Origin of the sequence: Mesorhizobium australafricanum (assembly GCF_033977265.1) — a bacterium.
Lineage (GTDB): Bacteria > Pseudomonadota > Alphaproteobacteria > Rhizobiales > Rhizobiaceae > Mesorhizobium > Mesorhizobium australafricanum.
The window spans coordinates 623,091-680,761 of record NZ_JAVIIT010000002.1 but is presented as its reverse complement, the minus strand read 5'-3'; the positions used below and the strand labels follow the sequence as shown (position 1 = coordinate 680,761).

The 57,671-nt window shown below is 63.2% G+C and carries 46 protein-coding genes, 1 tRNA gene and 1 pseudogene (2 of these 48 cut by a window edge); 31 read left to right on the top strand and 17 right to left on the bottom strand.

Annotated features, from left to right (window positions below):
* Positions 1–649 carry the 5' portion of an isocitrate lyase gene (gene aceA, locus RFM98_RS06660; RefSeq protein WP_320213396.1) on the bottom strand. Its footprint begins 641 nt before the window's first position, so 649 of the gene's 1,290 nt are visible here — the first part of the coding sequence; the start codon lies at positions 647–649; its stop codon lies off the left edge, out of view.
* A 251-nt stretch (positions 650–900) separates the two neighbouring features.
* On the opposite strand from aceA, the gene RFM98_RS06655 reads away from it, so the two are divergent.
* The 6 genes from RFM98_RS06655 (at position 901) to RFM98_RS06630 (ending at position 7,888) form a co-directional block, all read left to right on the top strand.
* Positions 901–2,343: a helix-turn-helix domain-containing protein gene (locus tag RFM98_RS06655; protein WP_320308092.1), complete on the top strand. Its 1,443-nt coding sequence runs from the start codon at positions 901–903 to the stop codon at positions 2,341–2,343.
* 157 nt (positions 2,344–2,500) lie between these two features.
* Positions 2,501–3,451: a DMT family transporter gene (locus tag RFM98_RS06650; protein ID WP_320308091.1), complete on the top strand. Its 951-nt coding sequence runs from the start codon at positions 2,501–2,503 to the stop codon at positions 3,449–3,451.
* A 337-nt stretch (positions 3,452–3,788) separates the two neighbouring features.
* The gene (locus RFM98_RS06645) at positions 3,789–4,886 is read left to right on the top strand and encodes a polyamine ABC transporter substrate-binding protein (RefSeq protein ID WP_320308090.1); all 1,098 of its coding nucleotides are present in this window, start codon (positions 3,789–3,791) and stop codon (positions 4,884–4,886) included.
* A gap of 72 nt (positions 4,887–4,958) precedes the next feature.
* Positions 4,959–6,098, top strand: a complete 1,140-nt coding sequence (locus RFM98_RS06640; protein ID WP_320308089.1) for an ABC transporter ATP-binding protein — start codon at positions 4,959–4,961, stop codon at positions 6,096–6,098.
* A 9-nt stretch (positions 6,099–6,107) separates the two neighbouring features.
* Positions 6,108–7,073 carry an ABC transporter permease subunit gene (locus RFM98_RS06635; protein ID WP_320308088.1) on the top strand — a complete coding sequence of 322 codons (966 nt, stop codon included), beginning with the start codon at positions 6,108–6,110 and terminating at the stop codon, positions 7,071–7,073.
* The gene (locus tag RFM98_RS06630) at positions 7,070–7,888 is read left to right on the top strand and encodes an ABC transporter permease (protein WP_320308087.1); all 819 of its coding nucleotides are present in this window, start codon (positions 7,070–7,072) and stop codon (positions 7,886–7,888) included. The genes RFM98_RS06635 and RFM98_RS06630 overlap by 4 nt, the downstream gene beginning before the upstream one ends.
* 32 nt (positions 7,889–7,920) lie before the next feature.
* On the opposite strand, the gene RFM98_RS06625 is transcribed toward RFM98_RS06630, so the two are convergent.
* Entirely contained in the window at positions 7,921–9,801 is a 1,881-nt protein-coding gene (locus RFM98_RS06625; RefSeq protein ID WP_320308086.1) for an AsmA family protein, read from the bottom strand.
* Between the two features lie 265 nt (positions 9,802–10,066).
* Between RFM98_RS06625 and RFM98_RS06620 the strand changes: the two genes are divergently transcribed.
* Positions 10,067–12,025: an acetoacetate--CoA ligase gene (locus tag RFM98_RS06620; protein ID WP_320308085.1), complete on the top strand. Its 1,959-nt coding sequence runs from the start codon at positions 10,067–10,069 to the stop codon at positions 12,023–12,025.
* Positions 12,026–12,335: 310 nt separating this feature from the next.
* On the opposite strand, the gene RFM98_RS06615 is transcribed toward RFM98_RS06620, so the two are convergent.
* Positions 12,336–16,373: a PAS domain S-box protein gene (locus tag RFM98_RS06615; RefSeq protein ID WP_320308084.1), complete on the bottom strand. Its 4,038-nt coding sequence runs from the start codon at positions 16,371–16,373 to the stop codon at positions 12,336–12,338.
* Positions 16,374–16,633: 260 nt separating this feature from the next.
* Between RFM98_RS06615 and RFM98_RS06610 the strand changes: the two genes are divergently transcribed.
* Together RFM98_RS06610 and RFM98_RS06605 are read left to right on the top strand one after the other, a co-directional pair.
* Positions 16,634–17,095: a phasin gene (locus RFM98_RS06610; protein WP_320308083.1), complete on the top strand. Its 462-nt coding sequence runs from the start codon at positions 16,634–16,636 to the stop codon at positions 17,093–17,095.
* A gap of 342 nt (positions 17,096–17,437) precedes the next feature.
* Positions 17,438–17,514, top strand: a tRNA-His gene (locus RFM98_RS06605).
* Positions 17,515–17,868: 354 nt separating this feature from the next.
* Here RFM98_RS06605 and RFM98_RS06600 read toward each other — a convergent pair.
* The 5 genes from RFM98_RS06600 to RFM98_RS06580 are packed head-to-tail and all read right to left on the bottom strand — an operon-like array spanning position 17,869 to position 22,607.
* Positions 17,869–19,167, bottom strand: a complete 1,299-nt coding sequence (locus RFM98_RS06600; protein WP_320308082.1) for an NAD(P)/FAD-dependent oxidoreductase — start codon at positions 19,165–19,167, stop codon at positions 17,869–17,871.
* The gene (locus RFM98_RS06595) at positions 19,164–20,141 is read right to left on the bottom strand and encodes a branched-chain amino acid ABC transporter permease (protein WP_320308081.1); all 978 of its coding nucleotides are present in this window, start codon (positions 20,139–20,141) and stop codon (positions 19,164–19,166) included. Before RFM98_RS06595 ends, RFM98_RS06600 begins: the two co-directional genes overlap by 4 nt.
* Positions 20,138–21,046, bottom strand: a complete 909-nt coding sequence (locus tag RFM98_RS06590; RefSeq protein ID WP_320308080.1) for a branched-chain amino acid ABC transporter permease — start codon at positions 21,044–21,046, stop codon at positions 20,138–20,140. Before RFM98_RS06590 ends, RFM98_RS06595 begins: the two co-directional genes overlap by 4 nt.
* Entirely contained in the window at positions 21,043–21,810 is a 768-nt protein-coding gene (locus RFM98_RS06585; RefSeq protein ID WP_320308079.1) for an ABC transporter ATP-binding protein, read from the bottom strand. Before RFM98_RS06585 ends, RFM98_RS06590 begins: the two co-directional genes overlap by 4 nt.
* Positions 21,807–22,607: an ABC transporter ATP-binding protein gene (locus tag RFM98_RS06580; protein ID WP_320308078.1), complete on the bottom strand. Its 801-nt coding sequence runs from the start codon at positions 22,605–22,607 to the stop codon at positions 21,807–21,809. The genes RFM98_RS06585 and RFM98_RS06580 overlap by 4 nt, the downstream gene beginning before the upstream one ends.
* 158 nt (positions 22,608–22,765) lie before the next feature.
* Here RFM98_RS06580 and RFM98_RS06575 point away from each other — a divergent pair, with 158 nt between their 5' ends.
* From RFM98_RS06575 to RFM98_RS06535, 9 genes are all read left to right on the top strand, one after another.
* Positions 22,766–23,494 carry a GntR family transcriptional regulator gene (locus RFM98_RS06575; RefSeq protein WP_320308077.1) on the top strand — a complete coding sequence of 243 codons (729 nt, stop codon included), beginning with the start codon at positions 22,766–22,768 and terminating at the stop codon, positions 23,492–23,494.
* Between the two features lies 1 nt (position 23,495).
* Positions 23,496–23,984 carry a DUF3830 family protein gene (locus RFM98_RS06570; protein WP_320308076.1) on the top strand — a complete coding sequence of 163 codons (489 nt, stop codon included), beginning with the start codon at positions 23,496–23,498 and terminating at the stop codon, positions 23,982–23,984.
* A complete protein-coding gene (locus RFM98_RS06565) occupies positions 23,985–24,356 on the top strand; it encodes a TIGR04076 family protein (protein WP_320308075.1) in 372 nt (123 codons plus the stop codon).
* Positions 24,353–25,408, top strand: a complete 1,056-nt coding sequence (locus tag RFM98_RS06560) for an aldo/keto reductase (protein WP_320308074.1) — start codon at positions 24,353–24,355, stop codon at positions 25,406–25,408. Before RFM98_RS06565 ends, RFM98_RS06560 begins: the two co-directional genes overlap by 4 nt.
* A gap of 8 nt (positions 25,409–25,416) precedes the next feature.
* Positions 25,417–25,839 (top strand): DUF4440 domain-containing protein, encoded by a 423-nt coding sequence (locus tag RFM98_RS06555; RefSeq protein ID WP_320308150.1) that lies wholly within the window; start codon positions 25,417–25,419, stop codon positions 25,837–25,839.
* Between the two features lie 48 nt (positions 25,840–25,887).
* On the top strand, positions 25,888–27,150 hold the full coding sequence (locus RFM98_RS06550) for an ABC transporter substrate-binding protein (RefSeq protein ID WP_320308073.1): 1,263 nt from the start codon (positions 25,888–25,890) through the stop codon (positions 27,148–27,150).
* 791 nt (positions 27,151–27,941) lie between these two features.
* Positions 27,942–28,172 carry a hypothetical protein gene (locus tag RFM98_RS06545; protein WP_320308156.1) on the top strand — a complete coding sequence of 77 codons (231 nt, stop codon included), beginning with the start codon at positions 27,942–27,944 and terminating at the stop codon, positions 28,170–28,172.
* 241 nt (positions 28,173–28,413) lie between these two features.
* Positions 28,414–29,316, top strand: a complete 903-nt coding sequence (locus RFM98_RS06540) for a winged helix DNA-binding protein (RefSeq protein WP_320308072.1) — start codon at positions 28,414–28,416, stop codon at positions 29,314–29,316.
* A 298-nt stretch (positions 29,317–29,614) separates the two neighbouring features.
* Positions 29,615–30,598 (top strand): AraC family transcriptional regulator, encoded by a 984-nt coding sequence (locus RFM98_RS06535; RefSeq protein ID WP_320308071.1) that lies wholly within the window; start codon positions 29,615–29,617, stop codon positions 30,596–30,598.
* Here RFM98_RS06535 and RFM98_RS06530 read toward each other — a convergent pair whose 3' ends face one another.
* Positions 30,599–31,450, bottom strand: a complete 852-nt coding sequence (locus RFM98_RS06530) for a GGDEF domain-containing protein (RefSeq protein WP_320308070.1) — start codon at positions 31,448–31,450, stop codon at positions 30,599–30,601.
* A gap of 413 nt (positions 31,451–31,863) precedes the next feature.
* On the opposite strand from RFM98_RS06530, the gene RFM98_RS06525 reads away from it, so the two are divergent.
* Positions 31,864–36,207 carry an autotransporter outer membrane beta-barrel domain-containing protein gene (locus tag RFM98_RS06525; RefSeq protein WP_320308069.1) on the top strand — a complete coding sequence of 1,448 codons (4,344 nt, stop codon included), beginning with the start codon at positions 31,864–31,866 and terminating at the stop codon, positions 36,205–36,207.
* A gap of 224 nt (positions 36,208–36,431) precedes the next feature.
* On the opposite strand, the gene RFM98_RS06520 is transcribed toward RFM98_RS06525, so the two are convergent.
* The 5 genes and pseudogenes from RFM98_RS06520 to RFM98_RS06500 all read right to left on the bottom strand — a co-directional run bounded on the left by RFM98_RS06520 (position 36,432) and on the right by RFM98_RS06500 (position 40,746).
* A complete protein-coding gene (locus tag RFM98_RS06520) occupies positions 36,432–37,442 on the bottom strand; it encodes a FecCD family ABC transporter permease (RefSeq protein ID WP_320308068.1) in 1,011 nt (336 codons plus the stop codon).
* Entirely contained in the window at positions 37,439–38,398 is a 960-nt protein-coding gene (locus tag RFM98_RS06515; RefSeq protein WP_320308067.1) for an ABC transporter substrate-binding protein, read from the bottom strand. Before RFM98_RS06515 ends, RFM98_RS06520 begins: the two co-directional genes overlap by 4 nt.
* A 20-nt stretch (positions 38,399–38,418) precedes the next feature.
* Positions 38,419–39,240 carry an ABC transporter ATP-binding protein gene (locus RFM98_RS06510; protein WP_320308066.1) on the bottom strand — a complete coding sequence of 274 codons (822 nt, stop codon included), beginning with the start codon at positions 39,238–39,240 and terminating at the stop codon, positions 38,419–38,421.
* A 161-nt stretch (positions 39,241–39,401) separates the two neighbouring features.
* Positions 39,402–39,623, bottom strand: a pseudogene (locus RFM98_RS06505) (cysteine--tRNA ligase); the annotation flags it as partial.
* Between the two features lie 151 nt (positions 39,624–39,774).
* Entirely contained in the window at positions 39,775–40,746 is a 972-nt protein-coding gene (locus RFM98_RS06500) for a CobW family GTP-binding protein (RefSeq protein WP_320308065.1), read from the bottom strand.
* Positions 40,747–40,997: 251 nt separating this feature from the next.
* On the opposite strand from RFM98_RS06500, the gene folE reads away from it, so the two are divergent.
* The 3 genes from folE (at position 40,998) to RFM98_RS06485 (ending at position 44,978) form a co-directional block, all read left to right on the top strand.
* Complete coding sequence (gene folE / locus RFM98_RS06495; protein ID WP_320308149.1) at positions 40,998–41,642, top strand: GTP cyclohydrolase I FolE; 645 nt, start codon at positions 40,998–41,000, stop codon at positions 41,640–41,642.
* A gap of 486 nt (positions 41,643–42,128) precedes the next feature.
* On the top strand, positions 42,129–43,658 hold the full coding sequence (locus RFM98_RS06490; protein ID WP_320308064.1) for a helix-turn-helix transcriptional regulator: 1,530 nt from the start codon (positions 42,129–42,131) through the stop codon (positions 43,656–43,658).
* A 150-nt stretch (positions 43,659–43,808) separates the two neighbouring features.
* Positions 43,809–44,978 carry a histidine kinase dimerization/phosphoacceptor domain -containing protein gene (locus RFM98_RS06485; protein WP_320308063.1) on the top strand — a complete coding sequence of 390 codons (1,170 nt, stop codon included), beginning with the start codon at positions 43,809–43,811 and terminating at the stop codon, positions 44,976–44,978.
* 13 nt (positions 44,979–44,991) lie between these two features.
* Here the strand turns inward: RFM98_RS06485 and RFM98_RS31355 are convergent, their stop codons facing one another.
* Positions 44,992–45,237, bottom strand: a complete 246-nt coding sequence (locus RFM98_RS31355) for a response regulator (protein ID WP_430682261.1) — start codon at positions 45,235–45,237, stop codon at positions 44,992–44,994.
* Positions 45,238–45,690: 453 nt separating this feature from the next.
* Positions 45,691–45,888 carry a hypothetical protein gene (locus RFM98_RS06475; protein WP_320308061.1) on the bottom strand — a complete coding sequence of 66 codons (198 nt, stop codon included), beginning with the start codon at positions 45,886–45,888 and terminating at the stop codon, positions 45,691–45,693.
* Here RFM98_RS06475 and RFM98_RS06470 point away from each other — a divergent pair.
* The 9 genes from RFM98_RS06470 (at position 45,794) to RFM98_RS06430 (ending at position 57,166) form a co-directional block, all read left to right on the top strand.
* A complete protein-coding gene (locus RFM98_RS06470) occupies positions 45,794–46,798 on the top strand; it encodes a substrate-binding domain-containing protein (RefSeq protein WP_430682265.1) in 1,005 nt (334 codons plus the stop codon). The two genes, RFM98_RS06475 and RFM98_RS06470, sit on opposite strands and share 95 nt — an antisense overlap.
* Before the next feature lie 95 nt (positions 46,799–46,893).
* On the top strand, positions 46,894–48,429 hold the full coding sequence (locus RFM98_RS06465) for a sugar ABC transporter ATP-binding protein (RefSeq protein ID WP_320308059.1): 1,536 nt from the start codon (positions 46,894–46,896) through the stop codon (positions 48,427–48,429).
* Positions 48,430–48,448: 19 nt separating this feature from the next.
* On the top strand, positions 48,449–49,435 hold the full coding sequence (locus RFM98_RS06460; protein WP_320308058.1) for an ABC transporter permease: 987 nt from the start codon (positions 48,449–48,451) through the stop codon (positions 49,433–49,435).
* Between the two features lie 39 nt (positions 49,436–49,474).
* On the top strand, positions 49,475–50,455 hold the full coding sequence (locus tag RFM98_RS06455) for a sugar-binding transcriptional regulator (RefSeq protein ID WP_320308057.1): 981 nt from the start codon (positions 49,475–49,477) through the stop codon (positions 50,453–50,455).
* The gene (locus RFM98_RS06450; protein ID WP_320308056.1) at positions 50,452–51,447 is read left to right on the top strand and encodes an aldo/keto reductase; all 996 of its coding nucleotides are present in this window, start codon (positions 50,452–50,454) and stop codon (positions 51,445–51,447) included. Before RFM98_RS06455 ends, RFM98_RS06450 begins: the two co-directional genes overlap by 4 nt.
* 18 nt (positions 51,448–51,465) lie before the next feature.
* Complete coding sequence (locus RFM98_RS06445; protein WP_320308055.1) at positions 51,466–53,178, top strand: glycerol-3-phosphate dehydrogenase/oxidase; 1,713 nt, start codon at positions 51,466–51,468, stop codon at positions 53,176–53,178.
* A complete protein-coding gene (locus RFM98_RS06440) occupies positions 53,169–54,011 on the top strand; it encodes a class I fructose-bisphosphate aldolase (protein ID WP_320308054.1) in 843 nt (280 codons plus the stop codon). Before RFM98_RS06445 ends, RFM98_RS06440 begins: the two co-directional genes overlap by 10 nt.
* Before the next feature lie 27 nt (positions 54,012–54,038).
* Positions 54,039–55,553, top strand: coding sequence for an FGGY-family carbohydrate kinase (locus RFM98_RS06435; protein WP_320308053.1), 1,515 nt, complete (start codon positions 54,039–54,041; stop codon positions 55,551–55,553).
* Entirely contained in the window at positions 55,550–57,166 is a 1,617-nt protein-coding gene (locus RFM98_RS06430; protein ID WP_320308052.1) for a GMC family oxidoreductase, read from the top strand. The genes RFM98_RS06435 and RFM98_RS06430 overlap by 4 nt, the downstream gene beginning before the upstream one ends.
* 357 nt (positions 57,167–57,523) lie before the next feature.
* Here the strand turns inward: RFM98_RS06430 and RFM98_RS06425 are convergent, their stop codons facing one another.
* A protein-coding gene (locus RFM98_RS06425) for a response regulator (protein WP_320308051.1) crosses the window boundary here: on the bottom strand, positions 57,524–57,671 show its end. Its footprint extends 500 nt past the window's final position; the window shows 148 of its 648 coding nt (coding positions 501–648); the start codon falls outside the window, past its right edge; it ends in the stop codon at positions 57,524–57,526.

The window sequence follows — 57,671 nt, the reverse complement described above, 5'->3', positions numbered from 1 at the left end:
TCGGCGTGCCCATGACGTCGGCCGCCAGGCGCGCCGCGTTGAGGTTGCGGATATGCGCCGCGGTCGGGATCAGCACCTTGCCGCCGAGATGGCCGCATTTCTTTTCGGACGCCAGCTGGTCCTCATAGTGGACGCCGGCAGCACCGGCCTCGATGAAGGCCTTCATGATCTCGAAGGCGTTGAGCGGACCACCGAAGCCGGCTTCGGCGTCGGCGACGATCGGCGCGAACCAGGTCTCGACCGAAAGCCCGTTGCCTTCGGATGTCTCGATCTGGTCGGCGCGCTGCAGGGTGCGATTGATGCGCTTGACGAGTTCCGGCGCCGCATTGGCCGGGTAAAGCGACTGGTCCGGATACATGGCCGACGCGGTGTTGGCGTCGGCGGCCACCTGCCAGCCGGAGAGATAAATCGCCTTCAGTCCGGCCCGAACCTGCTGCATGGCCTGGTTGCCGGACATCGCGCCGAGCGCGTTGACGAAATCCTCCTCATGAATGAGCTTCCACAGCCGGTTCGCGCCCATCTCGGCCAGCGTCTGGCGAATTTGCACGGAACCGCGCAGCCGCTTCACATCCTCTGGCGAGTAGGGCCGCTCGATGCCATCGAAACGGCCTTCCGGCGCGGAAGGGACGAGGTTGTAAAAATCGGTCATTGGTCACTCCGGATCGCTTGGAAACTGCTTCGGCGCTGCATCGCAAAGGTATGCTTCGCGACGTCTGCGTATGACATGATTTACATTGCAGCGCGAAAGACACCCAGAAAAACCGTCGTTTGGGGCCAAAAATAAAGGAAAAGCTGTGTTGTCATTGACAACTTATCTCTGTAAATTTGTCACGATTGTAAAAGTGCTGCAGCGGACGCAGGACGCAATGTTCATGTAAATTCTTGTCAAGGATGGCAGGGATGGCCGACCAGAAGATCTTCGCCGGACCGCGGCTGCGCCGGCTGCGCAACGCCAGGGGCCTGACCCAGACGGGAATGGCCGAGGGACTGGGCATCTCGCCCTCCTATCTCAACCTCATCGAGCGCAACCAGCGGCCGCTGACGGTGCAGCTCATTCTCAAGCTGGCCTCCGTGTACAAGGTCGATCCGCATGAATTGCAAGGAGAGACAAAAGGCTCGATCGCGGCCTTGCGCGAAGCCTTCAGCGATCCGCTTCTTGCCGGCGAACTGCCCGGCGATCAGGAACTGATCGACCTTGCCGAGACCGCGCCGAATGCTTCGGCGGCGATGGTAAAGCTCTTTCGCGCCTATCGCGAGCAGGCCGAGCGCCTGTCAGACCTAAACCAGCTCCTGGCGAAGGAGGGCAGGGCAACCGCGCTGTCCGGCACGCGCCTGCCTGCCGATGAAGTCCACGAAGTGTTCGAGCGCCGGGCGAACCATTTTGCTTCGCTGGAGGAGGAGGCGGAGGCTTTCACATCGGTCCTCGAGCCCGGCGACGATCTGTTCGGCGCGCTGAAGGCCTGGTTGCGGCGCGAGCACGGCATCGTCGTCAAGGTGCTGCCGGTCGCCACCATGCCCAACTGGCGCCGCCGCTATGACCGCCATTCGCAGCGTCTGTTCCTGTCCGAGCGGCTGTCGCCTTTCGACCAGCTGCGCGAGGTCGCCATGGAGGCGAGCCTCATGCGCATGTCGGTGGCCGTCGCCGGCGAGATCCAGGCGCTGAAGCTTGGCACCGACGAGGCGCGCCGGCTCGCCCGCTTCGAGCTCGCCCGCTATGCCGCGCACGCGCTGATGATGCCCTATCAGGCCTTCCATGCCGCCGCCCTGCGCGCCCGCTACGACATCGATGTCTTGCGTTCCCGCTTCGGCGTCTCCTTCGAACAGGCGGCCAACCGCCTGACCATGCTGCAGCGGCAGGGCGCATCGGGCGTGCCCTTCTTCATGCTGGAAGTCGACAATGCCGGCAACCGCTTCCGCAAGGCCGGCAGCCAGGGCTATCCGCAAAGCCGCTTCGGCGGCGGCTGCCCCAAGCTTCCGGTCCATGCGGCCTTCTCGCAGCCGGGCCAGATCCTGGTCGAGGCGATGGAAATGCCCGATGGCGCCGAGTTCCTTTGCATCGCCCGCACGCTGGAAGGGCCGCAAGGCGCCTTCTCCGAGCGGCCGCGGCGCACCGCGCTCCTGCTCGGCTGCGACATCGGCTTCCGCGACGAGATCGTCTATGGCGCTGCATTGCCGGCGGGGGTCGCGGGCAAGACCGGGCAAGGCTTCGCCACGCCGGTAGGCCCCGCCTGCAGGCTTTGCGAGCGCGCCGGCTGCCTGGCGCGCGCCGAGCCGCCGGTGACGCGCCCGCTCGGCCTCGACGAGATGGTGACCGGCCTCAGCGCCTTCGATTTTCAGGGATGACATCGGCGGATGTGTCCCAAGCCTCGCCGAGCGCTGGATCACGCCGAGTCTGCGTCTTTGCGCTACGCGATTGAGACACAGTCTTGTCGTCTGAGACACAGAATCCCTGTTGCCCTTGGCGCATCGTAGCGCAAATAACTCGCTGACAGTCATGTCCATGACCGATACCGCCCCGTCCCCCTCCGCCTTGCCTTCCGCCTCGCCGCGCGAGGAGCGGATCGGCATGCTTTTGGTCTTCCTTTCGGCGCTTATGTGGAGTTTCGGCGGCACCATCGCCCGTTTCATCCATATCGGCGACAGCTGGACCGTGGTGTTCTGGCGTTCGCTCTGGGCCGTGGCCTTTCTCGTCGCATTCATGGTCTGGCGCGACGGTTGGCGCGGTACGCTGAAACTCTTTCGACACATGGGTTTGCCCGGCCTTGGCGTCGCCTTGTGCTTCGCCACTGCCTCGACCAGCTTCGTGGTGGCGCTTGCCTACACCACGGTCGCCAACATCCTTCTGATGCAGGCCGGCGTGCCGCTTCTGGCGGCCCTCCTTGCCTGGCTCCTGTTTCGCGAGCGGGTCAGTCCGGCCACCTGGGTCGCGATTGCCGCCGTCATCACCGGTGTCGCCATCATGGTCTCCGAATCCCTGGGCGGCGCCGTCTCGCCGATCGGTGACGGCCTTGCGCTGCTGATCGCGGTGATGTTTTCGTCCGCGACCGTGATCACCAGGCGCTTCGCCCATGTGCGCATGGTGCCGGCCACCTGCCTCGGCGCGCTGCTTGCCGGTGCCTTTGCCGCCTCGCAGGCCGCGGAATTTGCCGTCTCCGCGCGCGACATGGGCTTTCTCTTCGCCTTCGGCGTCGTCAATCTCGGCATTGGCCTTGCCTTTTTCGCCATGGGCGCGCGGCTGGTGCCGGCGGCGATCGCGGCCCTGCTCGGCACCTTCGAGCCGATCCTCGGGCCGATCTGGGTCTGGCTCGTCCATTCCGAGGTGCCATCGGTGCGCACCATCATTGGCGGCGCGGTCGTGGTCACGGCGCTGCTCGTCCATATCGGCCTTGAGTTCAAGCGGCAGGCACGCCCGGCGCGACCGGGCATCACCGGTCTGCCGACACCCAATTGACGATAGGCAGCCTTCCCCATTGACAACCCAGTTGCCGGGCGGGCAGGCTGCGATTACGGCAACAACAAGACAGGCGTATCTTGCCAAATGTCTCCGCCGGCCTGCTCGGGACCGGACAGCATCGTCATAGCTCTGCTTACGCCACGGTCAATGCCGTCGACGCCGCCCGGGTGCCTCGCCGGGGCGGCTGGAATGCCTCGAACCTTGATGCCGTGATCGAGCCTGGCGTGGACAGTTCACGCTTGTCGCTCTCCGGAAAGCTCAATAGTCTGAAACGAACGCCGCCCCGCCATATCGCGACGAGCCGGCAAGGGAACACCCACCAAAGGAGAACATCATGATCCGCAAAGCTCTCTGGCTTTCGGCGACGTCGGCATTTTTGACGCTTTTCACAGCAGGCGGCCATGCCGAGGACCGCGTCGTCAACGTCTACAACTGGTCGGACTATATCGACTCTTCGATCATCGACGACTTCACCAAGAAGACCGGCATCAAGGTTGTCTACGACACCTTCGATTCCAACGAGATCCTGGAGACCAAGCTGCTTGCCGGCGGCAGCGGCTATGACGTCGTCGTGCCAAGCGCCAACTTCCTGGCGCGCCAGATCCAGGCAGGCGTGTTCCAGAAGCTCGACAAGTCGAAGCTGCCCAACATCTCCAACATGTGGGACGTCATCTCGGAACGCACCGCCAAATACGATCCGGGCAACGAATATTCGGTCAACTATATGTGGGGCACGGTCGGCCTCGGCTACAACGTCAAGAAGGTGACGGCCGCGCTCGGCACCGACAAGATCGACAGCTGGGACGTTTTCTTCAATCCGGACAAGCTGGCCAAGCTGAAGGATTGCGGCGTCTATGTGCTGGATTCTCCCGCCGACGTCATCCCAGCGGCGTTGAAATATCTCGGCCTCGACCCCAACAGCACCTCGCCGGACGACATTGCCAAGGCCGAGGAAGCCTTGCTGAAGGTCCGGCCCTATATCCGCAAGTTCCATTCGTCCGAATACATCAACGCTTTGGCCAATGGCGATATCTGCCTGGCGATCGGCTGGTCGGGCGACGTCTTCCAGGCCCGCAACCGCGCCGAGGAAGCCAAGCAGGGCGTCGAGATCGGCTATTCGGTGCCGAAGGAAGGCGCCCAGATGTGGTTCGATCAGATGGCGATTCCCGCGGACGCGCCGCATGCCGCCGACGCGCTCGAGTTCATCAACTACATGATGACGCCCGAAGTCATCGCCAAGTCGTCGAACTACGTGCTCTACGCCAACGGCAACAAGGCTTCGCAGCAGTTCGTGGACAAGGCGATCCTGGAAGATCCTTCGGTCTATCCCGACGAGGAGACGACGAAGAAGCTGTATACCGTTGCGCCATACGATCCCAAGGCCCAGCGCGTCATCACACGCACCTGGACCAAGATCGTCACCGGTCAGTAAGCATTGAGACTCGACCCCGGCAGCCAACTGCCGGGGTCGCTTTCTTTTGGGGAATTTAACGGAGTGGGGATTATGAAATCGCTTGGCAGCATCCGCAGGGATTTCGCGCCATGGAACGACCCGAACGCCAAGCCATACATCCAGTTCGACAAGGTCACCAAGAAATTCGGTGACTTCACCGCCGTCAACAATTTGTCGCTGACCATCTTCGAGCGCGAATTCTTCGCCCTGCTCGGCGCTTCGGGTTGTGGAAAGTCGACCCTGCTCAGGATGCTCGCCGGCTTCGAGGAGCCGTCCGCGGGCCGCATCCTGCTCGACGGGCAGGACTTGCGCGGCATCCCGCCCTACAAGCGGCCGGTCAACATGATGTTCCAGTCCTACGCGCTGTTCCCGCATATGACGGTTGAGAAGAACATCGCCTTTGGCCTCAAGCAGGAAGGCATGCCCGGAGCCGATGTCGAAAAGCGCGTCGCCGAGATGCTGAAGCTGGTCAAGCTCGAGCAGTTCGCCAAGCGCAAGCCGCATCAGCTCTCGGGCGGCCAGCGTCAGCGGGTGGCACTTGCCCGCTCGGTCGCCAAGCGGCCCAAGGTTCTGCTGCTCGACGAGCCGCTCGGCGCGCTCGACAAGAAGCTGCGCGAGGAAACGCAATTCGAACTGATGGACCTGCAGCAGGAGCTCGGACTCACCTTCGTCGTCGTCACCCACGACCAGGAAGAAGCCATGACCATGGCCGACCGCATCGCCATCATGGACAAGGGCGAGGTGATGCAGGTCGCCACGCCGGCTGAGATCTACGAGGCGCCGGCTTCGCGCTTCGTGGCGCATTTCGTCGGCAACGTGAACATGTTCGAGGGCAAGGTTGCCGAGCGCACGGCAAACACGACGCGCATCACCGGCGCCACCGGTGCGCAAATCGTCGTCGACAATGGCAGCGACGCCGCCACCGGCGCTGACATCATCTTCGCGATCCGGCCGGAAAAGATCAAGGTTTCGTCGAAGAAGCCGGCGGATGCCGTCAACGCGCTTGAGGGCGAGGTCTACGATGTCGCCTATCTCGGTGACATGACCGTCTATCACGTGAGGCTTGACGACGGGCAGATGGTGCGGGCAAGCGCCTTGAACGCCTCGCGCGTCACCGAGGATCCGCTCACCTGGAACGACCGCGCCTGGGTTTCCTTTCGGCCCGACGCCGGCGTCGTGCTGACCCGGTAGGAGGCGGACATGACAAACATCGCAGTTACAGCCGCTCCGTCGACCGCTGCCGCGGCCACGCCGCAGACGCGGCTGGCGAAGGGCTTCGTCAACCGCCTCGTCATCATCGTTCCCTATCTCTGGCTGCTGTTCTTCTTCCTCGTTCCCTTCATCATCGTCTTCAAGATCTCGCTGTCGCAGACAGCGATCTCGATGCCGCCCTATACGCCCGTGCTCGACTTCAAGGACGGCGTCTCGGGATTCTTCGCGGGCGTCCGCGAGCTCAACTTCGAGAACTACACCTGGCTCACCCAGGACGCGCTCTATTTCAACGCCTATGTGACGAGCCTGATCATCGCGGGGATCTCGACGATACTCACCCTGATCGTCGGCTATCCGATCGCCTATGGCATGGCGCGTGCCCCGGCGACGATCCGCCCGACCCTGCTGATGCTGGTGATCCTGCCGTTCTGGACCTCGTTCCTGATCCGCGTCTATGCCTGGATCGGCATCCTGAAACCCGAGGGGCTGCTCAATCAGGTTCTGCTCGCCACCGGGCTGATCAGCCAGCCGCTGGTCATCCTCAACACCTACACCGCGATCTTCATCGGCATCGTTTATTCCTACCTGCCCTTCATGGTGCTGCCGCTCTATTCCTCGCTGGAGAAGATGGACTATTCGCTGATCGAGGCCGCGCAGGACCTCGGCTGTCCGCCGACCGGCGCCTTCTGGAAGATCACCTTCCCGCTGTCGCTGCCCGGCGTCGTCGCCGGCTGCCTGCTGGTGTTCATTCCGGCCGTCGGCGAGTTCGTCATCCCCGACCTCCTCGGCGGCTCGCAGACGTTGATGATCGGCAAGACGCTCTGGAACGAGTTCTTCTCCAACCGCGACTGGCCGGTCTCGTCGGCGGTGGCCGTGATCCTGCTTTTGGTGCTGACCATCCCGATCATGTTCTTTCAGCAGGCCCAGGCACGCGCACAGGAGCAGGGCAAATGAACCCGACCTGGAGCCGCTTCAACATCACCTCGATCGTGCTGGGCTTTGCGTTTCTCTATCTGCCGATCGTGCTTTTGATCGTCTTTTCCTTCAACGAATCGAAGCTCGTCACCGTCTGGGGCGGCTTCTCGACCAAATGGTACGTGTCGCTGTTCCACAACCAGGGCCTGATGGACGCCACCTGGGTGACGGCGCGTGTCGGCGTCATCTCGGCCACGGTGGCGACCGTGCTCGGCACGCTCGCCGCCATCACGCTCACGCGCTACACGCGCTTCAGGGGGCGGTTGCTTTTCTCGGGCATGGTGTTTGCGCCGCTGGTCATGCCGGAAGTCATCACAGGCCTCTCGCTGCTGCTGCTCTTCGTCGCCGTCGGGCTCGATCGCGGCTTCTTCACGGTGACGCTCGCGCACATCACCTTCACCATGTGCTTCGTGGCGGTCGTCGTGCAGTCGCGCCTGGTCACGTTCGACCGCTCGCTCGAGGAGGCGGCCATGGATCTCGGCGCGCCGCCGGTGAAGACCTTCTTCCAGATCACCTTGCCGGTCATCCTGCCGGCGATCATCTCCGGTTGGATGCTGGCTTTCACGCTCTCGCTGGACGATCTGGTCATCGCCAGCTTCACCTCGGGTCCCGGCGCCACCACGCTGCCGATGAAGATCTACAGCCAGGTGCGCCTCGGCGTGACGCCGGAAATCAATGCCGCCTGCACCATCCTGATCGCGGTGGTGGCGGTCGGCGTCATCATCGCCTCGATCGCCAACAAACGCCGCGAGATCCAGCGCCAGCTCGACGAGCAGGCCGCGCAGCGCGGTTGATTGCGGGGGCGGGGCGCTCAGCGCCTCCGCCTCTACTGGCCTGAAACGCCGGGAGCGATCGGCGATATGAACGGCGCGCTCCAGTTGCCGCCGACGAAGAACAGCGACTGGCTCGGCGGCGCGGGAGCCGGACTGGCTGCCTGGCCGCTGGCCTGCTGGGGCTGCTGCGCCGGCTGTCCGTTCGGCACGACGCCGCCCGAGAGCGCCAGCCCGCGCCCGACATAGGAGGCGATGCCGGACAGCCAGATCTTGTATTTCTGCGAGTTGATCTCGGCCTTGTCGACGCGCGCCACGCCCTTCGAAATGCTTGCCTTGATCTCGGCGCCATTGATCGGCAGCGAACCATTGGCGACGTCGTCGAGCGCGAAGAAACCGCCTTGCTGGTTGCGCTTGAGGAAGGCCGGCAGGTCGAGCCCGTTGAGCGTGCCCGGCCCGAAAGTCGCCGAGAACGATCCGTCGGCATTCTCGAAGATCGAGTTCCAGGCCTTGCCCGGACCCTTGAGGATGACCGATACCGTCCCGGTGCCGGCTGGCACCAGCCGCGTCATTCCCGCCGCCGTAGCAAAAGCTCCCGTATCCACGTCCGATGCCAAGAGCCGCATCTCGACCTGCGTGCCTTCCGGCTTGCGGTCGAAGCGCAGGCTGCTTTGGATGGTGCCGTTAAAGGCCGAAGCGTCGGATATGTCGAAGACGGCAAGACCGTTCTTCACCTGCGCGGTCGCCGCGACGTCGGCCAGTTGCACTGGTCCCACGTTGGCATGCGCCGCCGACAGTCTGAGGTCGAGGTTTATGCGGTCGGCGAAGCTAGTGTCGATGTCGACGGGGCCGGCGTCGCCGGTCGGCGCCACAGGCGTGAAAGCCGACAGGAAAGACCTGAGGTCGAGCGTATCGAAGGCGAGTGTGCCGGCAATCACCGGGCGCCCCTCGGCGAAGGAGAAATCCAGCGCGCCCATGCCCGGATTGTTGTTGAGCGTGACGGTGGTGTTCTCGAATTTCGCGCGTCCCGCCGAGGCGTTCACCTTGCTGGCGATCGAGACCGCACCTATCGCCGCGCCAGGCGCGAGGCCGGCCTGCGACCACTCCAGCGCGCGCCGCAGCGACGGCGCGGCAAACTTTGCCTGGCCGTCCAGATAGGCATTGTCCGACATCGAGGCCGACCCGTCGAAGGAGAAGGTCGCGGGCGCAGCCTTGAAGGAGAGGGTAACGGGTGCTGCTCCCCCGGCAAACAGCACCAGCGGTTTCGGCGAGGAGAAATCGAGCTGCATGCTTTCGCCGCGCCAGATGCCGGTTGCGGTCAGCGATGCTTCGCTGTTCATCGCTTCCCAGTTCACCTGGCCGCTGAGGCTGCTCAGGATTTCGGTGTCCTTGCCGTCAGCCGTGGTCACGACGCGGCCATCGCGGAACTCGACGGTGCCGAACGGATCGGAAGGCAATCTGCCCAGATCGGGCTTCTGCGGGTTGGCGGTGACCACGCCGCGCGCGGTATCGATCGAGCGCGTGATGCGTCCCCCGGTCGGAAGCGGCGGCAGATAGAAGCCGCTCGCCATGCGCTGGACCCTGATCGTCGGACGAACCAGCCTTGCCGTTGAAAAGGCGACGTCGCCCTGCAAGGCGGCCATCGCCGACAGATCGATTTCGACGCGATCGGCCTCGACCACCGGCGGCGCATCGGTCTCGGTCCATTGCGACAACGTGACGTCGCTGAGGATGGCCCGGAACTTCGGCCACACTTCGATGCGCGGCGAGCCGTCGATGGTGACGCGGAAGCCGCTCCAGGCACTCAACTCCCATGCGATGCGGTCGCGCACGATGCGGGTCGAGGCGATCAGCGGCAACGCCGCGACAGCGAGCGCGATGACGAGCACGGCAACGCCGATCGCCCACACCCCGCGCCGGATCACAGATGATGGCATTTCGCCCCGTATGCTTTCATTGCCGACAAATCGCCCGACGGGTGTAACCGAGCGCCGACGCTTTTCAAGTCTTTATGGCCTTGCGATGGCATTTGCGCAGCGCCCGCCATGCGTCGACCGAACAAAATCTTGCTCTGCTGCGCTGCAATATGCATAAGCGGTCTGAACGGTCCCGGTCCGCGGTGGCGCGCCGTTTTTGGGACGATGGCATATGCGATGTTGAGCTTAACTGGCTCAAACGCGACGCGGTTTGGGAGGAGCGATCATGGCCGCCGATACACCTTTGTGGATCCCGACGCAGGAGCGGATCGATGCGGCGCCCCTAACCGCGTTCATGAAAGCCGCGGAAGCAAAGGCCGGGCTGGCATTCTCCGGCTATGCCGAGCTTCACCGCTGGTCGATCGAGGATCGCGAAGCGTTCTGGAGCCTGGTCTGGGATTTTTGCGATCTTGTTGGCGACAAGGGTGAGCGGAAGCTCGTCGACGGCGAGAGGATGCCTGGCGCCAGCTTCTTTCCCGACGCCAGGCTCAATTTCGCCGAGAACCTTTTGAAGAAGACCGGCGGCGGTCCGGCCATCGTCTTTCGCGGCGAGGACAAGGTCGAGCGCCGGCTGTCCTGGAACGAACTTCATGCGCTGACCTCGCGGCTGCAGCAGCTCTTCCTGTCGCTCGGCGTCAAGGCCGGCGACCGCGTCGCCGCCATGATGCCCAACATGCCCGAAGCGGCCGCCGCGATGCTGGCCGCAGCCTCGATCGGCGCGGTCTGGTCGTCATGCTCTCCCGATTTCGGCGAGCAGGGCGTGCTCGACCGTTTCGGTCAGATCGAGCCTGTCGTCTTCATCGCGCCGGACGGCTATTGGTATAATGGCAAGGCGATCGAGGTGGCCGACAAGGTCCGCGCGGTAGCAGGGAAGCTCGCCACGCTGCGCAAGGTGCTGATCGTCGACTATCTCGGCACATCGGCCGACGTCGCCGCCACCATCGACGAGGCTGCCGCCCTCGAAGAAGCGCTCTCGCCCTTTGCCGCCAGGACTGTCAGCTTCGAGCGGCTGCCGTTTGCGCATCCGCTCTACATCCTGTTTTCCTCGGGCACGACCGGCATCCCGAAATGCATCGTGCATTCGGCCGGCGGCACGCTGATCCAGCACGTCAAGGAGCACCGGCTGCATGCCGGCCTGCTCGACGGCGATCGCCTGTTCTACTTCACCACCTGCGGCTGGATGATGTGGAACTGGCTGGTATCGGGCCTCGCCTCCGGCGCGACGCTTTTGCTTTATGACGGCTCGCCTTTCTACCCCGACGGCAATGTGCTGTTCGATTTCGCCGATGCCGAGAAGATGACCTATTTCGGCACCTCGGCCAAGTTCATCGATTCGGTTCGCAAGGCCGGGCTGAAGCCGATCGCGAGCCACGATCTGTCGAGCGTGCGCACCTTGTCCTCGACAGGTTCGCCGCTGTCGCCGGAGGATTTCCGCTTCGTCTATGAAGGCATCAAGAAGGATGTGCATCTGGCCTCCATCTCCGGCGGCACCGACATCGTCTCCTGCTTCGTGCTCGGCGTGCCGACCGAGCCGGTCTGGAGCGGCGAGATCCAGGGGCCCGGTCTCGGCCTGGCGGTCGATGTCTGGGACGACGACGGCAAGCCGATCCGGCAGGAGAAGGGCGAGCTCGTCTGCACGAAAGCCTTCCCGTCGATGCCGGCCGGCTTCTGGAACGACCCCGAAGGCAAGAAGTATCACGCGGCCTATTTCGAGCGTTTCGACAATGTCTGGTGCCACGGCGACTTCGCCGAATGGACGGCCCATGGCGGCATGGTCATCCATGGCCGCTCGGACGCAACGCTCAATCCGGGCGGCGTGCGGATCGGCACGGCCGAGATCTACAACCAGGTCGAACAGATGCCGGAAATCCTCGAGGCGCTCTGCATCGGCCAGGATTTCGACAATGATGTCCGCGTCGTGCTGTTCGTGCGGCTGGCCGCCGGCGCGCCCCTGGACGAGGATCTGGAAAAGCGCATCCGCGCCAAGATCCGCAGCGGCGCCAGTCCGCGCCATGTGCCGGCCAGGATCGTCGCCGTCACCGACATCCCGCGCACCAAGTCCGGCAAGATCACCGAACTTGCGGTGCGCGACATGGTCCATGGCCGCGCCGTCAAGAACAAGGAGGCGCTCGCCAATCCCGAGGCGCTGGAACTGTTCCGCGAGCTGCCGCAGCTGGCAAGCTAGAGCCAAACGGATTATCGCCCGCAGAGAGTTTCCTGGTTGTGCCCTTCGCGGTCGACCGTCAAACGCCCCTCGGCATGGTTAATAAAATCTGTCCGCCGAATTTACCTAGATTTCATGGGTGGTACACATTCGTAAATTTCTTTGCGACGCGGTAAGGACTTGTTAAGGGACGACCCCGATAGTCGCGTGTAACTTGAGGGAGAAATCCCGATCCTCGTCCCCTGAGGTTCAGCTCAAGCCCCCGTTGTGACAGCATCCCATTTCTCAAGGCGTCCTCCAGGACGCCTTTTTCTTTGGGTCTGATCGGGCGCTACTCGGCGAGCACGCGGGTCGAGGGGAAGCCAACCTCGACCAGGGTTCCTTCGCCCGGCGTGGAGGTGATGGTGAAACGGGCGCGGTTCGCTTCCACCATCGCCTTGGTGAGCGGCAGGCCGAGGCCGGTGCCGTCGCCGCGTCCGCGCTTGAGCGCATTGATCTGCTTGAATGGCTTCAGCGCCTGCTCGATCTCGGCCGGCGTCATGCCGATGCCGGTGTCGCGTACGCGCATGACGACATCGCCAGAGGCCTCGTAAGCGGTCGAGACGATCACCTGGCCGCCGGCCTGGGTGTAGCGGATGGCGTTGGACAGGATGTTGAGGGCGATCTGGCGAACGCTTCTCAAATCCGCCACCACTTCCGGCAGCCGCGAGGCGAAGCTCGAGCGGATGATGACGCGTTCGCGGTTGGCCTGCGGCTGCATCATCGCCACCGTCTCGGCCAGCGTGTCGTTCAGCGACACCGCCTCGTAATCCATCTCCTGCTGGCCGGCCTCGATCTTCGAGATGTCGAGCAGGTCGTTGACGAGATCGAGCACGTGATTGCCCGACCGGTTGATGTCGCGCAGATAGTCGCGGTAGCGGTCGTTGGAGATAGGGCCGAATTTCTCATCCACCATCAACTCGGAAAAGCCGATGATGGCATTGAGCGGGGTGCGGATTTCGTGGCTGATGCGGGCCAGGAAATCCGTCTTTTGCGAGGAGGCGCGCTCGGCCACCGCGCGTGCCTGCGTCAGGTCTTCCTCGGCCCGTTTCCATTGCGTGATGTCGCGCACCACGGCGCAGAAGCCGCTGTCGCTGGGCAGCCGGCCGATGGTCATGAACAGCGGAATGAAGCGCCCCTGCGCCTCGCGGCCGATGACCTCGCGGCCGTCATTGAGCACGCTCGCCACGCCCGGTTCCGAAAGGCCCGCGAGATAGTCGCGCGCCGCGCGCTGGCTTTCGATGGCGAACAGCGAGGCAAAGGGCTTTCCGGCAACCTCGTCGCTGTCGAAACCGAACAGCGCTTCCGCCGGACGGCTGATCGAACGGATGTTGCCGTCGCGGCCAATCAGCACGACGCCGTCGGTGGCGGTGTCGATGATGGTGCGCATCTCGGCGATGCGCGACTTCAATTCCGGAACGTCCGGCTGGAGCGCTGGCTCATCATTCGCGGCGGTGAAATGCGCCGCATCGTCCTCCCCGGAGCGCCGCACCACCAGCATCAGCGCCTTGCCGCCGTGCCACGGCACGGACCGCAGCAGCGCGTCGATCGGAAATTCCTGGCCCTGTCGGGTCTTGAGCTTCAACGAGCGGTCGCTTTCGTCCGCGGCGCTGTCCTCGGCGTAGGGATCGGCAAAGAGCGCGCCCAGCCCCCCCGCATCCGCGAGGTCGTCCAGCGCATCGTAGCCGGTGAGCTCGAGGAAGGCGTCATTGGCATAATGCAGCATGTCGCCCGAATGGATGAGCAGCGGCACCGGCAGCCTGGCGAGGATGGATGTATCGGGCGCCGTGGCTTCTTCCCCGGTCGAAAAAGCGGACGGTACAAAGCCTGCGAGTTTGAGCGGCGGTACTTCGAGGCGCGGCCGCGCCGACGCTACCGCTTCCGGTTCTTCCGGCCGTTCTCCTGCGACCGTGGCGGCATCGGCATCGGAGCCGGCCCAATCCTCATTGTCTTGCGCGTCGCGGAAATCGTCGGCGGTCATGCTGTCGTCGGCCGCCGTCGCATCGGGGGCCGACTGCCCGGCCGCGACCGGCTGCTGCGGTTCCGCGGCCCCATGTTCGGCCGCATGCCGGGCCTCCCGCTCGGTCTGGGAAACAGGCGCGCCGTCGGCTTCTTCCGTGGATTTCTCGCCATCGGCATAGTTGAGCAGCGAGCCGGAACCTTTCGGGGTCTCGGCCTGGCCGGCGACGCCCGTCTCGGCGGCCTCATCGATGCCGTCGAGCCGCGCCAGATCTTCCTGGTCTTCCGCCTCGGTCTCCGCCTCCGCGGTCTCCGTATCGGCCTCCGCGTCGGCAATCTCCGAAACCTCCGGCGTGGACGACAAGGTCGCGTCCCGCGCGGAACTGTCTTGCTCGGCCGCGTCAAGTGGGAGCGGCTGGTTTGCCTCGGCCTTGGTCTCGCTGGCCGGCTCGTTCGCCGTTGCCTTGTCCTTGCCGGCAACAGCCGCGTCGGGCTGCTTGTCAGCTTCGGGGACGCTCGGCTCGGCAGGGATGGAACTGTCCCTGCGCAGCCTTTCGCCGATCTCGCGGAAGGCGCTGCGCTCGAGGATCGACAGGCCCCTGTGATCCGCGGGCGTGTCACTTCCCGGCTGCTTGTCATTGGCCGGCTGGCGATGCTCGGCCAGCCTTATCACCTTGTCGGCGAAGCGCCGCTCCGGCTTCGGCACGATGGTCAATGCCGGCACTTCACCCTGGAAGGGATCTTGAGGCTTTGCCTGTTCCGGTGACGTCTGCTCCGCTGCTGGCTGCCCAACCGACGGCCCGGCCCCGCCAGGGGCGGCCCCGGTTGGCGCGGCATTCGGCACCAAAGCCATGCCAAGCGCTTCCGGATCGACCACGGCGTCGGCGCTGCGCGCGACCCCGAAACCACGAAAACCCTCGAAGGCGCGGCCGCGGCCGTAGACCGGCAGCGCCGCGAGATCGACCGGGATCTTCAGACCGGTTCCAGCCACCGGCCACAGCACCCACCGGCCGGACCAGGTGTCGCGCCGTTCGAGCAGACCGGCGATCTCGCCCGAGGCGTCGAGGCCGAAAGTGGTGGCGACGTCCTTGAAGCGGCGGCCGATCACGTCGGCGGCGGGCTGGCCGACGATATTAGCGAATTCGGGCGACAGCGCGCTGAACTTGCCTTCGGCGTCGGTGCGCCAGACGAAGCGCAGCGGCAGCGCGGAGCGGTCGATGTCGCGGGGCGGCACCGCTTGTGCCGGCGTGACGGTTTCGCGTCCGGCGGTTTCGCCGACGTCCTGCCGACGGCCTTCGGCCGCGATGGCTTCCTTCGTCGCGTCCGTTGCCGGTGCTGTCGGTTGAGCTTGCCTGGCATCGTCGCCGGCGTTGAAGTACCAATGGTCGTGCTGGCCGGCACTGTCGTCCGCTGCCCGTTGGCTGGGCTCGCTGACATTCGCCTGATGATTGGTCCGGGTAGGCTGCTGGTCGGCCACGGCCCGGCTTTCCGCGTCAGGCCGTGCCTCGCCTTCACGAGCCTCTGGGACCAGCTCAGCCTGTTCACCAGCCGCCACGGCCGGCGCGGGGCTGTTGTCCTGAACAGGCTCGGGCTCGACGGCCAGGCTTTCACCCGACAGCGTGGCCGCAACCGCCTCTGGCGCCGCGACCTGCTGATCGCCGGGCTGATCGCCCTGGCCGGCGGCCGGCTGGTCGCCTTGGTCGCCGTCGAGCTGGTCCTCATCGATCACCACGAGCAGATGGCGTGCATCGGTGAGCCGCGCAAAACCGGCCGGGTAGGACGTATCGGTGCCCGGCACAAGGCGCTTGACAAGGCGGTCTCCGCTCGCGGTCACGTCCGCAACCAGGGCAGCCAGCGTCCCCGGCTCGATGCCGAGCGCCGCAAAGCCGTCCGAGGCCGCCTCGATACCGCCTTGCGCGTCGACGAAAGCGATGAAATGACCGGCTTCGGTGAAGCCGCCGATGGCGCGGCTGGCGATCTCGCCGGCGCTGCGCGACCTGGTCTGCGCCGCCGGCACCGCCAGCATGATTGCCTTCTCGCCGTCCGGCATCGTCACGGCGCTGGCCACGAAACCGACGGCGCGGCTTACCATGCCGGTGGCGAGCCTCACCGTGATGGCCCGGTCGCTGCCGATATCCGGAAAACCGCTGGTCGCCATGATCTGCCGCCGGGCAATCAGCGGCAGCCGTGCCGAGGCGCCGATGATGGCCTCGATATCCGGATAGCCGAACATCGACGCCCCCGGACCGTTCGCCCAGATCACCTGTTCGAGGTCGGCCGACAATATGGCCAAAGCGTCGCCGGCGGCAAAGCGCTGGCGCACCGCGTCGAGCACGGCGACGTCGAGGAAGGAGTAGTTTTCAGGCGGCATGCGCGGGCCAACCCTCCGAAGCGGGCATTTCAGTTAACGCTTTGTTAATAAAAGGCCGCGGCCCGAAGGTCCACAAGCCCTGGCTTGCAACGGCCGAAATCTCTGGGCTCTTGGTTAACGGCCCCTAGGGCTGACGTATGGGAAGATTTTTATGGTGCGGTGCAACAAAGATATTGCAATGCACAAAAAATCCTTTATATTGCCACTATACATGAACGAGACGGCTTTCTGTCAAAGCCGCTGCCCCGAAAGGTTGGAAAATGTCCAAGACCACCGCCAAGACCGACACCATCGAAAACGTTGAATTCCCGAGCTTCGACGCCTCCAAGGCGACCGACCAGATGCGCGCCTTCGCCGAGAAGGGCGTCGAGCAGTCGAAGGAAGCCTATGCCAAGCTGAAGACCGGCGCCGAGGAGACCCAGAAGGTTCTGGAGTCGACCTATGAGACCGCCAAGGCCGTTTCCAGCGACGTTTCGCTCAAGGCGATTGCCACGCTGCGCGCCAATTCCGAGGCCAGCTTCTCGCACCTCGAAGCCCTGGTCGGCGCCAAGACCCTTTCGGAAGTCGTCGAGCTGCAGACCTCCTTCCTGCGCAAGCGCTTCGAAATGGCCGTCGAGCAGGCCAAGGAGTTCCAGACCGTTGCCACCAAGGCGGTCGAGGACGTTTCCAAGCCGGTCAAGAGCGCCTTCGAGAAGGCGATGAAGGACGTCAAGGCTGCCTAATTTCCGCGCACAACCCGTGCGATGCATCAAAACGTCGCATTTCGTCAGACAAATAGTCATGCGATAGGTTGAGCAATCAGATACCCGGAAATGGAACCTCCTCCCTCCGTTTCCGGGGTGACCAGCCAGCACCTCCTCCCGCTGGCTCGTAACAGGAAAAGGCCGGCACCTCCTCCCGCCGGCCTTTTCTTTTGCCTTGACCAGAGGCGGATGAGGAAACCCATCCTTTACCTTATCAAGGCCCTTGAATTAGAATCCGATAGCCCGTATTTGACGCATCGCCGAACGACAGAGCGGATCACGGAGAACGAAGCTTCACCTTGATCCAGTTCAGGCAGACGTGCCGTTGTAGCTCAGCTGGTTAGAGCGCCGGATTGTGGATCCGGAGGTCGCTGGTTCGATCCCAGCCAACGGTACCATTGGCCTTTCGCGTAAGAGGCTGATTTTCCATCATAAATTCGGGATTTTCATTACAGGCGACGCCTACCCCGAGAGGTCTGCGACCTCGACGGTCGCGGCGAATTCGTGCGCGGGTATCGCCGCCGCCGTTTTTGCTCCGTTGCCAGACGCCGAATTGATCGAGCCGCGTTGAGGCGCTGATCACTGCCTCGACCGCGCGCTTGAGCGTTCTGCCGGCACTGGCCTGCTTGCCATCCTCGCCGAGATCGCCGGCGGTTCGCTCGTCTTGAACGAGCTCGCCGAGACGCGCGCCGGTCTCCTGTCCACCCTCATGCCGCCGCCGCGCTTGCGCACGGTCAGACATCTAGCGGCCATCAACGCGTCCGTTCCAGGCGATCGCGCAAAATGCTCCATGCGAGCAAGACGTTCGGCGCATAACGGACCACGTTGTGGAACGAGATCGGCGATGGCGGAGCGAAGGGAAGCGGCAAGTCGCCCGCATTCATTCCCCCGGCCCAATCGGCGAGCGCCTTGCCCATCGCCGTAGTCATGGCGATGCCGCGGCCGTTGCAGGCAAAGCCCGCGATCAGTCCAGGACCGAGATCGACGAGGCGCGGCAAGAAATCAGGCTCGACGGCCGCCATGCCGGACCAGGAATATTGCAGCGGCGGGACGTCCGGCAGCTCGAGATGCGTGGCGAGGCGCCGCCAGATCGCTTGCGGCACCCGCGTTTCGGCGCCGGCGCCGACAACATGCATGCCGCCGCTGATCAGCCTGTTGTCGCTGTCGAAGCGAAAAGTCAAAAGGTTGCGTCTCGTGTCCCCGACACCCTGTCCGCCAGGCAACAGCCGGCTGCGTATGGAGCGCGGCAGCGGCGCCGTCGCGATCTGGAATATCCGAAGCGGGATGTAAGTTTTCCCGAGAGCCGGATCGAGCTCCCCACCATAGGCGTTTGTGGCGATCAGAACCTTTCCCGCCCGCACCGATCCCGACGGCGTCTTTAACGTCCAGCCTTGCGCAGTCCGCTCGATCGCCGTCACGCGGCTGTGCTCGAAAATGCGGGCGCCAACTTTTTCCGCGGCGTCCGCCAGGCCGCGCGCGTAGGCGACCGGATCGAGCAGGCCGCCGGAACGATCCATCCAGCCGCCGGCATAGCCGCGCACGCCGGTAAGTTGCTCGACGGCTTGCCTGTCGAGCGTGACGGCGGGCCTGCCGCGCGCCGCCCATTGGCCGGCCCGGGCTTTCACCTTTTCGAGGGCCGCAACCGAATGCGCCGGCTGGATCCAGCCGTTCTGCAGGGCGTGGCAATCGATTCCGTGCCGCTTGACGAGGTCGAACACCAGGTCGGCGCTGCCGGCGGCAAAGTCGATCAGGCGTCCGCCGTGGTCCGGGCCGAGATGGGCGATGATGGCGGACGGATCCATCTTGGCGAAGTTCGGCACGACGAAGCCGGCATTGCGGCCCGTCGCCCCCCAGGCGATGATCTCTGCTTCCAGGAGAGCAACGGAAATGCCTCTCTCGGCAACGTGGAGTGCGGTCGACAGGCCTGCGAAGCCGCCGCCGACAATCGCCAGGTCGACGTCGAGCCGGCCTTCAAGCGGCGGCCGGTCGCGGCGATCGCGAGCGGTGGCATGCCAGAGCGATAGGCCGGTTGATCGCTGCGTCCGGCTCATGGGCCGCTGCTCTCCGGGGCTTGGCTCACAGCCTTCTTCGTGCGAACGCGGCGCGGCCTCTCGCCGAGCAGGCCGCTCGGCCTGACCAGCAGGATGACGCATAGCATCACGCCAATAGCGACGATCTGCAGGGCGGCCGCGCGCGCCTGCTGCTCAGGCGAGAACAGCACGCTGGTGAACGCGCCCGAGCCGGCCCATATCGCCCAGACCAGCACGCTGCCGGCAACGGCGCCCAGGTTGTTGCCGGAGCCGCCCACGATCAGCATGACCCAGACCTGGAAAGTGAGGATCGGCAGGTAGTTGTCCGGCGCGATGAAGCCGATGAAATGCGCCTGCAGCGCCCCGGCGAGCGCCATGATGGCGCCGCCCACCGCGAAGGCCTGCACGCGGTAGAAGCGCGCGCTCTTGCCGAGCGAAATCGCTGCACGCTCATCTTCGCGCAGCGCCTTCAGGACGCGGCCCCACGGGCTGCGGGAGAGATGTTCGAGCGCGAGGTATGCGGCGAGCGTCACCACCGAGACGATGGCGAGGTTAGACAGGTTGAAGAGCAGCGGCGTTTCGGCGAGGCCGCCAAAGGGCCGCGGAATGAAGCCGATACCGAAAGGGCCTCCGGTGAGCTTCTGGGCATTGAGCGCGACCAATTGCACGACCACCGCAACGCCGAAGGTGGTGATCGCCAGGTAATCCGATCTAAGACGCAGCGTGGCGATGCCGGTCAGCGCCGCGGCAAGGCCGCCCACCACCATCGCGCCCAGCCAGCCGATGAGGATCGGCAGCTCGAAACCGCCAAGCCGCGCGGGATCGGCCGGCGTGGTGAGCAGCGCCGAGGTGTAGGCGCCGATCGCGACAAAGCCGGCGAGCCCGACATTGAACAGGCCGGTCAGCCCCCATTGCAGGTTCAGCCCCAGTGTGATCAGCGAAAAGATCAACGCCGTGGTCAGGAAGAAGGCGCCGTAGCCGACGAGATCGATCATCTTTCGCGAATCCCGAAGAGGCCGATGGGCCGCACAAACAGCACTGCCATCAGGATGATGAAGGAAACTGCCGCGCGCCATTCGGCGCCGATCAGTTGCACGGCGCCGGCCTCGGCCAAGCCGATGATCAACCCGCCAAGCACGGCGCCCGGCACGCTGCCTATGCCACCCAGGATGGCGGCGGCAAACATAGGCAGCAGCATGTCGAAGCCCATGAAGGGTCGGATCTGGATGAGAATGCCGATCATGACGCCGGCCACGCAGGCCAGTCCCCCGCCGATGATCCAGGTGACACGCACGACCTTGGCGACGTCGATGCCGACGACGCGGGCGAGCGCCGCGTTCTGGCTGAGCGCCTGCATGGCGCGGCCAGTCTGCGTGCGCGTAATCAGGAGATGGACGCCCGTCACCAGGAGGGCGGTCAGCAGGAGCAGGGCGATCTGGTCCGGGGTGATGCGGATGCCGAGCCCGACCGGCATGGCGATCTGTATGGCCCGGCTGAAATAGGTAGGCCGCGACGTGAACGTGAATTCGAGCAGGCTTCTCAGCGCCATCGAGGCGCCGAAGCTCGCCATCACCACGATGATGGCCTGGCCCTGCTTGCGCAGCCGGGAAAACAGCACCAGGTCGAGCAGCAGCGCGAGCAGCCCGGTGAAGGCCATCCCGACGACGAGCGCCACGATCAGCGGCCAGCCGAAGGAGAGCGAGCCGATCGGCGCGACCTTGCCGAACATTGCGCCGATGGCGCCGACGACAGCGAGCGTCGCGTAAGTGCCCCAAGCCATGAAGTCGCCATGCGCGAAATTCGAGAAGCGCAGGATCGAATAGGTCAGCGTGACGCCGATGGCGCCGAGGCCGATCATCGAGCCGGTCAGCAGTCCGTCGACGATGAATTGCAGGCTCATGCAGCGCTCCCCTTGCCGGAGGATATGGCCTTGCCGTCGCTCTTCGGGCGCTGACCAAGATAGAGCTCCGCGACCACCGGATCGTTCCAGAGTTCGGCGGCGGCGCCTTCGTGCCGGTCCTTGCCTTCGACCAGCACATAGGCGCGGTCGCCTATGGCAAGCGCCGCCTTGGCATTCTGTTCGACCAGAAGGATGGTGACGCCGGATCTGCGGATGGCGCAGAGCATCTCGAACACCATGGCGACGAATTTTGGCGAAAGGCCAGCCGACGGCTCGTCGAGCACCAGCACCTTCGGACGCACGATCAGCGCCCGCGCCACCGCCAGCATCTGCCGTTGCCCGCCCGAGAGGTTGCCGGCTGCCGTTTTTCGCTGCCGCTCGAGATCGGGGAAGGCCGCGTACATCTCCGCGATGCGCGCCGGGATTTCGCGTGGCTTCAGGATGCCGCAGGCAACCTTCAGATTGTCTTCCACCGACATCAGCGGAAAGACGTTCTCGGTCTGCGGCACGAAGGCGAGCCCGAGGCGGACCATGGTATGGGCGGGCGCCGAAGTGATGTCCCTGCCGTCGAGCAGCACGGTGCCGCGGCTGATCGGGACGAGGCCGGCCACTGCCTTGATCAGGCTCGACTTGCCGGCGCCGTTCGGGCCGAGAACGACGACGATCTCGCCCTTGTTGACGGTGATCGAGGCGCCGCGCACGATGGGCACGCCGGGCTCATAGCCGGCTTCCAGATCGTGGACGGCCAGCACGACGTCGCTCATGCCGCGCCTCCGAGATAGGCTTCAATGACGCGCGGATCGCGCGCCACCCCGTCGGCCGTTCCTTCGCATAGCAACTCGCCGCTCGCCATGACCAGGACGCGATCACAGAGCCGCGTCACCATGTCGATGTTGTGCTCGATCAAAAGGAAGGTGATGCCGCTTTTGTTGATGTCGCGAATGCGGTCGATGATGACTTCGAGCAGAGTGGCGTTGACGCCGGCCGCGGGCTCGTCAAGCAGGATGATCGCCGGGTCGGCCATCATCACGCGGGCAAGTTCGAGCAGCTTGCGCTGGCCGCCGGAGAGCACGCGCGCCGGCTCGTGCGCCAGCCGGGTAAGCGAGACGAGCTCGAGAAGCTCGGTGGCCTTGGCGGCGGCTGCCTTCTCCTCGGTGGCGACCCGCCACGGCATCAGGAAATTGGCGAGCAGCCGCTCTCCGCTCAGTCCCTGCGCGGCGAGCATGACGTTTTCGACCAGCGTCAGATTGGGCAAGGGCCGGGGGATCTGGAACGTGCGGCCGAGGCCGCGGCCGATGCGGCGGTGAGCGGCCTCGCCGGCGACGGGCACGCCGCCGAGATAGATCTCGCCGCTGGATGGCAGGATGCTGCCGGCGAGCAGGTCGAACATCGTCGTCTTGCCGGCACCGTTCGGGCCGATCAGGCCGAGGATCTCGCCCGGACGGACATCGAAAGAGACATTGTTGACAGCGACAAGCCCGCCGAAGCGCCTGACGACATTCTTCGCCGCCAGGACCGGCGCCTGGGCCTCCGCCTCATGCCGCTTTTCCGTCTCTCCCATCATTTCCTCAGGCCGGAAACGTTCATCGCTTCCTAATTTTGATATGTGATCACACTTGCTTTGATCACGCTATTCGGCTTTAATTTTCTCTGCAAGCCGAAAACAGGCCGGCCCGCCAAAAAGGGCGCCGGCAAAAAAGGGCTAGAGTCGGGAACGCCATGCAAAAGGCAGCCGTGGAGCGGAACAACGAGGTTCTTGCCGCGCAGCTCGCGCCCGTCGGTCGCGAGACCGTGCAGGACCGCGTCTATTCGGAGCTGCGCCGCGCGCTCATCGGCGGCCTCTTCGAGCCAAGCCAGGTGCTCACTATCCGCGGCCTTGCCGACGCGCTGGTCACTTCGACGATGCCAGTGCGCGAGGCGCTCGGCCGGCTGATCACCGAAAAGGCGCTGGAGGCGCTTCCCAACCGCTCAGTACGCGTGCCGCCGATCACGCTGGAGCGCATCGATGACCTGCTGCGCGCCCGTGTCCTCATCGAGGGGGAGGCGATCTCGCTCGCCGCCTCCCGCATGGGGCCGCGCCAGATCGCGACCATCGAGGCCCTGCTGCGCGAATGGGACGAGATCCGCGCGCTGAAGCACAAGAAGGACGTCGACCGGGAGGTGACGCTCAACCAAAGCTTCCATTTCGAAATCTACCGTGCCTGCGGCTCGGCGGTGCTGATCCCGATGATCGAGAGCCTCTGGCTGCAATCCGGACCGTGCATCCGGGTCGCCATCTACGCCTTTTCCGAAGCCGGCGAGGTGGACACCGCACATTATCACCGCAGCATCGTTGCCGCGCTTGCGGCGCAGGACGCGCAGGCCGCGCGCGAGGCGCTGGTGGCCGATATCAGCCGTCCCTTCGCCTTCCTGCGCGACAAGCTGCAATCCAGGGCCAGAACGGAGTGACATGACAAGACGCGCCATAAAGATCACCGAGTCGCGCTCCGGCCTGTCGGCAACAGCGCTTCTGCAGCCGGAGAAGGCGCCCGACAACGCTGGCTTCCTGTGGGCCTATCTGGAAGAGCCGCGCGTGGTTGCCGGCATTCACGCCATGTGGACGGGTCCCGAAATCTCCTGCCCGATTCCGCCTGCCCATCTCGAGAACCAGGCTTATGCGCGGCCTTTGCCGGCGGAGAATGCGACGTTGACGCCCCAGCCCGGCGACATCGTGCTCTCCTACGTGCCGGCGCGCATGTGGGGCGGCAACCCCAACGCGATCTTCGACATCGGCCTGTTCTACGGGCAGGGCGCGCGTTTGCTGTTTCCGATCGGCTGGCTGGCTGGAAGCGTGGTGGCCCAAGTGCTGCCTGAGCAGCGGGAACAGTTTGCAGCGGCCTGCGGGATCATTCGTCGCAACGGCGCCTGTGACGTCACCTTTGCGCGGGCGGAGGCCTGAATGGCCGGTCGCGACGACAGTTTCGAACTCTTCGACCTCCGCGTCGAGGCGGTCATCCCCGAAGGCAAGCCGATCTATTGCGGTGCCAAGCCGGGCGATCATTTCGAGCTCAGGGGCGAGATGCTGTCCATGCCGCCAGGGCAGGGCTTCTCGATCTATTCCATCGCCGCCGTCCTGCCTTTGCTCGCGGCAAAGCAGCGCCCGACGCATCCGAACGACTGGATGACGTCGGATGCGGAGATCGCCTGCCCAGATCCCAACTGTGCAAGCCGGCTCAGGATCGTTCGGCTTGGCAAGCGGCGCTTCAGCCACGCCCAAACCACGGCCGTGCCGCTGCCGCCCGACAGTGAAGACAAGAGCGAGGACAAATGATGGCAAGAACGTTCGAGCTCAGCCCCGGCTACACGGTCTCGCGCGTCATCCGCGGCGGCTGGCAGCTTGCCGGCGGGCATGGCGCGATCGACCGGCAGCAGGCGGTTAGCGACCTGATCGCCACCTTCGATGCAGGCATCTTCACCTATGACTGCGCCGACATCTACACCGGCGTGGAAGAACTGATCGGGGCCGCCCGGCTGCGGCTCGCCAACGAACGGGGCCTCGACGTTGCCGCCCGGATGAAGGTGCACACCAAGCTGGTGCCCGACCTTGAGCGGCTTGCCAGCATCAGCCGCGATTACATCAGCGGCATCGTCGACCAGTCGCTGCGGCGGCTGAAGACCGAGCGGCTCGATCTCGTGCAATTCCATTGGTGGGACTATTCGCAGCCCCGCTACATCGACGCGATGGGCTGGTTGAACGAGATACGGGCCGAGGGCAAGGTGCGCAATGTCGGCACGACCAATTTCGATACGCAGCGCCTGTCGGAAATCCTGTCGGCCGGCGTGCCCGTGGTCAGCCAGCAACTGCAATATTCCGTCCTCGACCAGCGTCCGGCGAAGAGCCTTGCAGGACTTGCCGTGGAGAACGGTGTCAGCTTCCTCTGCTATGGGTCCGTGGCCGGCGGCTTCCTCAGCGAGAAATGGCTGGGTGCCGCCGAGCCATCGATGCCGCTCGAGAACCGCTCACTGATCAAGTACAAGCTGATCATCGACGATTTCGGCGGCTGGGACCTGTTCCAGCATCTGCTGGGAACGCTGAAGGCAGCAGGCGACCGTCACGGCGTCGACATCGCCACCATCGCCAGCGCCTGGGTGCTGGAACAGCCTCAGGTGGCGGCTGTCATCGTCGGTGCCCGCAACCAGGCGCATGCGCTCGCCAACGCGCGGATCATGGAGGTCGTGTTGTCCGCGCAGGATAAGTCGGCCATTGCCTCGGCGATTGCCGAGAGCCCCGGGCTCGAAGGCGATGTCTATGCGCTGGAACGAGACCGTCGCGGCCGCCACGGCTCGATCATGCATTATAACCTGAACGCCGGCAGGAATTGAGCACGGTCATGGACGTTTCGCTTCTTTCCCGTGCCAGCGCCGAGGTCGTCGATCTGCACCGCTTCTTCGTAGACTGGTTCGACAGGAGGCGAGCCGACACGACCGATTTCGCCCGGTTCGAGCACGTGATTGGGGAAGGGTTCTCGATGATCCCCCCGAGCGGCCAGTGGCTCGATCGCGACGCGGTGCTCGACCATGTCCGGGCCAGCCGTGCAACTTTCGACGGCGACTTCGCCATTTCGATCGAAGACATCCGGCTGGGATGGGGGACGGGCGACGTGATTGTCCTCACCTATATCGAGGCGCAGCGGCACGCCGGCAAGCAGAGCCGGAGGCGGTCGAGCGCCGTCTTCACCACCAATTCATCGGCACCGAACGGCGTCGAATGGCGACATCTGCATGAAACCTGGCTGCAGATGCCGGAAGACTGAACAGGCAAAGCAGGTAAGTCGTCTAACGAAAGGGGAACAGCTATGAAAATGACAAAGAAACTATTCCAGATCGGCACCGCGCTTGGTCTGCTGATGGCGGCTAGCGCGGCGCATGCGGCCAACTGCAAGATCACCGTCGGCCTCGTCATGGAACTGACAGGCCCGGCCGGCGAATACGGCCAGGCTGGCGCGAAGTCGGTCGAGATGGCGTTCCGCGACATCAACGATGCAGGCGGCGTGCGCGGCTGCGATCTCGCGACCGACACACGCGACAGCCAGAGTCAGGGCAACGTTGCGGTCGACGCAGCGACCCAGCTCGTGCAGGTCAAGAAGGTGCCGGCCATCATCGGCGGCATCATCTCCTCGGTATCGATCCCGATCCTGACCTCGGTCACCGGACCGGCCAAGATCGTCCAGGTGTCGCCGGCTTCGTCCTCGCCGACGCTGACGACGCTCGGCCGCGACGGCAAGACCAACGGCATCTTCTTCCGCACCATCACCTCGGACGCGCTGCAGGGTGTCGCCGCCGCCAAATACGCCATCGACAAGGGCTTCAAGAAGCTGGCGATCATCCACGTCAACAACGACTTCGGCGTCAACATGGTGGCCGAATTCTCGCGTGCCTACAAAGCCCTCGGCGGCACCATCGTCTCCGACACGCCTTACAACGAGAAGCAGTCGAGCTATGCTTCGGAAGTCACCGCCGCGATGGCCGGCGAGCCGGACGGGCTTTACCTGGTCAGCACGCCCGTCGACGGCGCCACCATCGCCCGCACCTGGATTTCGCAGGGTGGCGTGCAGAAGTTCCTGCTCAATGACGGCATGAACAGCCCAGACTTCATCGACTCCGTCGGCGCCGATTACTTGAAGGATGCCTACGGCACGTCCTCCGGCACCAGCCCGACCGCCTCGACCGAATATTTCAACAAGAATTACAAGGCCTTCTCCGGTATCGAGCCGTCGAACCCGGCAGCCGACCGCTCCTACGACGCCGGCGCCATCGTCGGACTTGCGATTGCCCTAGCCGGCTCCGAGGAGCCGGCCAAGATCAGGGACGCGATCTACAAGGCCGTCGATCCGGCCGGCACGCCGATCTATGCCGGCAAGGAGGAGTTCGCCAAGGCGCTCGGCCTGATCAAGCAAGGCAAGCCGATCCGCTATGAGGGCGTGATCGGCCCGGTGTCCTTCGACAAATACGGCGACATCACTGGTCCGTTCCGGCTGTGGAAAATCGTCGACGGTAAGGTGGCCACCGACGGCGAGATGACGACGGACGACGTTAATGCCCTGCAGGCGAAGCTAAACAAATGAGGCGTTCGACACGCAAAGCTGGACCCCGGATTGCTGATCCGGGGTCGAGCGGCCGCGTATAAGTAGTCAGTGTAAATACCCATTTCCCACCATCTTGCGTTTCTGGGGTCGTCTGACGTCAGAATTTGAGTGCCCGAATGCTACTGCATGTCGCCCAGAAGTGTGCAGCGGTTCTGGGACAACGACATGCGTCAAAACAAAGATTTAGAGCGCGTCGCCTGAATCCGGTTCAGCGCGACGCGCTTTAAGTTCAGCGCCCATCCCGGCCGTTCACGGTGGAAGCTGAGCATCCTGCGAGCGGACCGGCCGCTTCGCTCGGCTTGCGGCACGTCGCACCGGGATCTGGTGATCGACCGGGAGTTTTGTCGCATCATTCAGACCAAAAACGAGCCGCCAAGACGATCTGCGCATAAATCGTAATCGTCTGGCTCGACCGCAGCTAGCCGCTGCCGGTCGGTTAAGCTTCTATGACGCGATAGCTGGGCGGCTCTTTTCTGGTCGGGCTTGGTCATACCGATCCTGCGCCCAGCAGCAGCGTCGCGGCACACCGTCTTCGGCGAATGAGCCTGGTGATGCGCCGGACCATGGCGGAGTGGCATTTGACGATCTCGGCTCAGGTCGGCTTCTGGCGCTGATGCATCAGGACATGGCGGCCTTCGGGAAGACGGGAGGGGAGAGGGGGCTGTCACGGCGAGAGGCAGAGACATTACGACCGGTCGGGTTCTACGCCTGACCGCATAGATCACGCGTCGCCAACCAGGGCGGGGACGGGGGTATTGTCCTCGCACTCGTTGAGCGATCTGTCCGGGCTGCTGACCCAGCCAGCCCCCAGCAGCCCGGCGCGTGAGAAAGGCCGCCGCTATCGGATCAACACGCCACAGCCCTGGTCCGATACGGCGGCCTTTCGTATCGAATGGATACACCATCGAGCCGAATTTGCCGGCGCCGATCAGGCCCACCCGCACCGGACGGCAACGATCCGCACGTTCGGCAAGCAGGGTATGAAGGCCGATGTAAGCTGACAAAACGCGACGCCAAAAGACAATTAGCGCTGAAAAATGCTCGGTGCAGCGAGCATGTCTTGTTTTGTCCAGCGACAACCATTCTTGCATGCCGCGTCAAAGTGACGAATTGCTTGCGTATGAATTCGGCTACACGGCACAATTCGGAAGTTGAGAAGAGGGCGATCTTCGACCGCCTAGAGCAATGCGACCGATGCCGCGAAGGCTTTCGGGACATCAAAGAGCCGGGTTCGGGCGGGCTATGGACGATCTCAATCTGCCGGGATGGGTAATTGAAGATGCGAAAGCGCTGAAAAAGCATCCTGAATTTCAATCAGCCCTTCGGCTTCACGCGGAACTCGTATCCAGCAACTTTGAAAAGACCTCTTCGCTCATCCGGATCATGAGTGAAGAGGCGCGCTACGTGATTTGTATCGCGTTGCTGGCGATGTATTACTCGCGGGATCCTCACGATCCAAGTTCGGGTGCTACCCTCACACGCCTCCAGGCCTTCGCCGCCGAGTTCGGGCTAACAGGACCAAATCGCGTTGCCGCCCTCGTCGCCCTTATGAAGCACGCCGGCTATATCAATCAGGTGCGGGCGCATTCTGATCGGCGCGTAAAGCGTTTTGAACCGACCGAGCGCGGTCTCGCCGTCGCAACCGCCAGCACCTTGGCGACATTGAAGCCGATCCAACTACTCGCCGATGGCCACGATTACATTCAGATTATGCGAGATGACCCGCAATTTGTAGGCAGGTACTATTCAGAAGGCCTGCGTCTTTACGCGAACGGCGCACGGCTGGTGTCAGCTCTTCCAGAATGTCATCTCTTTCAGACGCAGAATGCTGGGCGCGAGGTGATGTTCAAGCTTTGGATTGCTCTGACCGACAGGGGGCGGGCAGAGCCGGCTATTGTCTCTTGCTCGTACGGGCATCTCGCGCGCTGCTTCTGGGTTTCGCGCGGACACGTCAGACGCATGATTGAGAAAGGGGAGCAGCAGGGACTATTCGCGCTTCATGCCCCAGGCGGGCAGGCAATCGAGGTTCTCCCAAGCTTTATCGAATTGTACGAGACGCTGACCGCTCTCGAATTCGCGCTGATGCTACGGGCTGCCCGCCAGGCCAAATCGTCGGCAGGACGAGCCGCTCGGGTGTGTTGGTAGCCCGGATAAACCCTCCTCGTGCTCCGTTGAGGTTAACAAGAAAAGATACCCACCAAAATAGTCATATGCCGATCAAAATGACCATTTGGATATGGCTATCTCCTTCGTAAGAGACCCGCGCGCCCGTCGCAATGTCGGAGAGTAAAATTCTCTCAGGCGGACACGGTAGTTCAAAGTCAAAGCTCGCGATGAACGCTGGCTTGGCACTTTAAGCCGATAGCCTTGCAAGACGCCTGGAACGCCAGCGGAGCAGCCCTGAACGGGTCGTTTGGGATTTTTTCGGAGATGAGGAGACGTCATGCAGGAACGGGCGCTGGCCCGCTCGCACCAGTCGGTAGTGAATTTTGAGCTACAGGATGCCGACAGCCTAGCGGATCTTCTCAATCAGCGCTTTGCGCCTGTGAGGATAGAGCCTTTCAAGTCGAGCGATCGCTTCACGATGTCGGGGACGTATGGCGTCGTCGCTGGTATCGATTTCAGCCGGAGCGTGGTCAAAGGCGAGTTCAAACTGATACCGCAGCGGCACTACGATGGCGTGTTCTTCTTCTTTCCGACCGCCGGCAACATGGTCGTCCATCAGCATCGGGACAGCTTCGCCAGCTCGCCGACCGCAGCAGTCGCGGCCGAGGGTATGGCCAGTCGCTCGGTGGATTTTCTGTCCGATCACGCCTTTTGCGGTGTCGTAATCGATCGGCCGTTGCTGACCGGACGGTTATCGGTTCTGCTTGATCGTCCGATCGTTGAGAAGCCGATCTTCCAGCCATCTATCGACATGGGTTCCGGAGGCGCCAGCGCGCTGAGGTCATTGGTCATGTGCATCACCAGCCCTGAATTTGGTCCGCAGCTCAACCGCGCAAGCCTGACCGCCGACCGGATCCGTGAAGCCCTTGTCGATCTGGTACTCGAAACCTGGCCAAACACCCATTCGGACATACTGCACCGACCACCGCCAATGATCGCGCCCCAGCATGTGAAGCTCGCACTCGATTTCATCCATGCGCATGCCGAGCTGCTTCCCAGCGGGACGGAACTTGCCAATCTCTCGGGCGTCAGCCTTCGATCGCTTCAGGCCGGCTTTCAGCGTTTCGTGGGTGTTTCGATTGGCGCATATCAACGGCAGATCCGGCTGGAGCGCGCGCGGGCCGATTTGTTTCGAAACCCGACGGCCTCCATCGAGGTCATTGCTTTGCGTTGGGGCTTCACCAATGCCGGACGGTTCAGTCGGTACTTCAAGGCGGCTTACGGCCTTTTCCCAACAGAACTGCTTCGCCAGAAGCCCTAACTAAATGACCTTGCGAAATTGCCGCCGCGATGCGTCCGCGAAAAATACCGCAGCTTCCCGAGCCTGATGCACCGCGGCACGTGGAATGATCTCGCTGCTCCTTACCAAATCGTTCTCGTCATGAATGTGATAACGGTCGCGGCCAGTTCGCTTGGCGTAGTATAGAGCCTTGTCGGCGAGTTTCATGGTCTGCTCAAGCGTACGTTCTGAGCGATGGCCAGCCACCCCGATACTGATCGTGAGGTCGATGCGGTGGCCGGCAATGACTCTGCCGGAATGCCGCATGGCTTCGCACAGACCGTCCGCCACGCTGCCCGCATCGTAGTCCGCTACCCGCGGCAGAAATACGCCAAATTCCTCACCACCGAGCCGTCCCACCAACGCATCAGTCGGCAGGGCAGTTTTGAGGACTTGTGCGAGGCACTTGAGCGCTTCGTCTCCGACGTCGTGTCCGTAGGTGTCGTTGATCGATTTGAAGTGGTCCGCGTCGATCATCAGGAACGCCCCGCCGCCCGCCAGCTGTTGGCGTACTTGCCCCAGTAGGTAGACTCTGGAAAGCACGGTTGTGAGCGGGTCATAGCGGACGCAATTGTCGAGATGATCTATCGTGATGGTGAGCAGCTTGAGGATGCTAAGGGCGCCGGCAGCGATTGGCGGCGCGATAACCAGCGGAATGATCGTGGCAAGTGCGAGAACGCCCCAATAGGCTTGTGACGGCAGCCCGGGCATGAAGGCAAGTGCAATAGCTATCGACACAACTGGAGCCGCGACCGAGATCGACGTGATGATCGCCGATATGACGACTATCTGACGATTCGACGTGATTCGAAGAAGCGGCGGCTGGATGTCCATGCGTGCAGCGTAGGAACAACACAGTTACTCGGACGGTTTCCGAAATCATTAGAACTTTAGACAACCCGCATCGGGCAGTGAGTTTGCAGCGCGATTTGTCTGCATGCTGCACGATCCGTCATATCTGCTAATGCATGTCGTTGTCCCAGAACCGCGTACACTTCTGGGCGACATGCACTAGGAAACCGCAGCCTGGGCACCTGATCGTCTTGCCTTGCCCTCTTCGACTAAGCCGGCCTCCTGTTCAACATGGACCGGTCGCGCGATCGGGGCCTCGCTTGTGCTCTCAAATCCGCATGAGCAGATACGCCCCAATTTGACCGAATACACCCCAAATTGACCGTTTGTGCGGTGCGGGGGGACCCGTAAGGGTGACGGCGACGACTCACAAAATCAATCCGAATGGATGCCTGATGATAACCCATCGTGATCAGGGGCGGCTTTTTGCACCCTGCTTGACCCTGATTACGGCTCTCATAGCGCTCCCGATCGACAACGCGCTGGCCGCCGACGAATGCGGGATTGGGTCCGTCGTCACCTGTACAAGCGCCGATCCGGTCAATCCGAACGGCATCACCTACAACGACGCGCTCGTTGGGCAGAGCGTGACGTTCGGCTCCGGCGTCGCTGTCCATACGACAGCCGAATACGTTCACGGGCTCTCGGTATGGAACGCCTCGGGGCTGGTGACCATCGACACCAGCGCCGGCACAATCACCACCGGCGGAGATTATGCCTACGGCTTAACGAGCTGGACCACCTCCGACAACCTGAACATCACGACTGGAAGCATAACGACGTCCGGAATTTCCGCGTATGGACTGTTCGCCTATAATTCCGGCTCGGGCTCCACTCTGATCGACACCATCGCCGGCACGATCAGCACCGGTGGAGCTGGCGCCAATGGCATACACGTCTTTAATGGTCCACAGAGCGGTGAGCTGAATATCTACGCGGGGACCGTCACGACGGCCGGGGACAACGCGAATGGGCTGGCAGCCTTCAACCGCGGCACGGCTGCCACGTTGATCGATGCCACCGCCGGCTCGATCAGCACCCGTGGAAAGGGCGCCATAGGCATAAACGTTGAGGGGGGATCCGGTACGCTGAGCGTTACGACCGGCAACGTCACGACCTCCGGAGAAAATGGCGCGTATGGCGTGTATGCCATCGGCGGCGGAGGCTCGGTTCTGATCAATACCACCGCCGGGGCGATCACGACGAGCGGAATTAGTTCTTATGGCGTCTATAGCTCCACGGGATCGGGCCCCCTGACCATCACGACGCGAAACGTCACGACGTCGGGAGATTATGCATATGGGGTGTACGGCTACGCCTATGGCGCAGCTCCCATATCAATCGACACCACCGCCGGCTCGATCGGCACCGGTGGGGATGGCGCTATCGGCATCTACGGCTACGTGAGTTCCGGCGAGCTCAGCGTCCGAACGGGCGACGTCACGACGTCCGGCGAAAACGCTGCGGCGGTATCAGCCGCGGGGAATGGTCCGGTCGCCATCGACACCCGCGCCGGCACGATCACGACAACGGGTGGAGCCTCCTACGGCATCCAAGCTGAAAGTTCCGGCGGCTCGCTGACCGTTCTAACCGGCAGTGTTTCAACGTCCGGAGACTACGCGCATGGGGTGCTCGCCAACAACAGTGACGCATCGCCCACGTTGATCGACACTACCGCCGGTACGATCGCTACGAGCGGAAGTCGCGCTTCCGGCATAGATGCCACGGCGAGTACAGGCGAACTCATCATCCACACGGGCAATGTCTCGACGTCCGGCGATTCTGGTTACGCTGTGTTGGGCGGGGGATACGGTCCTGTCTCCATCGACACGCGCGCCGGCGTGATCATGGCAACGGGCCAATTCGCGGTGGGTGTGCTGGCGCAATCGTTCAGCTTCGGCAGCGGCCCTGTGACGGTTCGGACCGGCGATGTTTCGACAGCCGGAACGGGTGGATTGGGCGTCTATGGCCTGAATCAAGGCACGGGACCGACGGTCATCGACACGACCGCCGGCTCCGTCACCACGGCAGGCCGCACCGCGATCGGTGTTGGGGCGGAGAATCTTGCCGATAGAGCGATCTCGATTGCGACCGGGCCGGTGACAACCCAGGGCGTGAGCGCGCCTGGCGTCCTGTCCCTCGGTGGCGGCGCCGCCACCATCGACACTACCGCGGGGCCGATCAGCACCGCGGGCGCGGGCTCGGCCGGCGTTTTTGCAATCTCGACTTTTCCGACCTATGTCGCGACCATCAAAACCGGATCGATCAGCACGAGTGGCCTGGGCGCTTTCGGCGTCGCCGCCGGGGCATTGAGCGATCCAACGGGTACGACTTCGGCCTCGGGCGCCATCACGGTGACGAACACAGCGGCGATCACCGCGTCCGGCGCCGACGCTGGTGGCATCGTGGCCGCGAGCTATGCCTCCGCGGGCGCCACATCGGGCCCTGTCACAGTTAATGCCAACGGCAATATTGCCGCCACCGGCCAGAATGCCGTCGGCGTCAATGCGGTGTCCGGCACGGGTCTTGTTGCCATCAACGTCGCATCCGGCGTCAGTGTCCTGGGCGGCTGGTCCGCCAGTACCGGTGATCTCTCCACACAGTCCGCACAGGCATCTGGCATCTATGCGGGGTCCGCCTTCATCGGAGCCAACCTCCCGGCAGCGGGGATCGCCATATTCAGCGGCGCAACCTCGACCTCGCCAGCCATGGCCGTTAGTAATCAAGGCACGATCGGAGCGCTCAATGATCGTGCGATCACGATGGGCTTCGCTTGCGCCACCTTCCAGGATTCCACCTCTCTTCCTTGCCTCTCGGGCAGCGTGCCGGCGGTGGGGTCGCTGCAAGTGGCCAACGCCGGCACGGTCGCCGGCTACGTGACGCTGTGGAGCGGGGCGCCGCATACCTTCAACAATGCCGGCCTGTTCGACGTGCGCAATTTTGCCGACACGGACGGCGACGGGGTGCGTGACACGAAGGCGGTGTCGATCTCCGATTTCGGCGGGCCGAACGCGACCTTCGACAATTTGAGTGGTGGCGTAGTGCGTCTGGCAGCGGTGACGAGCAATTCGATCACCAACACGACCGGCCAGTATGTGCCCACCACCGGCATCGACAGCCGGGCGCTGGAGGCCGACTTCTATTCGATCGCCAAGCCCGGCGCCGCCCAGGGGCAGTTCGTCAATCTGCAGACCTTCGACAACGCTGGAACAGTCGACCTGCGCGGACCGACGATCGGCAACACGTTCGTGATGACCAGCAATCCGACGGTCGGCGGAACGCCGGGAACCGGCGTCTTTGTTTCAGACGGCGGGCAACTTCTCGTCAACACCACCCTCAATGCTGGCATTCCGCAAGGCGGCCAGACCGCCTCCTATTCCGACACGCTGATCGTCGATACGACGCGTGTTGGAGCGAGGGGAGCAACCTCTATTGGTGTGAGCTACGATGCCGCCACGGCAGGGGCGTTGACGACCGGCGACGGTATCGAACTCGTCGAGGTGCGCAACAAGGACGCCGGACAGTCGGCCGCCGGGGCGTTCAGCTTGGGCAACCGCGTCGCCGGCAGCGCATATGAATACCTCCTTTATCAGAACGGGGTCGGTGGCGACGCCGTGGACGGCAACTGGTATCTGCGGTCGCATATCATCCCGGTCACGCCGTCGGACCCGGAGCTGCCGGACTACCGCGTCGAAGTACCAGTTGACATGGCCGTTCCCGCTCTCGCCAACCGCTTCGGCCTGGCCATGCTCGGAACCTATCATGATCGCGTCGGCGAGGATCTTCCCGATATGGGCGCCGGGGGGCGTGTGCACGAGATCTGGTGCAACGACACGTCGCGCAACTTCCGCTGTGGGACGACAGCCGAGCGGAGGGCGGCCTGGGGGCGTGTATTCGGCGAGACCGGACGCGTTGGCTATGCCGGCAGAGGCGATCTCGGGCGCCTCGGCAGCTTCGAGGCACACGGCCCTTCGTACAGCTTCGACCTCAGCGGCTTCCAGGCTGGATTGGATCTCTATCGCAAGGAGCACGCTGACGGCGCGCGCGACGTCGCCGGCCTGTATGTCGGGGCGGGTCGCATAGAGGGCGACGTTCAAGCCGTCTACGGCGGCAAGGCCGGAACCGCGTCGATGAACGGCTATTCGCTCGGAGGTTACTGGACGCATACAGGTCTCTCTGGCTGGTACTTGGACGCTGTCCTGCAGAGCACTTGGTACGATAGCATCCGGGCGAACTCAGTGCGCGGCGAGAGCCTGAGTTCGAAGGGCTGGGGTGGCGCGGCCTCGTTGGAGGCGGGCTATCCGCTGAAGCTGAGCGACGGCTGGATGATCGAGCCGCAGGCGCAACTGATTTACCAGAGGGTGTCGCTTGACGGCGGAGCCGACCGTTTCGGCATGGTCGATTATGACGATACGAACGCCGTCTACGGCAGGCTGGGCGGACGCCTGGTCAAGACATGGGCGACCGACGATGGCCGGCCGATCATAACCTGGGCGCGTGCCAACATCTGGCACAGCTTCGGAGCCCAGGCCACGACGACCTTCGCCAATCTCGCCGGCGGCAATCCGGTTGCGCTGAACACGGATCTCGGCGGAAGCTGGGGCCAGGTCGGCCTCGGCGTGTCCGGACAGGTGGCCAGAAATGTGAGCGTCTTCGCGACGGCCGACTACAACTTCGCGCTTGGATCAGGGCGAGGGCAGAGCGTTGGGGGGCGTGCGGGCCTCAAGGTGGCTTGGTAAGGCTCCTTCGACGACTGCCTCTTTGCGTTGCAATTGGCGATCCCGCATCTGATGCACTCTTCATTGCATCGCTGCGTGATGGGCCGGGTCCTCGACCTCCGCCCTCTGGCGAGGGATTCCGCGGATCTCGACGGCATCTGCCCCACCGCTGCTCATCCCGTTACATCGGGGCGGCTGGGCACCGGGCACTCGGCGGGTGTCACACGCATCGATGGTCTCACGGATCACCGCTTGAGCACTATGCCCAGCACAAACAGGGCGCCGGCAGCTGCCGTGATGATACCCACGGGCAATTCCTGAGGCGCCAGGACGATCCGGCTTGCGAGATCGCCAGCCAGCAACATGATGGCGCCTATGATAGCGGCGGTGACCATCAGGGCGCCATGGCGTACCCCGACCATCGCGCGAGCGAGATGCGGCACCATTAGCCCGACGAAGCCGATGACCCCGGACAGCGACACAAGCGCCGCCGTTGCCAGGGCAGAGATTGCGAAGACGATGAAGCGCAGCCGAGGGACATCGACGCCGAGTGACAGCGCGGTATCGTCCCCGCTGAGCAGAGCGTCGAGGCGGTGCCGCAGGACAATCCCAGTGCCGACGGCTACCGCCGCACCTGCAAGCCCAAGCGGTAGATTGCTCCAACTGGCGAGCCCGAGGCCGCCGACCGACCAGAAGAGCACCGAATGCGCGGCGCGCTGGTCGCCTGCAAAGACGAGGTACGTCGTGACCGCGCCGAACAGGAAGGAAACCGCGAGGCCGGCAATCACCAGCCGTTCCGGTCCTTTGTCTCGTTGCGCGCCGATGAGCGCGAGAACAGCACAGGCCGAAAGCAGCGCCCCGGCAAATGCCGCCGCCGGCAGGGTCCAGATACCAAGCCGGTCGCCAAAGATGGTAATGACCGAAACAGCACCCGCTGCCGCGCCGGACGAAAGGCCGAACAGGAAGGGATCGGCGAGATCGTTCCGTGTGGTGGTCTGCAAAAGCGCGCCGACCACAGCGAGCCCCGAGCCGACGCAAATCGCCAGAAGCACACGTGGCAGCCTGAGATCGATCACGATTCGCATGATGGCCGGCGATCCCCCCGTGTCGAGACCCGGCAGCAGGCTCTGGGCCAGCGCACGTGCCAGGTCGCCGGAGGCGAGCGGCGTCGACCCATAGGCGATACCAGCGACGACAAGCGCGACGATGACCGCCGCTCCCACCGACCAGGTCAGGACAAGTCGACGCGCCGTCATTCGGGCGTGAATGCGTTCGGATGGAGGGCGGCTGCCAGCTTCTCGATCGCGTCGATATTGGCGGGACCCGGCGTGATCTGCTCATAGCGCAGCGGCAGGAAGCGTTCGTTGAGCACGGCGTCGGTCTCCTTCATCACCGGATGGTTCTTGAGGAAATCGAGCAGCTTTCGGTAGCCGGCCCCATCCTGATAGTCGAGCAGGATGAGAAACTGCGGGTTCTTCACCGCCACGTCTTCCCAGGACGTCGTGCCCCAGCTGATGTCCATTTCGCCGAGAATGTTTGCGCCGCCAGCCGCTTCAATCAGCGCCGTCGGCATGGCAAATTTGCCCGCCGTAAACGGCTTGTCCTCACCTGAGTCGTAGAGGAAGACCGTCACCGGCTTTTCGGCGTGCACGGCTTCTCTGACTTTGGAGAGCCGCGCCTTCCAAGCGTCGACCAGCGCACGGGCTTCTGCCTCCTTGCCGAAGATCGTGCCGAGATTGATTTGGTCGGCATAGAGCAGATCCATCGAGGCGCTCGGGCGGGTCTTGTCGACCTGGGCGCAGCTTTCGGTCAGGACATAGGTCTCGATGCCCTTTCCCTTAAGCGTGTCCGGCGTCACGTCGCCGCCCGGCTTCATGCCGTAATACCAGCCGGCGAAGAAGAAATCGGCATCGGCTGCGAGCAGGTTCTCCATCGTCGGATATTTGGGGGCGAGCTCGGGGATGGCGCCGAGCGCGGCTTTGAAGCTGTCGGTGGTCTTGTACCAGCCGGTCACGCCGGTCACGCCCGCCATGTTCGGCTGGAGATGAAGGGCGAAGGCCATCTCGCTCATATTGAGGTCGTGAACGACGGCGCGCTTCGGCGCGTGTTCGAACGTGAGGGTGCGGCCGCAATTCTCGACCGTGACAGGGAAGGCGAGGGCAGGGAGCGAGACAAGGCTCGCGGCAAGGGCAAGGGACAGGCGGCGTGGCATTCGTCATTTTCTCCTTTTTGTTAAGGCGCCGGAGCGCGGGCGACGTTGGAGCCGGCTGGTGCCGGCGTATCGAAGACCAGCAGGGATCGGCCGGTTTCGGGATTGGTGAAGGGGAAGCAGTCCATTGCGAAGACATGGCGCACGATCTTCGGGTCGAGTGCGTTGGCGGGCGTGTCATGGGCAATGAGCCGCCCGCCTTGCATCACCGCGACCCGATCGGCGAAAGCGCTCACCGAGGCCAGGTCGTGCAGCACGGCGACCACGGTAATGCCGAGGCGGCGCGCGGCCTCGAGCATGTCGGCTCGCGCGCGGGGATCGAGATGATTGGTTGGCTCGTCGAGGATCAGGATGGAAGGCTGCTGGGCAAGGGCTCGGGCGATCGCCGCGCGCTGCCGCTCGCCGCCCGACAGCGACTGCAATCGACGTCCAGCCCAAGCGCCTAGACCAAGGCGCTCGAGCGCGCGCTCGACGATCTCTCGATCAGCGCCGGCGCCCAGTCTTCCGCGGTGTGGAATGCGACCGAGATCGACATAGTCGGCGAGCGTCAGGCGCAAGTCGGGCACATCGTTCTGGCCGACGACGGCGATCAAACGCGCACGCTCAGTGAGGGAAATGCTGGCGAGGTCGCGATCGCCGAGCAGAATTTGGCCAGCGTCCGGCTTGAGGCGTCCAAAGAAAAGACGCAAGAGCGAGGTCTTGCCAGCGCCATTCGGCCCGACAATGGCCAGCCGCTCGCCCGATTCGACGGAGAGGTCGACGGCATCGACGATTCTGCGGGCATCCGGGGTTACGATGGATACCTGAACCGCCTTGAGGCCGAGCGGCGCTGCTGCGCCAACCATCCGATTGTTCCCGACGACGGAGCAGCCAAGCACATCACCGCGCGCCATCAGACCGAGATCCTTGCCAACACGGCTGGACCCGGACCGGGCCCTCCTTCGCCCTTGTCGTCGTTGTCGATCATGGCTTTCCAGGTCGTGCCGAGGGCGTCTCCAGAGCAAGCGCCGGAAGCACGCGCAGCATCGTTGATCTTGTCGTCGACATCGGTGAAGTTGCGGGCATAGGTGACCGCTGGAAAGCGGTCGCGAAGCAGTCTGACGAGGACGTCGAAGATCACTGCCGGTCGGACATTGCCGATATGGGCGTAGATACGGACATTTGCAGGGTCTTGCCGAACGAAGGCCTCTTTTTGGCCTCCGAGGCTGTTGGTGAGGATGGGAGACATGACAGGTCCTTGATGCGCCGGAAGTGTTGCGTGGTGCCTCAGAAGAGGCGGGTATCCACGTCGCAACAGGTCGGTTCGCCAAGGAGACGTTGAAAATGTCCAGGGCCTCGCCTCCTGTGCGGCGAGGCTCCCGAAAAGACTATCGCAATGATTACGCCCGGCATGCGTTGAAGCCTGTTTCGATGACCTCCTTCGGGAGGTTGCGACCGATGAAGACGAGTCGGGTAACTCGTTCCTCTTCGGGCTTCCATGGGCGCTGATGGTCGCCGTCGAGGAGCATATGGACGGCCTGCACGACAAAGCGATCATCATCATCCTTGAGGGAGATGATGCCCTTCAGGCGAAGGATATCCATGCCGAAGTGCTGGACGACAAGGCTCAGCCAACGCATGAATTTCGCGGGATCGAGCGGCTCCTTGGCGACGAGCGCGAAGCTTGTGACGTGGTCGTCATGCTCGTGCTCATGGAACTCGTCGAGAAAGTCCGGTTCGACTTCCAGCACACGATCGAGGTCGAATGCGCCGCGGCCAAGCACCTGGTCGAGATCGATATTGCAGCGCTGCGTATGATGGAGCGTCGCCGTCGGATTGATGCGCCGAATACGATCTTCTACCTGCCCGAGTTCGTCGGCAGAAACGAGATCAGTCTTGTTGATCAGGATCGTGTCGGCGAACGCCAGCTGCTCTTGCGCTTCATGTGCCTCGTCGATTTCGCCGAGCAGGTGCTTGGCATCGACGACCGTCACGATCGAATCGAGCTTGGTCTTCGAGCGGACGTCGTCATCGACGAAGAAGGTCTGGGCAACGGGAGCTGGATCGGCGAGGCCTGTCGTCTCGACCAGGATGGCGTCGAAGCGATCGCGGCGGCGCATGAGCCCGTCGATGATGCGAATGAGATCGCCGCGCACGGTGCAGCAGATGCAGCCGTTATTCATCTCGAATATCTCTTCATCGGCATCGACGATGAGATCGTTATCGATGCCGACCTCGCCGAATTCATTGACGATGACGGCGTACTTCTTGCCGTGGTTCTCGGTGAGAATCCGGTTGAGAAGCGTGGTCTTGCCGGCACCCAAATATCCGGTGAGAACCGTGACGGGCGTTTGTGGCACAGCGGGCTGCATTTTTGTGGCGACTCCTTTTGGTTATCAGTGACCCGTATCGGAGGCGGCTTGAGGCCGACCCCTTCTCGGGTCGAAACACTACGAGTGGTGGACGGCCGCGTGACGCTCGCGGCAGGGCACGGGCTCAGGGCGATGCGGCATCATTTGCAGGGGCATGGATTTCTCCGTCACGCCATGTCGAGCGAGATAGTCTCTTGAGTGATACGTTATAACGTTGCATATTGATCCGCAACCGGCTGGCTGGAGAAATCATGAGCGACATTTCGTTGAGAGAGCCCATTGCGGGCTTAGAACCATCCCATGCGCTACGAAAGCGCCCGACGCGCGAGGCTGCCGAGGCCGCGGTTCGCACGTTGCTCGAGTGGGTGGGCGAGGATCCGGACCGAGAGGGCCTCATCGGCACGCCGGATCGCGTCGTGCGGGCCTATGAGGAGTTTTTCGAGGGCTATCGCATCGATCCGCTGGAGTTGCTCCGCCGCACCTTCAAGGAGACACAGGATTATGGTGATATGGTCGTGCTGCGCGACATTCGGCTGGAATCGCACTGCGAGCACCACATTGTCCCGATCGTTGGCAAGGCGCATGTCGCCTATGTTCCCTCAGATCGCATAGTTGGAATCAGCAAGCTTGCCCGCCTGGTCGAGGTCTATGCCAAGCGACTCCAGATCCAGGAAACGTTGACGGCTCAGATCGCCGACGCGATCAACAAGGTGTTGAAGCCGAAGGGCGTCGCGGTGGTGATCGAAGCGGCGCATATGTGCATGACGACCCGTGGCATTCGTAAGCCTGGCGTCACCATGGTGACGCGCCGGTTGATCGGTGCGTTCGAAACGGATGCGGGACTCAAGCGAGACTTCCTGTCCTCGATCTCGGGATCGCGGGAGACGTTCGGATGACCAGCCTCCCCAACGCCGAACGCCCTGTTCAATTCCGGCCAAGGCTCTCGGTCGAGGCCGTCGAACAAGGTGCATTCCTTTCACCCGTGTTCAACACCGTCGATTGATCCATTCCCGTTGGTCCTGTTGGCGAAACCCCAATCCTTCTTGCCTTCGAAGAGGGAGGGTGTTCGACCCGGTCGCGATTTATGGGGACTCACCGAATCCGGCGCAACTCCGGCGGCTCACATGAATTCGTCCGAAACTTCCTCTGTCTCCTCCGGCCACGACATGGGAGCGACGGCGCAATCGTGGTCGGTGTCGGATTGCGGTTCGGCTCTTCCCGGACGGGCAGGACACTTGGCGCAGAGAGAGACTTATCGCGCAGAATTGTGAAGGCGCCATCCCGCTGGGGCGCGTGACGATTGGAAAGCTGACGCGGGGAGGCGCTAGCTGGGTGGAGCGGCTTGCCTTGCAGCGGCAGAGGCTCCGAGCGGAAACACGTCCATGCCTCAAACGGTTCCAGAGCAAATCGCCTTGCAGCGCCAGGTCAACCGGCGCCAGTTACAGATGATCATCGCAGGCCTCGGCGAGGGCATAATTCTTGTCGATCCGGACGGCAGCATGGTGTGGGCGAACGAAAGCGCGCTTGCCCTCCACAATGTTTCAGAGTTTGCCCAGTTGGGTACTTCGGCAGCCGACTACCGCAAACGATTCGAGCTGAAGTACCGGAACAATCACGTGCTGGGCGACAGCCAATATCCCATCGACCGTTTGCTGGCCGGGGAGGAGTTCCGTGAGGTGGTCGCGGAACTTGGTCGGATGAGCTCAGACGCGACCGAGGATCGCCGGCGTGTTTTGCAGTTCCGGGGCTTCGCTCTCCCGGACGCCAAGGGCAGTCCTGAATCTCATGTCCTGGTAATAGAAGATCTTACACAGCAGACCAGCGCCGATGAGCGCTTCGAGCGGACCTTCTCGGCCAATCCCGCGCCAGCAATTATCTGCCGCCTTTCGGACCTGCGTTACGTCAAGGTGAACCCTGGTTTTCTGGCAATGACAGGCTTTTCAAAGGACGACATCGTGGGTCGGTCGGCCTATGAGTTTGACGTCCTGGAGAATGCGGAGAGGAAGGACGCAGCGCTTGCCAGTCTGCGTGAGGGTCGAACCATTCCTCAGATGGAATCCATACTTCGGCTCTCCGATGGGAAATCCAAGGCCGTCATCGTAGCTGGTCAGCCTATCGAGATTTGGGAGGACAAATGCATGCTCTTCACCTTCATGGACATGGATCCTCGAAGGCAGATGGAAGCCGCTCTGCGGCAGAGCGAGGAGCGCTTCGCCCGAACCTTCCGATTGACGCCCATTCCGACGATGCTGTCGACGCGCGAGGGACTGCGCATCCTGGATGTCAACGATGCCTTCCAGTCCGTGCTCGGCTTCGAGCCGGAAGAGGTGATTGGGCGGACGGGGGGCGAGCTTGCGATTTGGGCGGACAACGTCTCGCGCAGGCACCTGGAGAAGGCATTCGAAGCATCGGGGAGCTTCCGTAATTTGGAGCTACCATTGCGAACCAAGCATGACGAGTTGCTTGACTGCCTCGTCTCCGCCGAAACGGTCAGCATCCATGGCGAGGAGTGTGTGCTCACCGTCATTCAAGACATTACGGAGCGCAAACGTTCGGAAGAGGAACTGATCGCCGCAATTGAGGCCGTTATGCGCGACGCATCTTGGTTCAGCCGCACGGTGATAGAGAAGCTCGCGCATCTGCGCCGCCCGGGGCGAACGGATAAGCCGACGGTGAGCCTGGCGGACTTGACGCCGCGGGAGCTGGAGGTGCTCGGTCTGATGTGTCAAGGGCTGAGCAATATCAATATTGTTAAAAAGCTCGGGGTGACGCAGAATACTGTTCGCAACCACATCGCCCGGATCTATATGAAGGCCGACGTGCATGACAGGGCGGGTGCGGTCGTCTGGGCCCGCGAGCGCGGATTTACCGGTAACCACAAGCCCGAGCCCAAGCGGCATCCGCGCCGCTGAATGATACAAGATTACTAGGACAGCTTGGTCCTTGCGTGTCTACGGAATAGTTTGGCAGGGCAGTATGAAGAGGCGGCGAACACCCAAGGAATAGGCGCACTCACTCGGCCCACCTGCCTTCGGCAAGGTTCGCTCATAAGGAGAGAGCCCATGCAAACTGCTGAAGATCTTGAGCATACGCGGCTCGTCGTCTCGCACCGTTACGACGCAGCCAGGATCACCCCGGCACCGGAATTTGATGAAATTGTTCAGCTGGCGAGGGCAGTCTGCGATGCGCCCGTCGCTGCAATCAATTTCGTGGACGAGGAGCATGAATGGATCCAAGCCGTTGCCGGCCTGCCTGAGGATTGTATTGACGATCCGACCGGGATTTGCACGCGCGTTTTGCCGCCTGGCGATATCGTCGTCGTCCGCGACGTCGCCGCGGACGCGCGCTTCAGGAATTTTCTACAGACGCATCCGGACAGTTCCATACGCTTCTATGCCGCCGCGTCCCTTTTGGCGCCTGACGGCGGACATGTCGGTACCCTTTGCATCCTTGATCACCAGCCACGTGACTTAACGGCGAAGCAAAAATCCTTGCTTAAAGCGCTCGCTCGCCGGGTGATCAACGAGTTGGAGCTGAGACGATCGCTCGAGGCTGAGCGGCAGGCGCTGCGAGAGGCCGAGAAGCTTCTGGCCGACAAAGATCAGCTATTGGCCCAGAACAAGATGCTGCTGCAGGAGGTCGATCATCGGGTGAAGAACTCCCTGCAGCTGGTTTCCAGCCTGCTCATGCTTCAGGCGCGTCGGCTGGGCAACAGCGAAGCCGGCAACGCCATCGAGGAGGCGCATCGGCGGATCGCGAGCGTGGCAGCCGCACATGATCAGCTCTATCGCGCGTCGGGCAGCGACAGGGTCGATATGTCGGTGTTCCTTGATGGGATTTGCGGAGCACTCGCCGTCCATCGTCCGGGAAATATTGATGGGATTGAGGTGCGCGCGGACCCTATCGTCCTCGGTTCAAAGCGCGCCGTGAAAACGGGTATGCTCGTCGCCGAGCTGGTGATGAACGGACTGAAGCATGCGTATCCTGACGGTCGTCGCGGAAGCATCAGGGTCGAGCTGGAGGCCAAGGGACCGATCGCGCGCCTCAGTGTGAGCGACGATGGCGTCGGCTTGCCGAGCGACTTCATATTCGAGGGCGGCAAGGGCCTCGGAATGCGCCTCGTTCGGTCGATCGTCGATCAGTTCGAAGGAAAGGTCTCGGTCGATCCGGGGCCAGGCGCCCGGTTTGTCGTCGAGATTCCAAAAGACATCGAGAGCAGCGGACGCGCTTGAACCATAGGCAGGCTCATGCGCAGCCCCTGCGAAAGCCGCCGCGGGCACCGGCTTTGACGGCGCGGGAAATCTCATGGTCCGTGTCGAAGGTGGTCAAAACGACAACGCGCGCGGAAGGATCCTGCTGTCGGATCTCGCCCATAGCCGCGATACCGTCGAGAACCGGCATACGCAGGTCGAGCAGCGCGACATCAGGATGCTGCTGCCGCCAGAAATCGACGGCATCGCGGCCGGTTGCGGCTTCCGCGACGACCAGCATGTCCGGCTGACGGCCGATGATTGCGGCCAAGCCTTCGCGCACCGTTACGTGGTCGTCGGGACCCGATACGCCGACAGAGCAAAATATCCTGCCGGCCGCATCTCCACCGGCGCGCCGATGCCACGAAGGCCGACCCGGAGCAGGATGAGATTTCTGACCCATCCGCCCGAATACGTCTTCGTTGCACAGCGAATTGCGCCGTCTGAGCCAAGGCATGCGATCTCGGGGACAGGCATGACCTCGAATCCGGGTCCGTTCCAAATCTCTATATTTTGCGGCATCCGCAACTGTGAAAGGCCCGTCCGTCAAAGCAAATTACGGTAGCCGCACAATCCTCCGATCCGGCTCGCGGACTCCTCAATATGAAATATATTTCATTATATGAATTTTATTGACAAGCCTCGTCTGGATTGCAATGGTTCCGTTTGTCGGGCTTCAGGAGGAGGTTCGGCGTCAATCAATCCACATGGCGGCGCGCCTTGAGCGCACGCGATAGTCGTTGAGGATGGCTTTGGCCAAGGGAGGAAACTTGCGCAAATTTTTGAGCACGCTCGCAATCGCGGCGGCTGCGTCGACCTGTTTGGGTTCGGCCCAGGCGCTTTCCGAAACCGTCAACCCGTTCAAGTGCGAACCGGGCGAGAAATACGTCATGAACGTCATGGTCTCGGGTGTCGAATACTGGTTCCCGGTCTATGAGATGTTCAAGCAAGCCGGCCAGCAGTTCGGCTGCGAAACCGAATATACCGGCACGCCGGAATATGACGTCAACAAGCAGATCGCCACTTTCGATCAAGCCCTGGCGCAGAGGCCGGCCGGCATCCTGGTTCATCCAATGAACTCCGACCCGTTCATCGAGCCGATCAACCGCGCCATCGAACAGGGCACCGCCGTCGTCACTTTCGCGGCCGATTCACCCAACTCCAAGCGCGTTTCCTACATCACCTCCGACAACAACGCGGAGGGTACCTACGCCGCCGACGCCGTCGCCAAGGCGATGGACGGCAAGGGCGAGTACGCGGTGCTGGAAAATCCCGGCCAGGACAATCACGACAAACGCGTCAACGCCTTCGTCGCTCGCATGGAGGCGAAATGGCCCGAGATGAAGTTGGTCGGCCGTGCTGCGTCCAACCAGGATCCGACCAAGGCCTACCAGGCCGTGCTTAGCCTCGCCCAGGCGCATCCCGATCTCGGCGCGGTGTTCATGCCCGAGGCCAACTCGGCCATCGGCGCGGCGCAGGCGGCCAAGGAAGGTGGCGGCAAGATCCGCGTCATGCTGGCCGACGTGAACGCCAAGATCCTCGATATGATCAAGGCCGGCGAGATCTTTGGTTCGGTCAACCCCAATCAGGGCATGCAGGGCTATATGGGTTTCATGCTGCTCTGGCTTGCCAAGCACCCAGACCTGATCGACCCAATGAACGACGCCAAGCGTTCGGGTTTCAATCCGATGGCCGTGCCCTTCGTCGACAATGGCTTCTCCATCGTCACCAAGGACAATGCCGACGACTTCTACTGGGACAAATACCTGACGCGTCGCGGCACCAAAGGCATCGAGGAATAGTCTCGAGTTTTCCCACCCGCCGATTGGCCGGGATCGACAAACCGGAAGGGGGAAAATCCCCCTCCACCCCGCAGCGCCCATCGCAGGAGCATGGCGTGACCGCAACGCCCATTCTCGACATACGCGGCCTATCCAAGGCATTCGGCCCGGTCAAGGCATTGAGCGATGTGCGGTTCGAACTGCGGCGCGGCGAAATCCACGCATTGTGCGGTGAAAACGGCGCCGGCAAGTCGACGCTGATGAACATGATCGCCGGCGTCCTGCAGCCCGACGCCGGCGAGATCCGCATCGACGGCGCCCCTGTCTGGATTGCCTCGCCGGCAGCGGCACAGCGTCTCGGCATCGCGCTCGTCCATCAGGAGATCGCGCTGTGCCAGGACGCCACCGTTGCTGAGAACATCTATATGTCGGCGATCAACAGCCGGCGCGCGCCGTTGATGAACTACGGCAGGCTCTATGCCGATGCGCAGAAGGTGATGGATCTATTGGCGCCCATCCCGGTGCGCACCAGGGTCGCCGATCTCTCCATCTCCAACCAGCAACTGGTCGAGATTGCCAAGGCGCTAACGCTCGACTGCAACGTGCTGATGCTCGACGAGCCCACCGCGGCGCTGACCGCAAGCGAGGCGCAACGACTGTTCTCGATCGTGCGCGGGCTCAGGCAGCGCGGCATTTCCGTGGTCTATATCAGCCACCGCATGGCCGAGATCTTTTCGCTGTGCGACCGCGTCACTGTCTTTCGCGACGGCCAGTATGTTGCAACCGATCCGATCGAGGCCACTTCGCCGGACGAAGTGGTGCGAAAGATGGTCGGGCGCGAGATTACCCAGCTCTATCCCGATAAGCTGTCGTCGCAGGATATCGGGCGTCCGCTGCTGTCCGTGCAAGGTCTTTCCGATGGCAAACGCTTCGCCAATGTCGGTCTGCAGCTTCGCGCTGGTGAAATTCTCGGCATCGGCGGACTGATCGGCGCCGGTCGCAGCGAGATCGCGCAAACTATCTGCGGGCTGAGGCTGGCGACCGCCGGAATCGTCGAGCTCGACGGCACACCCCTGCGCATCCGCCGCTATAGCGACGCCGTCAGGGCGGGCCTTGTCTACCTGTCGGAAGACCGCAAGGGATCGGGCGTGTTCCTCGACATGCCGATCGCCGCCAACATCTCGGCCCTCGATCTCGGCAAGTTGACAGGCGCGCTCGGCCTGCTCGACCGCAGGGCGGAAGCTCGGCAGGCAGGCGAGCTGGCCACGCGGCTCGGCGTGCGCATGGCCGGCATCGATGCCGCCGTGTCGACGCTGAGCGGCGGCAACCAGCAGAAGGTGGCGATCGCCAGGCAATTGTCGATCGATCCCAAGGTCATCATCATGGACGAGCCGACTCGCGGAATCGATGTCGGCGCCAAGGTCGAGATCCATCGATTGCTGCGCCAGCTCGCCGGCAAGGGTGTCGGCATCATCATCATCTCGTCGGAGCTGCCGGAACTGATCGGCCTGTGCGACCGCGTCATGGTGGTGCGCGAAGGCAGGATCGCCGGCGAACTCGCCGCTGACGAGCTTGGCGAGGAAGCCATCATCATGCTGGCTTCGGGCATCCAACAAACCTCAACGCAGCAAGAGGCCCAGAATGTCGCCTAGGCAAGCCGGAGAAGCCCTCATGCAGGCCGAACTCAAGCCAGCCGGCAAGACACGGCGGATCAATTTCGCCCGCCTCGCCTCGATGCGCGAAGCAGGCCTGATCGTCATCATCCTGGCGCTCTGCATCGCCATGAGTTTTGCCTCCCCGTATTTCCTGACCTGGGGCAACATCCGCGCCATGTTGATGAGCTTCTCCATCGAGGGCATCGTCGTGGTCGGCATGACCATCCTGCTGATCGTCGGCGGCATCGACCTTTCAGTCGGCTCGGTGGTGTGCTTCTCTATGGTGGTGTCGGGGGCGCTGTTCCTCGCCGGGCTAGACCCGTGGACCGCCTCCCTGATCGGCATCGCCGTCAGCGCACTCATAGGGGCGGTGATGGGCTTCTTCGTCACCGTGATCGGGCTGAACCACTTCATCACCTCGCTCGCCGCGATGGTCATCGTACGCGGCATGTGCCTGGTCATCACCAAGGGCACGCCGCTGTCGCTGTTCACGCTGCCACCGTCCTTCAAGGCCATCGGCCAGAGCAGCTTCCGTGATATCCCCTATGTGATCCTGATCTTCATCGTCGTGGTGGCCATCTTCGATTTCCTGCTGCGTCGCGCTACCGCCTTCCGCAAGGTCTTCTACACCGGCTCCAACGAGACGGCGGCGCAGTTCTCGGGCATCAGGACTGCCCAGGTCAAATTCTGGGTGACAGTGCTGTGCTCGACGCTGGCCGGCTTGGCGGGCGTCATCTACATGGCCCGCTTCGGCGCTGCGACGCCGACCTTCGGCGCCGGGATGGAACTCAACATCATCGCCGCGGCGGTGATCGGCGGCGCTTCGCTCAATGGCGGGTCAGGTACCATCTTCGGCGCCATCCTCGGCATGGCGCTGCTTTCGGTGGTCACCAGTTCGCTGATCCTGCTCAACGTCTCGGTCTATTGGCAGGATATGATCAAGGGTTGCATTCTGCTCGCGGCGGTGTCGATCGATCACTTCCTTCATCGCAAGAAGTCCTGAGCCCACAGAAGAGCCCTCAAAAGCGCGACGAGCGAAACCATGGCCCCTCCCAACACCCGCGACGACATAACGACCGTCAGACAGATGCACCGGGCGCTCGTCCTTCATTATGTCGAGGGCAGGACCCAGGCAGAGATCGCCGGCGAGCTCGGCATCTCGCATGCCACCGTCAACCGGCTGATCAAGCGCGGCCGCCAGCTTGGCCTCGTCGAGATCAGGATCAGGTCGCCGATCGATCATCTCGTCGACATCGAGGCACGGCTTGCAGCGCTTGGCGGCATCGAACGCGCCGTTGTCGTGCCGTCGGTCTCGGATAATCCGCAGACCGCACTGCAGCGTGTGGGCGAGGCGGCGGCAAGCCTGCTGCTCGACACCATCAAGGATGGCGACACCATTTCGATCACAGGCGGCAAAGGCGTCAGCGCCTTGGTTGCCGGCCTCAATCCGAGCCGCCACTACGACGTCGAAGTCGTTCCCGCGACCGGCCTCGTCCAAGGCAAGCACTATACCGACGTCAACCACGTCGCTTCGCTGATGGCCGACAAGCTGGGTGGAAGAGCCTACCAGATCCACGCGCCGCTCTTTGCCGACTCGCCGCAGCAGCGCGACATGCTAATGGGGGTCCGCTCAGTCGCTGATGTGTTTCGCAAGGCACGCGAAGCCGATGTGGCGGTGGTCGGCGTCGGCTCGATCCTGACCGACGATTCCAGCTACTACGACCTGCATCCGTCATCGAGCGCCGACCGCCGGGCCATTGAACGATCCGGTGCATCCGGCGAACTGCTCGCCCATCTCATCGATCGCTACGGCCGGCTCTGCGACTACACGCTCAACCGTTCGCTGGTCTCGCTGACGCTCGACGAATTCGCAACCATCCCGCGCTCGATCGGCATCGCCAGCGGCGCAGGCAAGGTCGCGCCGATTCTCAGCGCCATGCGCGGCGACCATCTCGACATCATCGTCACCGACGAGGCGACCAGCCTCCAGATTCTCGACCTTGCCGAACGGGAGGCAGCATGAGTTCCAAACAGTTCCAACGCCCCATCGGCAACTCCGGTGTCTCCGCATCGGCCGTTGGGCTTGGCACCTGGGCGATCGGCGGCTGGATGTGGGGCGGCACCGACGAACAGGCCTCGATCCGTGCTATCGAAACCTCGATCGATGCCGGCGTCAGTCTGATCGACACAGCCCCGGCTTATGGGCTGGGGCGCAGCGAGGAGATCGTCGGCCAGGCCATAAAGGGCAAGCGCGACCGAGTGGTGATTGCCACCAAATGCGGGCTCAACTGGCATTCCGGCAAGGGCAACCATTTCTTCGATCAGGGCGGCAAACCGGTCCACCGCTATCTCGGTGCCGACGGCATCGCCTATGAACTGGAGCAGAGCCTGCGCCGCCTCGGCACCGATCACGTCGACCTCTACATCACACATTGGCAGGACCCGACGACGCCAATCGCCGACACAATGGCGGCGCTGGAAAGGCTGAAGGCAGCCGGCAAGATCCGCGCCATCGGTGCCTCTAACCTCGGTGCGCATGATCTCGGGGACTACATAGCCGCTGGCCAGCTCGACGCCATCCAGGAGCGCTATTCGATGATCGACCGCGAGATCGAGGACGGCTTGCTGCCGATCGCCCGCAGCAACGGCGTCGCCACGCTCAGCTACTCCTCGCTGGCACTCGGCCTGCTCACCGGCGCAATCGACCCGGCGCGCCAATTCAGCGGCGACGATCAACGCAAGGACAATCCGCGCTTCTCCGCCGCCAACCGCCAAAGGGCCGCAAGGCTCAAACAGGCCATCGCCTCGATTGCGGAAGAGCACAAGGCATCGACGGCGCAGATCGTCATTGCCTGGACGCTGGCCCAGCCCGGCATCACCTTTGCCCTGTGCGGCGCGCGCAATGCCGAACAGGCGCTCGAAAATGCACACGCCGGCGAGATCGTGCTGGCACCCGGCGAGCTTGCCGCCATCGACGCGGCCATCGCCGCGCACCTGACGCCAATGGATGCCTGAGCGAAAGGCATAGTCCACATGAACCGCAACGATACACTCGCCGCTCTGCGCGAGCGGCCCGATATTGCCGTGCTCGTGATTGGCGGCGGCATCAACGGCATCAGCGTGTTTCGCGAACTGGCGCTGCAGGGCGTCGATGTGGTGCTGGCTGACAAGGGTGATTACTGCGGCGGCGCCAGTGCGGCCCTGTCGCGTATGGTGCATGGTGGCCTGCGCTATCTCGAGAATGGCGAGTTCAAGCTGGTGCGCGAGTCCCTGGCCGAGCGCGACCGGTTGCTGAAGAATGCGCCGCATTATGTCGCGCCGCTGCCGACAACGGTGCCGATCTTCGACATCTTTTCAGGCATCGCCAATGGCGCGGTCCGCTTTCTCGGCTTGACACGTCGGCCAAGCCGCCGCGGTGCGCTGGTCATCAAGGCCGGGCTCACTTTGTACGACCTCTTCACAGCGGCACGGCGGCTGATGCCGAGGCACCGGTTCCGAGGACGAGGCAAGACCTTGCAGACCTGGCCGGCAACAAATCCCTCGATCCGAAGCTCCGCCACCTATTATGACGCCTGGGTGAGCCACCCGGAACGCCTGGGGCTGGAGATGCTCATCGATGCCATGGCAGGCAGCGTATCGGCACTAGCCCTCAACTACGCTTCCGTCGGCTCAACCGAAGCCGGGCTCGTCCTCACCGACACGCTGACCGGCGAGACGCTGCCGCTGCGCCCACAACTGGTCGTCAACGCCACCGGCGGCTGGATCGACCTGACCAACAAGGCCATTGGCGCGGCAGCACCCAGGATGATCGGTGGCACCAAGGGATCGCATCTGATCGTCGACAACCGGGAGCTCCATGCAGCACTTGGCGGCCACATGGTCTATTACGAAAACGAGGATGGCCGTATCTGCATCCTGTTTCCATATCTCGGCAAGGTGCTGATCGGCTCGACCGATATCCGTGTCGACGATCCGGGCAAGGTGCGCTGCGAGGACGACGAGCGGGCCTACATCCTTCAGTCGCTCGCCTTCGTCTTCCCCTCGATAGCGATTGCGGAGAACGAGATCGTGTTTCGCTTCTCCGGCGTCCGCCCGCTGCCAGCCAGCAGCGACAGTTTCACCGGCCGTATCCCGCGCGATCATTTCTGCGAGTTCGTCGAGCCCGTCTCCCACCTGCCGGCCACGCTTTGCATGATCGGCGGCAAGTGGACGACCTTCCGCTCGTTCGGGGCCATGGCCGCCGACATGGCGCTCGAGCGACTCGGCTTGACCCGCAAGACGAGCACCGAGGACCTCGCAATCGGCGGCGGCCGCAATTTCCCGGCCGATCCGGAGAACTGGTGCACCGCCTTGGCGACGAAGTACGAGCTGAGCATCGAGCGGGCGCGCGTTCTGTTCGAGCGCTACGGCACCTCGGCGGAGAATTTCGCCGCGCACTTCACGACGCGCGAAATGCTGCCGCAATCCGAATATTTCGCTGGCGAGCTGCATTTCATGATCGAACGTGAGCAGGTCGAGTGCCTCGCCGACCTGTTCCTGCGGCGCACCACCATTGCCATCACCGGTGGCCTGAACCTCGCCCTCATCGATGCGGCGCTGGCTTTGCTGGCGGCGCACAAAGGCTGGGACACTGCCCGGACGGACGCCGAGCGCACAGCCTTCCTGACGCTGCTCGAATACCAGCATGGCGTCAGCTTTTCAGATATCTCCAAAGCCAATGACAAAAGGAGCGCACTATGCGCGTGAACAGCAAAGCCCGCATGAACCGGTTGTTCGGCGGTGGCCGTTGCCTGGACGTCGCCATCGACCATGGCGTCTGCAACGAACCGAGTTTCCTGGCTGGGCTTGAAGACATGGCAGGTGTTGTTGCCCAACTGGTTGAGGCGGGGCCGGATGCCATCCAGATGAACTACGGCCAGGCCGACTTGCTGCAGGGGGTTCCCGGCAACGATAAGCCGGCGCTGGTGATGCGCATCGACATGGGCAATCCCTACAACAGGATACGCCACCGGGCGATGTGGGCGGTGCTGCAGAATGAGGCCGAGCCGCTGCTCGGCGCCATCGAGATGGACGCCGCCTGTGTCGTGGTCAATCTGTTCATGCTCCCCGACGAGCCGGACCTGTTCCGCCAATGCGTACAGAACATCGCGCGTGTTCGCGCCGACTGCGACAGGTATGGATTGCCGCTGATGATCGAGCCGTTGGCTATGTTGCCGGTCGCCGAGCATGGCGGCTACATGGTCGACGGTGACGCCGAAAAGATCGTGACCCTGACCCGGCTCGCGCGCGAGATGGGCGCCGACATCATCAAGGCCGACCCAACCACCGATCCCAATGACTTCCATCGCGTCGTTGAGGCGGCGCGCTGCCCCGTGCTGGTCCGCGGCGGCGGCAAGGACGATCTGCGCGCCGTGTTCGACAAGTCGGCCGCGCTGATAGCGCAAGGCGCCCTGGGCATGGTCTATGGCCGCAACATCTACCAGCATGCCAATCCGCGTGCCGTCGTGCGCGGGCTGATGGCGATCATCCACAATGACGCGGATGGCGCAGCCGCATGGGACCTGTACAAGCGGCAATGAAGGATGCCGAGGTATCGGGAGGAACCAATGGGTGACTACATTCTTGGCCTCGACGCGGGCAACACCGTCATCAAGGCCATCATCTTCGATATGGCCGGGCGCGAACTTGCCCTGGCGGCGCGCGACGGCCGCTCCTCCATGCCGAAGCCCGGTCATGTCGAGCGCGACCTGGGCGAACTTTGGCGCAATGCCGTCGATGTCATCGGCCAGTGCATCGAGCAGGCCGGCATCGACGCTGGTGACATCGTCGCCATCGGCTGCGCCGGGCATGGCAACGGCCTTTACGCGCTCGACCGCGACGGGGCGCCGCTGATCGGCATCCAGTCGCTCGACACGCGCGCGGTCGGCATCGTTGACGAATGGGCCGGGCAGAATGTCGGCGACCACACCTATAGGCATTGCCTGCAGCGGCCGTGGGCAGCACAGACGCCAACCTTGCTCGCATGGCTCAAACGGTTCGCGCCGGAGCTTTTCGCCAGGATTGGCACCGTGTTCCTGTGCAAGGATTTCGTCGTCAATCGGCTGACCGGTGCACGCTCCACCGACATGTCGGACATGTCCGGCTGCGGCCTGTTGCAGATGCCGGGTAGGCGTTACGAACATGAATTGCTGGACGCCTACGGACTTGGCGACTGCATGGCGATGCTCCCGCCGGCGCTGGAGTCCGCGCAGATCGCCGGCCACATCACCGGCGAGGTCGCTTGCCTGACCGGTCTGAGCGCCGGCACGCCCGTCATTGCCGGACTGTTCGATGTGGTCGCGAGCGCCATCGGCTCGGGCGTCACCCGCACCGGCGCGGCCTCGATCATCGCCGGCACCTGGAGCATCAACCAGGTCATAACAGACGAGCCGATCCGCGATCCCTCGATCTTCATGCTCTCGACATTCGACCCCCGGCGCTATCTGGCGATCGAATCCAGCGCCACCTCCGCCGCCAATCTGGAGTGGATCGTCCGCGAATTTCTCGAACACGCGGCTGGATCGGACAAATCGCCGTTCGAACTGTGCAGCGACCTCGTCGCTTCAGTCGACGCGGACGCCGACATCCCGATTTACCACCCTTTCCTCTACGGTTCGCAGCAGAACGGCAGTGCGCGTGCAGGCTTCTACGGCCTCGCCGGCTGGCATACGCGCGCTCACATGCTGCGCGCGCTGTTCGAAGGCGTTGCCTTCGAACACAAGCGCCATGTCGAAACCCTGCACAAGGCAGGCGCCGGATTCGACTCGGCAGTCTTGTCGGGCGGTGGTTCGCGCAGCCGTATCTGGCCGCAAATATTCGCCGACGTGCTCGGCGTTCCGATCACGGTCCCGCGCAGCCGCGAGACCGGAGCGCTGGGAGCAGCGATCGCGGCTGCCACCGCGATCGGGGCCTTTGCCGATTTCAGCGCCGGCGCTGCCGCCATGAGCGAGGCGGCACGGCGTTATGCTCCCAACCCCGCGGTTGTTCCCGCTTACGCGCAGCGCTATCGGCTCTATGGTGAAATCCAGAAGGCAATGACCCCAATCTGGCAACGCATGGCCGCCCGGCAGGCACGGCCATGACCGAAACTCCTCTGTCCTTCGGCGAGTTTGACTACGTCATCGTCGGCGCCGGCTCAGCCGGCTGCGTGCTTGCCAACCGGTTGTCCGCCGATCCCCGCAACCGCGTGCTGTTGATCGAGGCGGGCGGCAGTGATCGTTACCGCTGGGTCGATATCCCGATCGGCTATCTCTACTGCATGGGCAACCCGCGCACCGACTGGTTGATGAAGACCGAGCCGGAGGCAGGCCTCAATGGCCGCAGCCTCAACTATCCGCGCGGCAAGGTGCTTGGCGGCTGCTCGTCGATCAACGGCATGATCTACATGCGCGGCCAGGCGGCCGACTACGACGGCTGGCGCCAGGCCGGCAATGCCGGCTGGAGCTGGGAGGACGTGCTGCCTTATTTCCGCAAGTCGGAGGATTACCATGGCGGGGCCGGCACCATGCATGGCGCCGGCGGCGAATGGCGCATCGAACGCCAGCGCCTGTCCTGGCCGATCCTCGATGCTTTCCGTGATGCCGCCGAAGAGCTTGGCATTGCACGCACCGACGACTTCAACACCGGTACCAATGAGGGCTCCGGCTACTTCGAAGTCAACCAGAAGAGGGGCGTGCGCTGGAACACCTCCAAGGCATTCCTGCGCGGCATCGCCGGCCGCTGCAACCTGCTTGTGGTGACGGGAGCGGAAGCGGACCGTCTCAGCTTCGAGGGAAGACGCGTTACCGGCCTTATCTTCCGCCGGAATAACCGCCTGCACAAGGTAAAGGCCGGGCAGACTATTCTCGCGGCCGGCGCCATCAACTCGCCGAAGCTGCTGGAACTTTCCGGCGTCGGCCGGCCAGACCTGCTTTCGAGCCTCGGAATCGATGTTCGCCATGCCTTGTGCGGCGTAGGCGAGAATCTGCAGGACCATCTGCAACTGCGCACCGTGTTCAAGGTGACCGGCGCCCTCACGCTCAACCAGCGCTACCACAATCTGGCCAGCCGCGCCGCGATGGGGTTCGAATACGCACTGAGGCGTTCCGGTCCGCTGTCGATGGCGCCGAGCCAGCTCGGCATTTTCGCCAAAAGCGATTCGCGTCTCGAGACACCCGATCTCGAATACCATGTGCAGCCTTTGAGCACGGATCGCCTGGGCGAGCCGCTGCATCGCTTTCCGGCCGTGACGGTGTCGGTCTGCAACCTGCGGCCGGAAAGCCGCGGCACCGTGCATATGGGATCATCCGATGCGCGCCAGGCGGCGAGGATCCAGCCGAACTATCTCTCCACTGAGGGAGATCGCAACGTTGCCGTCGCGTCGCTGCGCCATGCCCGCAGTTTGATGAAGACAAAGGCCGTGGCACGGTTCGCGCCGGAAGAGATGCTGCCCGGCACCCAGTATGACAGCGATGAAGACCTCATACGCAAGGCTGGTGATATTGCCACGACAATCTTCCACCCCGTCGGCACTTGCAAAATGGGCTCCGACAGGACGTCGGTGGTTGACGATCGCCTGCGCGTGCATGGGCTAGGCGGGCTGCGCGTGGTCGACGCCTCGATCATGCCGACCATCGTATCGGGCAATACCAATTCGCCGGTTATCATGATCGCCGAGAAGGCGGCGGAGATGATCCTGAAGGATAGTCGTCAATAGTGTCGTGATACCCAAAGTCCTGGACGCCTCGGCATATTGTGAGCACGTCGCGCTCCATGGCGACGACCTGACCGTATTGCTTTCGCAGTCTGTCGAAGGCCAAGGTCATTTCCCGCCATCGATCCGCTCAGAGTGTAGCTTGTGCCTGCGACGTGCATCCAGATTGGCTGTGGTTCCTGGGAGGTCTTCGTACTTTCTGTCTCGCGCCGCCGGCCGAAATGGGCGCGCTTGTGAGAGAAGTTGGGATGTCGGAATCCGTTTTGGCACAGCTTGGGTTGAGGTGAACGTCTGCTCTGCCTGAAGAAGGACGTTTGTGGCTCCACCGTCTGCTTTGCGCCAGCTTGAGCCTGCGATCTGTTAAAGTTGGACCAGGCCGCGCCGGCTGGCGACGGCGATCGCTTCGGTCCGGCTTAAGACATTGAGCTTCGTGAAGATGCTGCGCAGATGCGATTTCACAGTCGTCTCGCTGATGTGCAGGCTGAGGCCGATTTCCCTGTTGCCCTTG

Bases quoted from the DNA above. Each gene is read 5' to 3' on its own strand.
- RFM98_RS06655 (WP_320308092.1), top strand. From the start codon at position 901: ATGGCCGACCAGAAGATCTTCGCCGGACCGCGGCTGCGCCGGCTGCGC.
- RFM98_RS06650 (WP_320308091.1), top strand. From the start codon at position 2,501: ATGACCGATACCGCCCCGTCCCCCTCCGCCTTGCCTTCCGCCTCGCCG.
- RFM98_RS06645 (WP_320308090.1), top strand. From the start codon at position 3,789: ATGATCCGCAAAGCTCTCTGGCTTTCGGCGACGTCGGCATTTTTGACG.
- RFM98_RS06640 (WP_320308089.1), top strand. From the start codon at position 4,959: ATGAAATCGCTTGGCAGCATCCGCAGGGATTTCGCGCCATGGAACGAC.
- RFM98_RS06635 (WP_320308088.1), top strand. From the start codon at position 6,108: ATGACAAACATCGCAGTTACAGCCGCTCCGTCGACCGCTGCCGCGGCC.
- RFM98_RS06630 (WP_320308087.1), top strand. From the start codon at position 7,070: ATGAACCCGACCTGGAGCCGCTTCAACATCACCTCGATCGTGCTGGGC.
- RFM98_RS06625 (WP_320308086.1), bottom strand. From the start codon at position 9,801: ATGCCATCATCTGTGATCCGGCGCGGGGTGTGGGCGATCGGCGTTGCC.
- RFM98_RS06620 (WP_320308085.1), top strand. From the start codon at position 10,067: ATGGCCGCCGATACACCTTTGTGGATCCCGACGCAGGAGCGGATCGAT.
- RFM98_RS06615 (WP_320308084.1), bottom strand. From the start codon at position 16,373: ATGCCGCCTGAAAACTACTCCTTCCTCGACGTCGCCGTGCTCGACGCG.
- RFM98_RS06610 (WP_320308083.1), top strand. From the start codon at position 16,634: ATGTCCAAGACCACCGCCAAGACCGACACCATCGAAAACGTTGAATTC.
- RFM98_RS06600 (WP_320308082.1), bottom strand. From the start codon at position 19,167: ATGAGCCGGACGCAGCGATCAACCGGCCTATCGCTCTGGCATGCCACC.
- RFM98_RS06595 (WP_320308081.1), bottom strand. From the start codon at position 20,141: ATGATCGATCTCGTCGGCTACGGCGCCTTCTTCCTGACCACGGCGTTG.
- RFM98_RS06590 (WP_320308080.1), bottom strand. From the start codon at position 21,046: ATGAGCCTGCAATTCATCGTCGACGGACTGCTGACCGGCTCGATGATC.
- RFM98_RS06585 (WP_320308079.1), bottom strand. From the start codon at position 21,810: ATGAGCGACGTCGTGCTGGCCGTCCACGATCTGGAAGCCGGCTATGAG.
- RFM98_RS06580 (WP_320308078.1), bottom strand. From the start codon at position 22,607: ATGGGAGAGACGGAAAAGCGGCATGAGGCGGAGGCCCAGGCGCCGGTC.
- RFM98_RS06575 (WP_320308077.1), top strand. From the start codon at position 22,766: ATGCAAAAGGCAGCCGTGGAGCGGAACAACGAGGTTCTTGCCGCGCAG.
- RFM98_RS06570 (WP_320308076.1), top strand. From the start codon at position 23,496: ATGACAAGACGCGCCATAAAGATCACCGAGTCGCGCTCCGGCCTGTCG.
- RFM98_RS06565 (WP_320308075.1), top strand. From the start codon at position 23,985: ATGGCCGGTCGCGACGACAGTTTCGAACTCTTCGACCTCCGCGTCGAG.
- RFM98_RS06560 (WP_320308074.1), top strand. From the start codon at position 24,353: ATGATGGCAAGAACGTTCGAGCTCAGCCCCGGCTACACGGTCTCGCGC.
- RFM98_RS06555 (WP_320308150.1), top strand. From the start codon at position 25,417: ATGGACGTTTCGCTTCTTTCCCGTGCCAGCGCCGAGGTCGTCGATCTG.
- RFM98_RS06550 (WP_320308073.1), top strand. From the start codon at position 25,888: ATGACAAAGAAACTATTCCAGATCGGCACCGCGCTTGGTCTGCTGATG.
- RFM98_RS06540 (WP_320308072.1), top strand. From the start codon at position 28,414: ATGGACGATCTCAATCTGCCGGGATGGGTAATTGAAGATGCGAAAGCG.
- RFM98_RS06535 (WP_320308071.1), top strand. From the start codon at position 29,615: ATGCAGGAACGGGCGCTGGCCCGCTCGCACCAGTCGGTAGTGAATTTT.
- RFM98_RS06530 (WP_320308070.1), bottom strand. From the start codon at position 31,450: ATGGACATCCAGCCGCCGCTTCTTCGAATCACGTCGAATCGTCAGATA.
- RFM98_RS06525 (WP_320308069.1), top strand. From the start codon at position 31,864: ATGATAACCCATCGTGATCAGGGGCGGCTTTTTGCACCCTGCTTGACC.
- RFM98_RS06520 (WP_320308068.1), bottom strand. From the start codon at position 37,442: ATGACGGCGCGTCGACTTGTCCTGACCTGGTCGGTGGGAGCGGCGGTC.
- RFM98_RS06515 (WP_320308067.1), bottom strand. From the start codon at position 38,398: ATGCCACGCCGCCTGTCCCTTGCCCTTGCCGCGAGCCTTGTCTCGCTC.
- RFM98_RS06510 (WP_320308066.1), bottom strand. From the start codon at position 39,240: ATGGTTGGCGCAGCAGCGCCGCTCGGCCTCAAGGCGGTTCAGGTATCC.
- RFM98_RS06500 (WP_320308065.1), bottom strand. From the start codon at position 40,746: ATGCAGCCCGCTGTGCCACAAACGCCCGTCACGGTTCTCACCGGATAT.
- folE (WP_320308149.1), top strand. From the start codon at position 40,998: ATGAGCGACATTTCGTTGAGAGAGCCCATTGCGGGCTTAGAACCATCC.
- RFM98_RS06490 (WP_320308064.1), top strand. From the start codon at position 42,129: ATGCCTCAAACGGTTCCAGAGCAAATCGCCTTGCAGCGCCAGGTCAAC.
- RFM98_RS06485 (WP_320308063.1), top strand. From the start codon at position 43,809: ATGCAAACTGCTGAAGATCTTGAGCATACGCGGCTCGTCGTCTCGCAC.
- RFM98_RS31355 (WP_430682261.1), bottom strand. From the start codon at position 45,237: ATGCTGGTCGTCGCGGAAGCCGCAACCGGCCGCGATGCCGTCGATTTC.
- RFM98_RS06475 (WP_320308061.1), bottom strand. From the start codon at position 45,888: ATGACGTATTTCTCGCCCGGTTCGCACTTGAACGGGTTGACGGTTTCG.
- RFM98_RS06460 (WP_320308058.1), top strand. From the start codon at position 48,449: ATGCAGGCCGAACTCAAGCCAGCCGGCAAGACACGGCGGATCAATTTC.
- RFM98_RS06455 (WP_320308057.1), top strand. From the start codon at position 49,475: ATGGCCCCTCCCAACACCCGCGACGACATAACGACCGTCAGACAGATG.
- RFM98_RS06450 (WP_320308056.1), top strand. From the start codon at position 50,452: ATGAGTTCCAAACAGTTCCAACGCCCCATCGGCAACTCCGGTGTCTCC.
- RFM98_RS06445 (WP_320308055.1), top strand. From the start codon at position 51,466: ATGAACCGCAACGATACACTCGCCGCTCTGCGCGAGCGGCCCGATATT.
- RFM98_RS06440 (WP_320308054.1), top strand. From the start codon at position 53,169: ATGCGCGTGAACAGCAAAGCCCGCATGAACCGGTTGTTCGGCGGTGGC.
- RFM98_RS06435 (WP_320308053.1), top strand. From the start codon at position 54,039: ATGGGTGACTACATTCTTGGCCTCGACGCGGGCAACACCGTCATCAAG.
- RFM98_RS06430 (WP_320308052.1), top strand. From the start codon at position 55,550: ATGACCGAAACTCCTCTGTCCTTCGGCGAGTTTGACTACGTCATCGTC.